This window comes from Pseudomonas sp. YL2 (assembly GCF_023063025.1).
Classification (GTDB): domain Bacteria; phylum Pseudomonadota; class Gammaproteobacteria; order Pseudomonadales; family Pseudomonadaceae; genus Aquipseudomonas; species Aquipseudomonas putida_A.
The window spans coordinates 343703-399256 of sequence record NZ_JAJSLU010000001.1 but is presented as its reverse complement, the minus strand read 5'-3'; the positions used below and the strand labels follow the sequence as shown (position 1 = coordinate 399256).

At 61.7% G+C, this 55554-nt stretch carries 52 protein-coding genes and 1 other RNA gene (2 of these 53 only partly in view); 26 read left to right on the top strand and 27 right to left on the bottom strand.

Annotated features, from left to right (window positions below):
* Both LVD08_RS01815 and LVD08_RS01810 read left to right on the top strand, forming a co-directional pair.
* On the top strand, window positions 1-1563 hold the 3' portion of the coding sequence (locus LVD08_RS01815) for a GspE/PulE family protein (RefSeq protein ID WP_247267248.1). It extends 222 nt beyond the left edge of the window; only the last 1563 of its 1785 coding nucleotides appear in the window; its start codon lies beyond the left edge, outside the window; it ends in the stop codon at window positions 1561-1563.
* Between the two features lie 65 nt (window positions 1564-1628).
* On the top strand, window positions 1629-1949 hold the full coding sequence (locus tag LVD08_RS01810) for a DUF2388 domain-containing protein (RefSeq protein WP_169843014.1): 321 nt from the start codon (window positions 1629-1631) through the stop codon (window positions 1947-1949).
* Window positions 1950-2055: 106 nt separating this feature from the next.
* Here the strand turns inward: LVD08_RS01810 and gcvP are convergent, their stop codons facing one another.
* Entirely contained in the window at window positions 2056-4929 is a 2874-nt protein-coding gene (gcvP, locus tag LVD08_RS01805; RefSeq protein ID WP_247267247.1) for an aminomethyl-transferring glycine dehydrogenase, read from the bottom strand.
* Between the two features lie 156 nt (window positions 4930-5085).
* Between gcvP and LVD08_RS01800 the strand changes: the two genes are divergently transcribed.
* Entirely contained in the window at window positions 5086-6228 is a 1143-nt protein-coding gene (locus LVD08_RS01800; RefSeq protein WP_247267246.1) for a DegT/DnrJ/EryC1/StrS family aminotransferase, read from the top strand.
* Between the two features lie 56 nt (window positions 6229-6284).
* Here LVD08_RS01800 and gcvH read toward each other — a convergent pair whose 3' ends face one another.
* From gcvH to LVD08_RS01760, 8 genes are all read right to left on the bottom strand, one after another.
* Window positions 6285-6668 carry a glycine cleavage system protein GcvH gene (gene gcvH / locus LVD08_RS01795; RefSeq protein WP_247267245.1) on the bottom strand — a complete coding sequence of 128 codons (384 nt, stop codon included), beginning with the start codon at window positions 6666-6668 and terminating at the stop codon, window positions 6285-6287.
* Between the two features lie 49 nt (window positions 6669-6717).
* Window positions 6718-7800 carry a glycine cleavage system aminomethyltransferase GcvT gene (gene gcvT, locus LVD08_RS01790; RefSeq protein WP_027610497.1) on the bottom strand — a complete coding sequence of 361 codons (1083 nt, stop codon included), beginning with the start codon at window positions 7798-7800 and terminating at the stop codon, window positions 6718-6720.
* Between the two features lie 156 nt (window positions 7801-7956).
* Window positions 7957-9573, bottom strand: a complete 1617-nt coding sequence (locus LVD08_RS01785) for an ABC transporter permease (RefSeq protein WP_247267244.1) — start codon at window positions 9571-9573, stop codon at window positions 7957-7959.
* 201 nt (window positions 9574-9774) lie between these two features.
* A complete protein-coding gene (locus LVD08_RS01780) occupies window positions 9775-10779 on the bottom strand; it encodes an extracellular solute-binding protein (RefSeq protein WP_247267243.1) in 1005 nt (334 codons plus the stop codon).
* Window positions 10780-11000: 221 nt separating this feature from the next.
* The gene (locus tag LVD08_RS01775) at window positions 11001-12218 is read right to left on the bottom strand and encodes a 2-octaprenyl-3-methyl-6-methoxy-1,4-benzoquinol hydroxylase (protein ID WP_247267360.1); all 1218 of its coding nucleotides are present in this window, start codon (window positions 12216-12218) and stop codon (window positions 11001-11003) included.
* A 109-nt stretch (window positions 12219-12327) separates the two neighbouring features.
* On the bottom strand, window positions 12328-13515 hold the full coding sequence (gene ubiH, locus LVD08_RS01770) for a 2-octaprenyl-6-methoxyphenyl hydroxylase (RefSeq protein WP_247267242.1): 1188 nt from the start codon (window positions 13513-13515) through the stop codon (window positions 12328-12330).
* Entirely contained in the window at window positions 13512-14846 is a 1335-nt protein-coding gene (gene pepP / locus LVD08_RS01765) for a Xaa-Pro aminopeptidase (protein WP_183782965.1), read from the bottom strand. The genes ubiH and pepP overlap by 4 nt, the downstream gene beginning before the upstream one ends.
* Before the next feature lie 27 nt (window positions 14847-14873).
* Entirely contained in the window at window positions 14874-15434 is a 561-nt protein-coding gene (locus LVD08_RS01760) for a YecA/YgfB family protein (protein WP_247267241.1), read from the bottom strand.
* A gap of 134 nt (window positions 15435-15568) precedes the next feature.
* On the opposite strand from LVD08_RS01760, the gene LVD08_RS01755 reads away from it, so the two are divergent.
* From LVD08_RS01755 to LVD08_RS01740, 4 genes are all read left to right on the top strand, one after another.
* Window positions 15569-15778, top strand: a complete 210-nt coding sequence (locus LVD08_RS01755; protein WP_047597101.1) for a TIGR02449 family protein — start codon at window positions 15569-15571, stop codon at window positions 15776-15778.
* A complete protein-coding gene (locus tag LVD08_RS01750; protein ID WP_007967943.1) occupies window positions 15775-16092 on the top strand; it encodes a cell division protein ZapA in 318 nt (105 codons plus the stop codon). The genes LVD08_RS01755 and LVD08_RS01750 overlap by 4 nt, the downstream gene beginning before the upstream one ends.
* 30 nt (window positions 16093-16122) lie before the next feature.
* Window positions 16123-16301, top strand: a non-coding RNA gene (gene ssrS, locus LVD08_RS01745) — 6S RNA.
* Window positions 16302-16381: 80 nt separating this feature from the next.
* Window positions 16382-16987, top strand: coding sequence for a 5-formyltetrahydrofolate cyclo-ligase (locus tag LVD08_RS01740; RefSeq protein WP_166495265.1), 606 nt, complete (start codon window positions 16382-16384; stop codon window positions 16985-16987).
* 35 nt (window positions 16988-17022) lie between these two features.
* Here the strand turns inward: LVD08_RS01740 and LVD08_RS01735 are convergent, their stop codons facing one another.
* Window positions 17023-17178: a hypothetical protein gene (locus tag LVD08_RS01735; protein WP_003229308.1), complete on the bottom strand. Its 156-nt coding sequence runs from the start codon at window positions 17176-17178 to the stop codon at window positions 17023-17025.
* Window positions 17179-17375: 197 nt separating this feature from the next.
* On the opposite strand from LVD08_RS01735, the gene LVD08_RS01730 reads away from it, so the two are divergent.
* The 4 genes from LVD08_RS01730 to LVD08_RS01715 all read left to right on the top strand — a co-directional run bounded on the left by LVD08_RS01730 (window position 17376) and on the right by LVD08_RS01715 (window position 22753).
* Window positions 17376-17825 (top strand): EVE domain-containing protein, encoded by a 450-nt coding sequence (locus tag LVD08_RS01730; protein ID WP_007968408.1) that lies wholly within the window; start codon window positions 17376-17378, stop codon window positions 17823-17825.
* Window positions 17826-17946: 121 nt separating this feature from the next.
* Window positions 17947-18912, top strand: a complete 966-nt coding sequence (locus LVD08_RS01725) for an HlyD family secretion protein (RefSeq protein ID WP_247267240.1) — start codon at window positions 17947-17949, stop codon at window positions 18910-18912.
* On the top strand, window positions 18909-21635 hold the full coding sequence (gene rbbA / locus LVD08_RS01720) for a ribosome-associated ATPase/putative transporter RbbA (RefSeq protein ID WP_247267239.1): 2727 nt from the start codon (window positions 18909-18911) through the stop codon (window positions 21633-21635). Before LVD08_RS01725 ends, rbbA begins: the two co-directional genes overlap by 4 nt.
* The gene (locus LVD08_RS01715) at window positions 21635-22753 is read left to right on the top strand and encodes an ABC transporter permease (RefSeq protein WP_027610486.1); all 1119 of its coding nucleotides are present in this window, start codon (window positions 21635-21637) and stop codon (window positions 22751-22753) included. Before rbbA ends, LVD08_RS01715 begins: the two co-directional genes overlap by 1 nt.
* A 16-nt stretch (window positions 22754-22769) precedes the next feature.
* On the opposite strand, the gene LVD08_RS01710 is transcribed toward LVD08_RS01715, so the two are convergent.
* Entirely contained in the window at window positions 22770-23177 is a 408-nt protein-coding gene (locus LVD08_RS01710) for a flagellar basal body-associated protein FliL (protein ID WP_027610485.1), read from the bottom strand.
* Between the two features lie 150 nt (window positions 23178-23327).
* Here LVD08_RS01710 and LVD08_RS01705 point away from each other — a divergent pair, with 150 nt between their 5' ends.
* Window positions 23328-24305 (top strand): NADPH:quinone oxidoreductase family protein, encoded by a 978-nt coding sequence (locus LVD08_RS01705; protein ID WP_247267238.1) that lies wholly within the window; start codon window positions 23328-23330, stop codon window positions 24303-24305.
* A 14-nt stretch (window positions 24306-24319) separates the two neighbouring features.
* Here LVD08_RS01705 and LVD08_RS01700 read toward each other — a convergent pair whose 3' ends face one another.
* Complete coding sequence (locus tag LVD08_RS01700) at window positions 24320-24949, bottom strand: flagellar basal body-associated protein FliL (protein ID WP_247267237.1); 630 nt, start codon at window positions 24947-24949, stop codon at window positions 24320-24322.
* 225 nt (window positions 24950-25174) lie between these two features.
* Here LVD08_RS01700 and glpT point away from each other — a divergent pair, with 225 nt between their 5' ends.
* Window positions 25175-26524 carry a glycerol-3-phosphate transporter gene (glpT, locus tag LVD08_RS01695; protein ID WP_027610481.1) on the top strand — a complete coding sequence of 450 codons (1350 nt, stop codon included), beginning with the start codon at window positions 25175-25177 and terminating at the stop codon, window positions 26522-26524.
* On the opposite strand, the gene LVD08_RS01690 is transcribed toward glpT, so the two are convergent.
* The gene (locus LVD08_RS01690) at window positions 26500-27168 is read right to left on the bottom strand and encodes a gamma-glutamylcyclotransferase (protein WP_047596692.1); all 669 of its coding nucleotides are present in this window, start codon (window positions 27166-27168) and stop codon (window positions 26500-26502) included. The genes glpT and LVD08_RS01690 overlap by 25 nt on opposite strands.
* Window positions 27169-27522: 354 nt before the next feature.
* Between LVD08_RS01690 and LVD08_RS01685 the strand changes: the two genes are divergently transcribed.
* Window positions 27523-27996: a sn-glycerol-3-phosphate transporter gene (locus tag LVD08_RS01685; protein ID WP_274621094.1), complete on the top strand. Its 474-nt coding sequence runs from the start codon at window positions 27523-27525 to the stop codon at window positions 27994-27996.
* Between the two features lie 49 nt (window positions 27997-28045).
* Here the strand turns inward: LVD08_RS01685 and LVD08_RS01680 are convergent, their stop codons facing one another.
* The 6 genes from LVD08_RS01680 to LVD08_RS01655 all read right to left on the bottom strand — a co-directional run bounded on the left by LVD08_RS01680 (window position 28046) and on the right by LVD08_RS01655 (window position 35410).
* On the bottom strand, window positions 28046-29014 hold the full coding sequence (locus LVD08_RS01680; RefSeq protein ID WP_225136734.1) for a CDP-6-deoxy-delta-3,4-glucoseen reductase: 969 nt from the start codon (window positions 29012-29014) through the stop codon (window positions 28046-28048).
* Window positions 29014-30480 (bottom strand): 4-hydroxy-3-polyprenylbenzoate decarboxylase, encoded by a 1467-nt coding sequence (ubiD, locus tag LVD08_RS01675; RefSeq protein ID WP_003229330.1) that lies wholly within the window; start codon window positions 30478-30480, stop codon window positions 29014-29016. Before ubiD ends, LVD08_RS01680 begins: the two co-directional genes overlap by 1 nt.
* Before the next feature lie 69 nt (window positions 30481-30549).
* The gene (locus tag LVD08_RS01670) at window positions 30550-32550 is read right to left on the bottom strand and encodes an acyltransferase family protein (RefSeq protein ID WP_247267236.1); all 2001 of its coding nucleotides are present in this window, start codon (window positions 32548-32550) and stop codon (window positions 30550-30552) included.
* Window positions 32551-32745: 195 nt separating this feature from the next.
* Entirely contained in the window at window positions 32746-34005 is a 1260-nt protein-coding gene (gene rho, locus LVD08_RS01665) for a transcription termination factor Rho (protein WP_003229334.1), read from the bottom strand.
* Between the two features lie 247 nt (window positions 34006-34252).
* Complete coding sequence (gene trxA / locus LVD08_RS01660; protein ID WP_003177349.1) at window positions 34253-34582, bottom strand: thioredoxin TrxA; 330 nt, start codon at window positions 34580-34582, stop codon at window positions 34253-34255.
* A 120-nt stretch (window positions 34583-34702) separates the two neighbouring features.
* The gene (locus tag LVD08_RS01655) at window positions 34703-35410 is read right to left on the bottom strand and encodes a FadR/GntR family transcriptional regulator (protein ID WP_247267235.1); all 708 of its coding nucleotides are present in this window, start codon (window positions 35408-35410) and stop codon (window positions 34703-34705) included.
* A gap of 256 nt (window positions 35411-35666) precedes the next feature.
* On the opposite strand from LVD08_RS01655, the gene LVD08_RS01650 reads away from it, so the two are divergent.
* The 5 genes from LVD08_RS01650 to ppx all read left to right on the top strand — a co-directional run bounded on the left by LVD08_RS01650 (window position 35667) and on the right by ppx (window position 40252).
* Window positions 35667-36452, top strand: a complete 786-nt coding sequence (locus LVD08_RS01650; RefSeq protein WP_134784931.1) for a transporter substrate-binding domain-containing protein — start codon at window positions 35667-35669, stop codon at window positions 36450-36452.
* A 22-nt stretch (window positions 36453-36474) separates the two neighbouring features.
* A complete protein-coding gene (locus LVD08_RS01645) occupies window positions 36475-37143 on the top strand; it encodes an amino acid ABC transporter permease (RefSeq protein WP_027610474.1) in 669 nt (222 codons plus the stop codon).
* The gene (locus LVD08_RS01640) at window positions 37140-37790 is read left to right on the top strand and encodes an amino acid ABC transporter permease (protein WP_247267234.1); all 651 of its coding nucleotides are present in this window, start codon (window positions 37140-37142) and stop codon (window positions 37788-37790) included. The genes LVD08_RS01645 and LVD08_RS01640 overlap by 4 nt, the downstream gene beginning before the upstream one ends.
* The gene (locus tag LVD08_RS01635; protein ID WP_095137640.1) at window positions 37777-38514 is read left to right on the top strand and encodes an amino acid ABC transporter ATP-binding protein; all 738 of its coding nucleotides are present in this window, start codon (window positions 37777-37779) and stop codon (window positions 38512-38514) included. The genes LVD08_RS01640 and LVD08_RS01635 overlap by 14 nt, the downstream gene beginning before the upstream one ends.
* A gap of 235 nt (window positions 38515-38749) precedes the next feature.
* Entirely contained in the window at window positions 38750-40252 is a 1503-nt protein-coding gene (gene ppx, locus LVD08_RS01630; RefSeq protein ID WP_027610472.1) for an exopolyphosphatase, read from the top strand.
* A gap of 170 nt (window positions 40253-40422) precedes the next feature.
* On the opposite strand, the gene ppk1 is transcribed toward ppx, so the two are convergent.
* Together ppk1 and hemB are read right to left on the bottom strand one after the other, a co-directional pair.
* Window positions 40423-42648 (bottom strand): polyphosphate kinase 1, encoded by a 2226-nt coding sequence (gene ppk1 / locus LVD08_RS01625; protein WP_041072035.1) that lies wholly within the window; start codon window positions 42646-42648, stop codon window positions 40423-40425.
* Between the two features lie 18 nt (window positions 42649-42666).
* On the bottom strand, window positions 42667-43680 hold the full coding sequence (gene hemB / locus LVD08_RS01620) for a porphobilinogen synthase (protein WP_007968446.1): 1014 nt from the start codon (window positions 43678-43680) through the stop codon (window positions 42667-42669).
* Window positions 43681-43887: 207 nt separating this feature from the next.
* Between hemB and LVD08_RS01615 the strand changes: the two genes are divergently transcribed.
* Together LVD08_RS01615 and elbB are read left to right on the top strand one after the other, a co-directional pair.
* Complete coding sequence (locus LVD08_RS01615; protein WP_096796120.1) at window positions 43888-44538, top strand: DedA family protein; 651 nt, start codon at window positions 43888-43890, stop codon at window positions 44536-44538.
* Between the two features lie 279 nt (window positions 44539-44817).
* Complete coding sequence (gene elbB / locus LVD08_RS01610) at window positions 44818-45486, top strand: isoprenoid biosynthesis glyoxalase ElbB (RefSeq protein WP_210556355.1); 669 nt, start codon at window positions 44818-44820, stop codon at window positions 45484-45486.
* A gap of 130 nt (window positions 45487-45616) precedes the next feature.
* Here elbB and LVD08_RS01605 read toward each other — a convergent pair whose 3' ends face one another.
* From LVD08_RS01605 to LVD08_RS01595, 3 genes are all read right to left on the bottom strand, one after another.
* Complete coding sequence (locus LVD08_RS01605; protein WP_098966204.1) at window positions 45617-46072, bottom strand: YaiI/YqxD family protein; 456 nt, start codon at window positions 46070-46072, stop codon at window positions 45617-45619.
* 108 nt (window positions 46073-46180) lie between these two features.
* The gene (locus LVD08_RS01600; protein WP_247267233.1) at window positions 46181-48076 is read right to left on the bottom strand and encodes an FTR1 family protein; all 1896 of its coding nucleotides are present in this window, start codon (window positions 48074-48076) and stop codon (window positions 46181-46183) included.
* Window positions 48077-48162: 86 nt separating this feature from the next.
* On the bottom strand, window positions 48163-49062 hold the full coding sequence (locus tag LVD08_RS01595; protein ID WP_247267232.1) for a LysR family transcriptional regulator: 900 nt from the start codon (window positions 49060-49062) through the stop codon (window positions 48163-48165).
* Window positions 49063-49190: 128 nt separating this feature from the next.
* Here LVD08_RS01595 and LVD08_RS01590 point away from each other — a divergent pair, with 128 nt between their 5' ends.
* The 5 genes from LVD08_RS01590 (at window position 49191) to LVD08_RS01570 (ending at window position 53967) form a co-directional block, all read left to right on the top strand.
* The gene (locus LVD08_RS01590) at window positions 49191-50570 is read left to right on the top strand and encodes a COG3014 family protein (RefSeq protein ID WP_247267358.1); all 1380 of its coding nucleotides are present in this window, start codon (window positions 49191-49193) and stop codon (window positions 50568-50570) included.
* Window positions 50571-50811: 241 nt separating this feature from the next.
* Window positions 50812-52206 (top strand): COG3014 family protein, encoded by a 1395-nt coding sequence (locus tag LVD08_RS01585; RefSeq protein WP_096796115.1) that lies wholly within the window; start codon window positions 50812-50814, stop codon window positions 52204-52206.
* Window positions 52207-52221: 15 nt separating this feature from the next.
* Window positions 52222-52596 (top strand): YcfL family protein, encoded by a 375-nt coding sequence (locus LVD08_RS01580; RefSeq protein WP_247267231.1) that lies wholly within the window; start codon window positions 52222-52224, stop codon window positions 52594-52596.
* 36 nt (window positions 52597-52632) lie between these two features.
* Window positions 52633-53220 (top strand): penicillin-binding protein activator LpoB, encoded by a 588-nt coding sequence (gene lpoB / locus LVD08_RS01575; RefSeq protein WP_247267230.1) that lies wholly within the window; start codon window positions 52633-52635, stop codon window positions 53218-53220.
* 3 nt (window positions 53221-53223) lie between these two features.
* Window positions 53224-53967 (top strand): penicillin-binding protein activator LpoB, encoded by a 744-nt coding sequence (locus LVD08_RS01570; RefSeq protein WP_247267229.1) that lies wholly within the window; start codon window positions 53224-53226, stop codon window positions 53965-53967.
* 189 nt (window positions 53968-54156) lie between these two features.
* On the opposite strand, the gene LVD08_RS01565 is transcribed toward LVD08_RS01570, so the two are convergent.
* The 3 genes from LVD08_RS01565 to LVD08_RS01555 form a co-directional block, all read right to left on the bottom strand.
* On the bottom strand, window positions 54157-54789 hold the full coding sequence (locus LVD08_RS01565) for a LysE family transporter (protein ID WP_027610461.1): 633 nt from the start codon (window positions 54787-54789) through the stop codon (window positions 54157-54159).
* Window positions 54790-54924: 135 nt separating this feature from the next.
* Window positions 54925-55506: a mechanosensitive ion channel family protein gene (locus LVD08_RS01560; RefSeq protein WP_027610460.1), complete on the bottom strand. Its 582-nt coding sequence runs from the start codon at window positions 55504-55506 to the stop codon at window positions 54925-54927.
* Window positions 55506-55554, bottom strand: the end of a protein-coding gene (locus tag LVD08_RS01555; protein ID WP_003229372.1) for an ATP-binding cassette domain-containing protein. Its footprint extends 1862 nt past the window's final position; the window shows 49 of its 1911 coding nt (coding positions 1863-1911); its start codon lies beyond the right edge, outside the window; its stop codon occupies window positions 55506-55508. The genes LVD08_RS01560 and LVD08_RS01555 overlap by 1 nt, the downstream gene beginning before the upstream one ends.

Sequence of the window (55554 nt, the reverse complement as noted above, 5' to 3'; positions counted from 1 at the left end):
ACCCTGTGGCTGGCGCAGCAGGCCGGCCAGCCGTACCTGCGCATCGACCCGTTGAAGATCAACGTTGCGGCCATCACCCCGCTGATGTCCTACGCCTTTGCCCAACGCCACAAGATACTCGCGGTGGCGGTCGACCGCGATGCGGTGGTCGTGGCCAGCGCCCAGCCCTACGTCACCGGTTGGGAGGCTGACCTGACCCACGTGCTGAAGCTGCCGATCAAACGGGTCGTCGCCAACCCGGTGGACATCCAGCGCTTCAGCGTCGAGTTCTTCCGCCTCGCCAAATCGGTCAGCGGCGCCAACAACGCCGATCAGCAAAACGGCAACCTCGGCAACTTCGAACAACTGCTCAACCTCGGCGCCAGTGATCAGGAACCGGACGCCAACGACGCGCACATCGTCAACATCGTCGACTGGCTGTTCCAGTACGCCTTCCAGCAGCGCGCCAGCGATATCCACATCGAACCGCGCCGCGAACAGGGCACCGTGCGCTTTCGCATCGACGGCGTGCTGCACAACGTCTATCAATTCCCGCCGCAGGTGACCATGGCGATCGTCAGCCGCCTGAAAAGCCTCGGGCGGATGAACGTCGCCGAGAAGCGCAAACCCCAGGACGGCCGGGTCAAGACCAAAACCCCGGACGGCGGCGAGGTGGAGCTGCGGCTCTCAACGCTGCCCACCGCGTTTGGCGAAAAAATGGTCATGCGGATCTTCGACCCGGAAGTGCTGCTCAAGGACTTCGATCAGTTGGGCTTTTCCGCCGACGACCTGCGCCGCTGGCAGGACATGACCCGCCAGCCCAACGGCATCATTCTGGTGACCGGGCCCACTGGCTCGGGCAAGACCACCACGCTGTACACCACGCTGAAGAAACTGGCGACGCCGGAGATCAACCTCTGCACCATCGAAGACCCGATCGAAATGGTCGAGCCGGCGTTCAACCAGATGCAGGTGCAGCACAACATCGACCTGAGCTTCGCCGCCGGCGTGCGTGCGCTGATGCGGCAAGACCCGGACATCATCATGATCGGCGAGATCCGCGACCTGGAAACCGCGGAAATGGCGATTCAGGCTGCTCTCACCGGCCATCTGGTACTGTCGACCCTGCACACCAACGATGCCCCCAGCGCGATCAGCCGGCTACTGGAACTCGGCGTGCCGCACTATCTGATCAAAGCCACGGTGCTCGGGGTCATGGCCCAGCGCCTGGTGCGCACCCTGTGCCCGCACTGCAAGGCGCCGCTGACGCTGGAAGAGGAAGACTGGCAGACCCTGACCCGCCCGTGGCAGGCGCCGCTGCCGGGCAATGCGCAACGCGCTATCGGTTGCCTGGAGTGCCGCGACACCGGTTATCGCGGGCGCGCCGGGGTCTACGAAATCATGCAGTTGAGCGATAGCCTCAAAGCGCTCATCACCCCCGACACCGACCTCACCGCCATCCGCCGGCAAGCCTTCAAGGAAGGCATGCGCAGCCTGCGCCTGTCGGGTGCGCAGAAGGTCGCGGCGGGGCTGACCACCCTCGAAGAAGTGCTGCGGGTCACGCCGCAAAGCGAGCAGAAATAGGCCACTACGGAACCGGATTGGCGAATCGTTATCCAACGCCGTAGTTAACCCCCAGGAGTCACTCAATCATGCGTCTCAAACTTGCTGTCGCCACCCTTGCCTTGCTGTCCCTTCCCGTTGGTTCAGCGATGGCCGACAGCTTTTGGCGTAACGTCATTTCGTCCGGCGCCACCACCGGTTCGACCTACCTGACCTTCAAGGATCACAAGCTGATCGTTGCCGCACAGGACGATGCGGGTAGCTTCGTCGCCAGCGATGGCGGCATCCGTGGGCCGTACCTGGAAGCGGCGATGCAGAAAGTCCGCGCCGACAATCCGGGCCTGCAGGCCACGGACATGGAACTGGCGAATGCGATTCTGGCGAAGAACGCAGTGGCTTCCGAGTAAGCAGGGCGCCAACAAAAATGCCGCTCGATCGAGCGGCATTTTTTTGCCCGTAATGTCGAATTCACCACGCCGCCCTCCCACAATGGCTCTGCGTGTTGCCTGAAGATCAGCGGTAATCGTCTACCGGGACGCAGGCACAAAACAGATTGCGATCCCCATAAACGTTATCCACCCGATTCACCGCCGGCCAATACTTGTGCGCCTTGGTGTGCGCATCCGGGGTGATGCCCTGTTCGATGCTGTAAGGCCTCTCCCAGACGCCAGTGACATCCGCCAAGGTATGCGGTGCACGCTTGAGCGGGTTGTCTTCCGCCGGCCAGTTGCCGTTCTGCACTTCGGTGATTTCCGCGCGGATGCTCAGCATCGCGCCGATAAACCGGTCGAGTTCGGCCTTGGACTCGCTCTCGGTCGGCTCGACCATCAACGTCCCCGGCACCGGGAATGACATGGTTGGCGCGTGGAAGCCATAGTCCATCAGACGCTTGGCGACGTCTTCTTCGCTGATCCCGGTCTGCGCCTTCAACGGCCGCAGATCGAGAATGCATTCATGGGCCACCCGCCCGTTGCGCCCGGTGTAGAGCACCGGGAATGCGCCGGATAAATGCTGCGCCAGATAGTTCGCGGCGAGGATCGCCACTTCGCTGGCATCCGCCAGTTGCGGCCCCATCATCGCGATGTACATCCAGCTGATCGGCAAAATGCTCGCACTGCCCCACGGCGCCGCACTGACCGCGCCGTTCTGTGGCAGCGGGCCGTCAATCGGCACCACCGGGTGATTGGCGACGAACGGCGCCAGATGCGCGCGAATACCGATCGGCCCCATGCCCGGCCCGCCACCGCCGTGGGGAATGCAGAAAGTCTTGTGCAGGTTCATGTGCGACACGTCGGCGCCGATGTCCGCCGGCCGCGCCAGCCCGACCTGTGCATTGAGATTGGCGCCATCCATGTACACCTGCCCGCCGTGTTTGTGGATAACTTCGCAGATTTCGCTGATGCCCTCCTCGTACACGCCGTGAGTCGATGGATAGGTCGCCATCAGACACGACAACTTGTCCCCCGCCGCGGCAGCCTTGGTTTTCAGGTCGTCCAGATCGACGTTGCCGGCCTCGTCGCACTCGACGATCACCACGCGCATCCCGGCCATCTGCGCCGAGGCCGGGTTGGTGCCATGGGCCGAGGAGGGGATAAGGCAGATATCCCGCGCGCCCTGCTGCCGGCTCTCGTGATATTTGCGAATCGCCAGCAGCCCGGCGTACTCGCCCTGAGCGCCGGAATTGGGCTGCATGCAGATCGCATCGAACCCGGTGATCGCGCACAACCAACGCTCCAGTTCTTCAATCATCAAGGTGTAACCGACCGCCTGTTCCCGTGGCGCGAACGGGTGCAGATTGGCGAACTGCGGCCAGGTGATCGGGATCATCTCGCTGGTGGCGTTGAGTTTCATGGTGCAGGAGCCCAGCGGGATCATCGACTGGTTGAGCGCCAGATCCTTGTTCTCCAGTTGCTTGAGGTAGCGCAGCATCTCGGTTTCGCTGTGATGCGCGTTGAACACCGGGTGGCGCAGGTACGGCGTGTTGCGCTGCAGCTGGTCGGGAATGCCGGAAACCAGTGCTTCTGCGTCAATGTCGTCGACGTTCAAACCATGATCGGCACCGAGCAGCACGTCGAACAGTTTGGCCACCGTGTTTTCATCGCAAGTCTCGTCGAGGCTCAAGCCGACTCGGCCACGGCCGAGAATCCGCAGGTTGATCTGTGCAGCCTTGGCGCTGTCGATGATCGCGCTCTGCGCGCCGCCAACCTCCAGCGTGAGGGTGTCGAAAAACTGTGCGTTGATCCTTTGGATGCCATGGCGCTCAAGGCCCGCCGCCAGGATGCAGGTCAAGCGGTGCACGCGCTGGGCGATGCGTTTCAAGCCTTGCGGCCCGTGATACACCGCGTAGCAACTGGCGATGTTGGCCAGCAGCACCTGCGCGGTGCAGATGTTCGAGTTGGCCTTCTCGCGGCGAATATGTTGCTCACGGGTTTGCAGGGCCATGCGCAACGCGACGTTGCCACGAGCGTCTTTCGACACGCCGATGATCCGTCCCGGAATCGCCCGTTTGTACTCCTCGCGGCTGGCAAAAAACGCCGCATGCGGGCCACCGTAGCCCATCGGTACGCCAAAGCGCTGGGACGAACCGAACACCACGTCCGCGCCCAGTTCACCCGGCGGTGTCAGCAGCAACAGGCTCAGCAGATCGGTGGCGACACAGGCCAGCGCTTGCTGCGCGTGCAGTTGATCGATGACCGGACGCAGATCACGGATCTCGCCGTGAGTGTCGGGATACTGCAGCAACGCGCCGAACACCTGATGCTGGTTGAGGTTATCCACAGCGTCGATGATCAGCTCGAAGCCGAAACCTTCGGCGCGGGTCTGCACCACGGAGATGGTTTGCGGATGACAGTTCTCATCGACGAAAAACAGATTGCTCTTCGACTTCGCCACACGCTTGGCCAGCGCCATGGCTTCTGCAGCGGCGGTGGCTTCGTCGAGCAACGAGGCGTTGGCCAGTTCAAGCCCGGTGAGGTCGATGGTCAGTTGCTGGAAATTCAGCAGCGCTTCGAGACGGCCTTGGGCGATCTCCGGTTGATACGGTGTATAGGCGGTGTACCAGCCAGGATTTTCCAGCACATTGCGCAGGATGACCGTCGGCGTCACCGTGCCGTGGTAACCCATGCCGATCAGGCTGGTCCAGACCTGATTCTGCTCGGCGTAGCTGCGCAGCTTGGCCAGCGCCGCCTGCTCATCAAGGGCCGGCGGCAAGTCCAGCGCCCGATTCAGGCGAATGCCCGGCGGCACCGTCTGCTCGATCAGTTCGACCCGGCTGCCCAGACCGAGGCTGTCGAGCATCGCCTGTTGCTCGGCGGCGTCGGGCCCCAAATGGCGGCGCAGGAAGGCTTCGGGGTCACGTAACTGGCTCAAGGATGGCAACTGGGACATGACGGGCTCTCTCTTGGCTGGCGCTCGGCGTCAATGCAACACGGTCAAACCAGCATAGCAGCCGATCCCGACGCGCACGGCTTGGCGGCAGAGGGGGTTCCGGGGCATGCTGTAGCGCCTGCATCAGGCGTCCAACCTTCGGATGATCCAATCCTCATGAACCAACTGCCGTTCCTGCCGTTTTCCAAACCTGTCATTGATGAAGCCACGATTGCCGCCGTCGGCGATGTGCTGCGTTCCGGCTGGATCACCAGCGGGCCGAAGGTCCAGGCCTTTGAAGCACAGTTGTCGGAGTACTTCGGCGGACGCCCGGTGCGCACCTTCAACTCCGGCACCTGCACCATGGAAATCGCCTTGCGCATCGCCGGCATCGGGCCGGGTGACGAAGTGATCACCACGCCGATTTCCTGGGTCGCCACCGCCAACGTGATCCTCGAAGTCGGCGCCACACCAGTGTTTGCCGACATCGATCCGGTGACCCGCAACATCGATCTGGACCAGTTGGAAGCGGCCATCACCCCGCGCACCAAAGCGGTGATTCCGGTGTACCTCGCCGGCCTGCCGGTGGACATGGAACGCTTGTACGCCATCGCCCGCAAACACAACTTGCGCATTGTCGAAGACGCCGCTCAGGCCCTGGGTTCGAGCTGGAACGGCCAGCGCATCGGCGCCACCGGCGATTTCGTGTCGTTCAGCTTTCAGGCGAACAAGAACGTCACCTGTTCCGAGGGCGGCTGCCTGGTGCTGAACACCCCGGAAGAGGCGCGACTGGCGGAGAAGTACCGCCTGCAGGGCGTGACCCGCAACGGCTTTGATGGTCTGGACGTCGATGTGCTCGGTGGCAAGTTCAACATGACCGACATCGCCGCCACCATCGGCCTCGGCCAGTTCGCCCATATCGAGGCGCTGACCGCCCATCGTCAGGAACTGGCCCGGCACTACTTCAAATGTTTTGGCGATGACTTTGAAGCGACTTATGGCGCCCAACTGCCACCGGCGGACTTCACCCAGAGCAACTGGCACCTGTTCCAACTGGTCCTGCCGGAGCGCAAGGACGGCTTGCCGGCCCGCGCCACGTTCATGGAGCAGATGCAGGCCAAAGGCATCGGCATCGGCTATCACTACCCACCGATTCACTTGCTGAGTCTGTACCGCGAGCGCGGTTTCAAGGAAGGCATGTTGCCAGTTGCCGAGCGCGTTGGACGCTTGATCGTGTCATTGCCGATGTTCACCACCATGATCAAGGACGACGTCGAGCGTTCGGTGGCGGCGGTGAAAGCGGTATTGCGCGACGCCTGATCGACGCCCACAAAAAAGCCCCGAGAGATCGGGGCTTTTGCAGTATCACACTCTGCTTATTCGCCGATGGCAGCCTTGTAGGCAGCGGCGTCCAGCAGCTTGTCCAGCTCGGCCTTGTCGCTTGGCTTGAGCTTGAAGATCCACGCACAGTACGGGTCGGAGTTCAGCAGTTCCGGAGAGCCGCTCAGATCTTCGTTGACGGCGATCACTTCACCGCCGACCGGGGAGTAGATGTCGGAAGCGGCCTTCACCGACTCGACAACACCTGCTGTATCACGGGCAGTAAACACTTTGCCGACTTCGGCCAGCTCAACGAACACCACATCGCCCAGCGCTTCCTGCGCGTGATCGCTGATGCCCACGGTAACGGTGCCGTCGGCTTCCAGGCGTGCCCATTCATGACTTTCGGCAAAACGCAGTTCAGCGGGGATATTGCTCATGCTCGGTGTCCTCAAGAAAATTGTCAGCGGTCAGGCCCGCCGGAAAAGGTCAGATCAAGGTTTTACCATGGCGCACGAAGGTCGGTTTGACCACTCGTACCGGATACCACTTGCCACGGATTTCCACTTCGGCGCGGTCGGCGGTAGCCATCGGTACACGCGCCAGGGCAATCGATTTGCTTAGCGTAGGAGAGAAACTACCACTGGTGATCTCTCCTTCGCCAACATCGGCGATACGAACCACTTGATGGGCGCGCAAAACACCGCGCTCCTCAAGCACCAGACCCACCAGTTTGTGCGCAACGCCGGCGGCTTTTTCCGCTTCCAGAGCCGAGCGACCGATGAACTGCCGCGAGGCTGGTTCCCAGGCGATGCTCCAGGCCATATTGGACGCCAGCGGCGAGACATCCTGATGAATGTCCTGGCCGTAGAGGTTCATCCCGGCCTCGACCCGCAACGTGTCGCGGGCGCCGAGGCCGATGGGAGAAATGCCGGCACCGACCAGATCGTTGAAAAATCCCGGCGCCTGCTCGGCCGGCAAAGCGATTTCCAGGCCGTCTTCACCGGTATAACCGGTGCGGGCGATGAACCAGTCGCCATCGACTTCGGCTTCGAACGGTTTGAGGTGCTGGATCAGTGCGGCGCGGGACTGGGTCACCAGTTCGGCAATCTTCTGCCGGGCCTGCGGGCCTTGAATGGCGAGCATCGCCAGATCCTGACGCTCGTGCAGATGCACGTCGTAACCGGCGACCTGCGCCTGCATCCACGCCAGATCCTGGTCACGAGTGGAGGCGTTGAACACCAGACGATAACGGTCTTCGAGGCGATAGACGATCATGTCGTCGACGATGCCGCCACGTTCGTTGAGCATCGTGCTGTAGAGCGCGCGGCCGGGGCGATGCAGGCGTTCGACGTCATTGGCCAGCAAATGCTGCAGCCAGGCCTTGGCCTGGGGGCCGTCAATGTCGATAACGGTCATATGGGAAACATCGAACACCCCGCAATCGCGGCGCACCTCGTGGTGTTCCTCGACCTGCGAGCCGTAATGCAGTGGCATGTCCCAACCGCCAAAATCGACCATCTTCGCGCCGAGGGCGAGATGCAGGTCATACAGAGGCGTACGCTGTCCCATGGGTTTCTCCTTCCGGGCGTGGCGAAGGTGCGGACAGCCGCTGTACGGGGTGAAAGCCTCGAAATAGAAGGCTTTCAGCCGATTTCAGCGAACGGGTCTGTCAGACGAACCGCACCGAATGCCGCGCATTGTAGCCGCATGATTCAGGACTGACGACTAAGTGTTTCGGTGCGCCGAGCGGCGGATCAGGCCGATGACCGGTAACAGGCCGACCAACACCAGGGTCAGCGCCGGCAGCGATGCCCGCGCCCATTCCCCTTCACTGGTCATTTCGAAGATCCGCACCGCCAGCGTGTCCCAGCCAAACGGGCGCATCAGCAGGGTCGCGGGCATTTCCTTGAGCACATCGACGAACACCAGCAACGCCGCGCTCAGTGTGCCGGGCAGCAACAGCGGCAGATACACTTTGAAAAACAGTCGCGGCCCACTGACACCCAGACTACGTGCCGCTTCGGGCAATGAAGGCCGTATACGCGCCAGACTGTTTTCCAGTGGTCCGTAGGCCACCGCGATAAAGCGCACCAGATAGGCCATCAGCAACGCCGCCAGACTGCCCAGCAGCAGCGGCTTGCCGGCGCCGCCGAGCCAGCCCGAGAGCGGAATAATCAGTTCGCGGTCGAGATAACTGAATGCCAGCATGATCGATACCGCCAGCACCGAACCCGGCAGCGCATAACCAAGATTGGCCAGACTGACCCCGGAGCAGATCGCCGGGGTCGGCGCCAGACGTCGGGCAAACGCCAGCAGCAGCGCGACGCTGACGGTGATCAACGCCGCCATGCCGCCCAGATACAGGGTGTGCAGGATCAGCCCGGCATAACGCTCATCGAGATCGAAGCGCCCGCGCTGCCAGAACCATACGAGCAGTTGCAGCAACGGAATCACGAACGCGCAGGCAAACACCAACGTGCACCAGCCGGTCGCCGCGAACGCCTTTAGCCCGCGCAGCTGATACAACGCCTTGACCCTGGGGCGCTCGTTGCTCGCCCGGTTGGCGCCACGGGCGCGCCGCTCGCCATAGAGCACCAGCATCACCACCAGCAGCAACAGGCTCGCCAGTTGCGCGGCGCTCGGCAGGCTGAAGAAGCCGTACCAGGTCTTGTAGATGGCGGTGGTGAAGGTGTCGAAATTGAACACCGAAACAGCACCGAAATCCGCCAACGTCTCCATCAGCGCCAGCGCCACACCGGCGCCAATCGCCGGACGCGCCATCGGCAACGCCACCCGCCAGAACGCCTGCCATGGCGATTGCCCGAGTACCCGCGCCGCCTCCATCAAGCCTTTGCCCTGCGCGAGAAACGCGGTGCGCGCCAGCAGGTAGACGTAGGGATAAAACACCAGCACCAGTACCACAATCACCCCACCAGTGGAGCGCACTCGCGGCAAGCGCAAGCCGCTGCCGAACCATTCACGCAACAGGGTTTGCACCGGGCCGGCAAAGTCCAGCAGACCGACGAAAACGAACGCCAGCACGTAGGCCGGGATGGCGAACGGCAGCATCAGCGCCCAGTCGAGCCAGCGCCGTCCGGGGAATTCGCAGAGGCTGGTGAGCCACGCCAGACTGACACCGAGCAGCGTCACACCGACGCCAACGCCGAGCACCAGCGTCAGGGTGTTGCCGAGCAGGCGCGGCATCTGGGTTTCCCACAGGTGCGACCAGATCTGCTGATCGATGGTCTGCCACGACAGCAGCAGGACACTCAGGGGCAACAGCACCAGCGCGGCAATGGCGAGGACGATGGGATACCAGCGGCGTTGGGCGGGGTGGGCCAAGGGGGTTCTCTGCAAGAGGGCCAACGCCCATTCGACGTCGACCACATGTTGTGGCGAGGGAGCTTGCTCCCGCTCGGCTGCGAAGCAGCCGCAGGAGATTAACAGTTCAATTCACGCCAGACGCAAGGGCGCCATGGGGTCGCTTCGCGACCCAGCGGGAGCAAGCTCCCTCGCCACAGAGGGCTCGCCGTGATGGCCGGCTCAGTTCCAACCCGCGCGATCCATCATGCGGATCGCTTCCGCCTGACGCTTGCCCGCCACTTCCACCGGCAAGGTGTCAGCGACGAACTGGCCCCACGCCGCCACTTCTTCCGAAGGTTTCACTGCCGGGTTGGCCGGGAACTCCTGGTTGACGTCGGCGAAGATTCTCTGCGCCTCAGGCGTGGTCATCCACTCCACCAGCGCCTTGGCTGCTTCCGGGTGCGGCGCATGCTTGGTCAGGCCGATACCGGACAGGTTCACGTGTACGCCGCGGTCGGCCTGATTCGGCCAGAACAGTTTCACCGGCAAGTCGGGCTTCTGCTTGTGCAAACGACCGTAGTAGTAGGTGTTGACGATGCCGACATCGCACTGCCCGGCGTTGATCGCTTCCAGCACCGCAACGTCGTCGGAGAACACATCGGTGGAGAGGTTGTTGACCCAGCCCTTGAGGATCTTCTCGGTCTTTTCGGCGCCGTGCACTTCGATCATGGTCGCGGTCAGCGACTGGTTGTAGACCTTCTTCGCCGTGCGCAGGCACAGACGCCCTTCCCAATTCTTGTCGGCCAGCGCTTCGTAGGTGGTCAACTCGCCCGGCTTAACGCGCTCGGTGGAGTAAGCGATGGTCCGCGCGCGCAGGCTCAGGCCAGTCCAGGCGTGGGTGGACGAACGGTATTGCGCGGGAATATTGGTATCGATGGTTTTCGAGGTGAATGGCTGCAGGATGCCCATCTGCTCGGCCTGCCAGAGGTTGCCGGCATCGACGGTGAGCAGCAGGTCGGCGGTGGCGTTTGCGCCTTCGGCCTTGATCCGCTGCATCAGCGGCGCTTCCTTGTCGGTGATGAACTTGATCTTCACCCCGGTTTTCGCGGTGTAGGCGTCGAACACCGGTTTGATCAACTCATCGATACGCGAGGAGTAGACCACCACCTCGTCGGCGGCCTGGGCGGCGGTGCTGCCGATCAGGGTCAAGGCCATTGCGGTCAGGAGACGCTTGGGTGCCAACATGGGAGTGATCTCTCGGTCGGGAAATGTGGGCCAAATGATAAGGACTCACATTTACCAGCTCAATCGATCACTTGGGCAAGGAGTTACCAGATGTTGCACAAGCTGAAATTCATGGCGTTGGTTCTGGCCCCTTCGCGAGCAAGCCCACTCCCACCCTTGAAATGCATTCCAATGTGGGAGCGGGCTTGCTCGCGAAGAGGCCATCAGCCTCAATAAAGATCTCAGGGTTTGGCCAGTGCCGGCAGATCCCCGGTCAACCCCAGCGCCTCACGCACAAACAACGCCTTGGCCTCCGGCATCTGCTCCACCAGTTTCAACCCGGCGTTGCGCAACCAGCGCACCGGCAACGGGTCAGCCTGGAACAGACGCTCGAAGCCCTCCATCGCCGCCATCAATGCCAGGTTGTGCGGCATGCGCCGACGCTCGTAACGGCTCAGCACCTTCACGTCCGCCAACCGTTCGCCGCGTTCCGCCGCCTGCAACAGCACTTCAGCCAGCACCGCCGCATCGAGGAAACCGAGGTTCACCCCCTGCCCGGCCAACGGGTGAATGGTGTGCGCCGCATCGCCGATCAGTGCCAGGCCTTCGGCCACATAGCGTTTGGCGTGGCGTTGACGCAAGGGCACGCACAGCCGTGGATCAGCACTGACGACTTCGCCCAGGCAACCTTCGAAGGCTCGCTCCAGCTCACGACAGAATGCCGCTTCATCCAGCGCCATCAGGCGCTCGGCTTCACTCGGCGTGGTCGACCAGACGATCGAGCACCAGTCCTGCTGCCCGTCACGTTCCAGCGGCAGAAACGCCAGCGGCCCGTGATCGGTGAAACGCTGCCACGCGGTCATCCGGTGGGGCTTGCTGCTGCGCACGCTGGTGACGATGGCGTGGTGCAAGTAATCCCACTCGCGGGTGGCGACGCCGGTCAGACGGCGTACCGCCGAATTGGCGCCGTCCGCCGCAATCACCAACGGCGCACGCAACTGGCGACCGTCGGCCAGGGTCAGCAGCCAGTCGTCACCGGAGCGGCGCATCTGTTCCAGCCGTGCGTTGGCCATCATGCCCAGATCGCAATCGTGCAAGCGATCGAGCAAGGCATCCTGCACCACACGGTTTTCGACGATATGACCGAGCACTTCGGCATGCACACTGCTCGCCGAGAAATGAATCTGCCCGGTGCCGCTGCCGTCCCACACATGCATGTCGGTGTAGGGGCTGCTGCGGCGCTTGGCGATGCCGTCCCAGACGCCAAGGCGTTCGAGTATCCGCTGGCTGGCCGCCGACAAGGCGCTCACTCGCGGCTCGAACGGCGCGGCGGCGTCGAACGGTTTGACGCTCAGCGGGCTGCCATCGAGCAGCAACACTTCCAGGCCGCTGTCCTGCAACGCCAACGCGAGGGCGCTGCCGACCATTCCGGCTCCGACAATCAGCAGATCTGCGCGCATTTCCATGCTTTAAGCCTGTCTCGCTGGCGGCATGCGCCGCTCGTAAAAGGTTTTAGCGAGCGCGCCAGTTAGCGGCGCGCTGCTGAAAGTGAAAGTGCCGACCCGCCGCTCAAGCATCCGGCCGCGTCCCCAGCCCCATGGCCTGACGAGCAAACCAGCGCTTGGCCGGTGGCAACAGATCGAGACCGAGCAGGCCGATGTTGCGGCCCAGCGAGACCAGCGGCTGAGTGCTGCCGAACAGGCGGGTGACCTGATCAGAGAAGCCCACGGTGAGCTCCTGATCCAGACGCTGGCGCTCGCGATAGGCCTGCAAGGTGGCGAAGTCGCCCAGCGGTTTGTCGCTGGCGAGCAGTGCGGCAGCCAAGGCATCGGCGTCGCGCAGGGACAGGTTGAAACCTTGTCCGGCAATCGGGTGCAGGCTGTGCGCGGCATTGCCGAGTACGGCCAGATGCGAGCGTACCTGCTCCTCGGCCTCGACCAGCGACAACGGATACAGATGCCGCGCGCCGACCTGTTTCAAGGTGCCGAGGCGGTAGCCGAACACGCCTTGCAGTTCGCTGAGGAAATCGCGCTCGCTGAGGTCTGCCAGGCGTTGCGCATCCATGCCCAGGCGGGTCCAGACCAGTGCGCAACGGTTTTCCGGCAGCGGCAGCAAGGCCATCGGCCCTTCGTCGGTGAAGCGCTCGAAGGCCATGCCGTTGTGTGATTCGCTCGGGGTGATGTTGGCGATCAGCGCGCTCTGGTTGTACGGACGCTTGCGCACGTTGATGCCCAGTTGTTCGCGCAAACCGGAACGGCCGCCATCGGCGAGCACCGCCAGATCGCACTCGACGGTGGTTTCATCGTTGAGGGTCAGGCGATAGCCGTCGGGCAGCGGCTCCATGCGCGTGACTTCCGCCGGGCAGCGCCAGCTGATCACGTCTTTATCCAGATGCTGCCACAGGCACTGGCCGAGCCAGGCGTTTTCCACCACGTAGCCCAAGGCCGGCACGCCCTCTTCCATCGCCGACAGACGGGCGGTGGAGAAGCGACCACGGTCGGACACGTGAATCTGTTTGATCGGCTCGGCGCGGCGGGAAATCTCCTGCCACACGCCCAGCCGTTGATAGATCTGCCGCGAACCGAAGGACAGCGCCGACGAACGTGCGTCGTAGCTCGGCTGCCAGCTGTCGCCGGGGGCGAACGGTTCGATCAGGACGATTTTCCAGCCGCGGGCCTTGGCCCCGGCCTGCAAGGCCAACGCCAGACTGGCGCCGACCAGGCCGCCACCGATGATTGCCAGATTGACTCGAGTCATGCCGCGTGTGTCCGTGCTTGCGCCATCAGCGCTTCGATTTCGGCAACGGTTTTCGGTACGCCGCTGGTCAATATTTCACAACCGGTCTTGGTCACTACCACGTCATCCTCGATGCGCACGCCAATGCCGCGCCATTTCTTCGCTACGTGCTGGTTGTCCGGGGCGATGTAGATGCCCGGCTCCACGGTCAGCGCCATGCCGACCTCCAGCACCCGCCATTCGCCGCCGACCTTGTACTCGCCAACGTCATGTACATCCATGCCCAGCCAATGGCCGGCACGGTGCATGTAAAACGCTTTATAGGCTTCGGTCGCGATCAACTCATCGACCTCGCCTTGCAGGATTCCGAGCTTGACCAGACCTGCGGTAATCACCCTGACCGTGGCTTCGTGCGCCTGATTCCAGTTTTTGTTCGGGGCGATTTCAGCGAATGCGGCTTCCTGCGAGGCCAGCACTAGTTCGTAAATCGCTTTCTGCTCGGCGGAAAACTTGCCGTTGACCGGCCAGGTGCGGGTGATGTCGCTGGCGTAGCAGTCGATTTCGCAACCGGCGTCGATCAACACCAGATCACCGTCCTTGAGCAGCGCGTCATTCTGCTGGTAATGCAGGATGCAACTGTTGCGCCCGGCGGCGACGATGGAACCGTAGGCCGGCATCTTCGCCCCGCCCTTGCGGAATTCGTAATCCAGTTCGGCTTCGAGGCTGTATTCGTACAGTCCCGGCCGGCTGGCCTGCATCGCGCGGATATGCGCCTGAGCGGAAATCCGTGCGGCTTCGCGCATCACCTTCACTTCTGCCGCCGATTTATACAGGCGCATGTCGTGCAGCAGGTGATCCAGGGCAACGAATTCGTTCGGTGGCTGGGCGCCGAGGTGCGCCTTGGAGCGGATCACGTTGATCCAGTCCATCAGGTGCCGATCGAATTCCGGGTTGCTGCCCATCGCCGAATACACCCGATCGCGACCCTCGATCAGGCCCGGGAGGATGTCGTCGATGTCGGTAATCGGGAACGCGTCGTCAGCGCCGTAATCACGGATTGCACCTTCTTGCCCGGCGCGCAGGCCGTCCCATAACTCGCGTTCGGCGTTGCGCTCACGGCAGAACAGTACGTACTCGCCGTGCTCGCGGCCGGGCATCAGGACGATGACGGCTTGCGGCTCGGGGAAACCGCTGAGGTACTGAAAGTCGCTGTCCTGACGGTAGACATGCTCGACGTCGCGGTTGCGGATCGCCACTGCGGCGGCGGGCAGGATCGCGATGCTGTTGGGTTCCATCTGCGCCATCAGGGCCTTGCGGCGACGGCTGTATTCCGCTTTGGGGATATGGGTCATGGGCAGATGGCTTTCCCTGGCACGCGATTAATGCAGCGACGGCTTGGCGGCTGGCGGCACGTCGGCTTTCTTGGTTTCCGAGAACAGCAGCAGCGGCGCGACGCGCAGGTATTCCATGACTTCCATGTAATCGTTTTCGCCGTCGTCGGACTCTTCCAGGGCGTCTTGCACCTGAGAGATCGCGGCCAGATCCTGCAACACTTCGGTGGCTTCGGTGCTGAGTGTGCTGCTGTCGCGGCAGTTCAGGCCGAAACCGCTGAGGAAGCCCTGGCACCATTGGCCCAGTGCGGCGGCGCGGTCGGCCAGCGGTGCATCATCGGTTGGCAGCAGCAGAACGACGGTGACGTCGCTGCCGGTCAGCTCGCCCTTGACCATCTCCTGCAGGCCGATCAGGGCGTTGCGGACGCTGTCCTGGATGTCGCCTTCGAGCAGTTCGGCGGCGTCGATCAGCCAGCCTTCGTTATCGAAGCCGGCACCGGCGCAGCTGCGGCCGAGCAGCAGGCCGTGCAGTTCGGCAGGCGAGACGTTGTGGCCGCTGGAAGTCAGGAGGGTGGCAAAGGCTTGGTACGGGGAATTCGCAATGGTCATGGGCAGCTAGGCGCCAGACGGCGCTATGTCTAGAATGAAGGCCTTGTATCCTACATCGACAGACTCGCCAAGACTATTAAAGGCTGTCCGCCAGCCAGGCGCCTGCCGCCCATCAGATGAATTCAGTGGACACAATGGAAGACACCGACCTGCAAGCGCTGATGGCCAGACTCGAAAAGCTGATTAGCCGAGTCGAGCAACTAAAGAGTCAAAATGCACTCTTACTAGCTCAGGAAAAGACCTGGCGCGAGGAACGCGCTCACCTCATTGAAAAAAACGAAATCGCCCGGCGTAAGGTCGAATCGATGATTTCGCGCCTCAAGGCCCTGGAGCAAGACTCATGAGTTCAAGCAATAGCGTTACCGTGCAGATCCTCGACAAAGAATATTCGATCATCTGCCCCCAGGAAGAACGCAGCAATCTGGTCAGCGCCGCCCGCTACCTGGACGGCAAGATGCGCGAGATCCGCAGCAGCGGCAAAGTCATCGGCGCCGACCGTATTGCGGTAATGGCCGCGCTGAACATCACCCACGACCTCTTGCACAAAGAAGAGCGCCCGGACATCCAGGCCAGCGGCTCGACCCGTGAACAGGTGCGCGACTTGCTCGATCGTGTCGATCTGGTGCTGGCCGACGATCCGGACATCAGCAAGGGCTGATTCGCCAGGCCGCTTGAGGTATACTCGCCGCACTCCCTGGGGTGCTTGCCAGTTGACGATGTCCCTGAGCCGATTTGCACTACCCTGGAGGTTGCACGTTGGGCTGGTGTGCATGTCCGCCAGACGGAAAGCCTTAAAGTCTACTGCATCCTCCACCTTGAACTTTCGGGTTCAAGGGCTAAGTTGACAGCGGTTCATCCGGGGAGCCTGATTCGAATCCGATGCCGGTTTTTGCCGGCATCGGATTTTTTATGCGTGCGTTTTCGCCCTCACCTGCCGAAGCCGAACCATGACCGAACCTGCGCTGCTGCCCCGCCCGCAACTCCGCCGCCTGCTGCGCAAGGCGCGCCGCTCACTGACTCCCGCTGAACAACGACAAGCCGCCAAAGGCCTGTTCCGCCAACTGGCGCAAGACCCGCACTTCCGCCGGGCCCGACATATTTCGCTTTATCTGCCCACCGACGGTGAAATCGACCCGCGCCTGCTCCTGCGCGAAGCCCAGCGGCGCGGCAAAGCCACGTATCTGCCGGTGCTCAGCGCCTGGCCGCGAACCAAAATGGTGTTCCAGCGAATTCGCCCCGGCGACAAGCTCAAGCCCAATCGCTTCCGCATCCTCGAACCGCGGGCCAATCTGGCCCATCAGCGCAAGATCTGGACCCTGGATCTGGTGCTGTTGCCACTGGTGGGGTTTGACGATGTTGGCGGACGCCTGGGGATGGGCGGCGGATTCTACGACCGCAGTCTGGCGTACCTGGCCCGGCGCAAGAACTGGCGCAAGCCGACGTTGCTGGGCCTGGCCCATGAATGTCAGAAGGTCGAACGCCTGGCGCAGGCCAGCTGGGATGTACCGTTGCAGGGCACGGTCACCGATAAGGCGTGGTATTTCGCAGGATAGACGCCGCGCAGATCAGCGGCGTCGGGAAGGCAGTTTCAGCGCTTGAAGGCAGTCGACTGTTGGACCTGTTGCGCGACTTCAACCGGAGCATCGGTCTTGCTCGTCCACAGACTTTGCGCGTAACCGGTGGTCACGACGCCAAGGCCGAACAAAATAACCAAAGTCCATAGCAAATCCGGTTTGCGTTTCATCGATTGCCCCCCTCAAGGCACATCATCACGATGACAGCAGCGGTTTCCGTTCGTAGGCCGTGCAGCAGCGTCAAGCTTTAAAGGCCGGCATTTTGCGACAACGTGAACCCGCGCGCAAACGCTGACGTCAACCGACCGTCGGTTTGTCATAAAATTGCCCGACAACCTGCCCAATGACCGCTTGAGGAGCAAAAGACATGGCCTATTGGCTGATGAAATCCGAGCCTGACGAACTCTCGATCAAAGGCCTGGAGAAACTCGGCACAGCGCGCTGGGACGGGGTTCGCAACTATCAGGCGCGTAACTTCCTGCGGGCGATGGCCGTCGGCGATGAGTTCTTTTTCTACCATTCCAGTTGCCCGGAGCCGGGGATTGCCGGAATCGGCAGGATTATTCAGGCAGCGTACCCGGATCCCACCGCACTGGAACCCGAGAGCCATTACTTCGACCCAAAAGCCACCCCAGAGAAAAACGCCTGGAGTGCGATTGATGTGGCACACGTCGAGACGTTTGCCCGGGTGCTGAAGCTTGATTACCTGAAACAGCAGACCGCACTGGCCGAAATGCCGCTGGTGCAAAAAGGCAGTCGCCTGTCGGTCATGCCGGTGACGGCCGAACAGTGGGCCGCCGTACTCGGTTTGCGCTGAGAACTCGCCAGTCACGGTTTTTACCGGCAAAAGGGGCTAGGCTTGGCGCTCATTTGACTGACATCAAGCGAATGGAACGCTTGAACAGTCAGACTGCAAGCCACTGCTGCAGGATGCCCCCATGTCGACGCACAGCCGTTCTTCACTTCTATACGCCGGTTCGCTCCTGGTATTACTCGCCGCCGCTGGCGGATTAGGTTACTGGATGTCCATCAGCAGCCGCCTGGTCGAAGGACTGTCGATGGGCAACGGGCGGCTGGAAGCCACCGAAGTGCAGATCGCCAGCAAGACTCCTGGGCGCCTCGCCGAAGTACTGGTCGACGAAGGCGACAAGGTCAGCAAAGGGCAACTGCTGGCACGCATGGACACCCGCACCCTTGAAGCCCAGCGTAATCAGGCCGAAGCCGAAGTGTTGCGCGCCCGGGAGAATCTCAACGCCGCTCAGGCCAACGTGCAATTGCGCCAGAGTGAACTGCTGCTGGCCCAGCAAGAGCTCGGGCGTTCGCAATCACTGTTCAAGCACGGTTATGTCAGCGCGCAGATCATCGATCAGCTGCAGTCACGCATCGGCACTGGCAACGCTGCCGTTGTCGCCGCCCGGGCCCAAGTGTCTGCTGTCAGTGCGGCGATTGGCGCGGCACAGGCTCAAGTCGCGCAGTTGACCAGTGAAATTGACGACAGCAGTCTGCGCGCGCCGATTGATGGCGTGATTCAGCTGCGCATGGCCGAACCCGGCGAAGTGCTGGGGGCCGGTGGTCGCGTGCTGCTGCTGATCGATCCCAACGACCAGTACATGAACCTCTATCTGTCAGCCGCGGTGGCCGGGCGCCTGGCGGTGGGCGATGAGGCGCGCGTGCTGCTCGATGCCTTGCCCGATAGCCCGCTGCCGGCAAAAATCAGCTTCGTCGCAGCCAAATCGCAGTTCACTCCCAAAGAGGTCGAGACCCGCGACGAGCGGCAAAAACTGGTGTTCCGCGTCAAGCTGCGCCTGGTTCAGCCCAGCGCCGTGCCGCAGGCCAAACCCGGCATGCCCGGGGCCGGCTACGTGCGGATCGCGCCCGTCGAATGGCCGGCCAATCTGCAATGAGCGGCCTTGCGGTTCAAGCGAACGGTATCGCCCACCGCTACGGCAAACAGCAAGCGCTGAGCGATATCAGCTTCAGCCTGCCCGCCGGTACCCGCTGCGGGCTGATCGGCCCCGATGGCGCGGGCAAATCCAGCCTGCTGGGGTTGATTGCCGGCGTGAAGACCTTGCAGCAAGGGCAACTGGAGGTGCTCGGTGGCGCGATCGAGGATCGCCGGCATCGCGACACACTCTATGCGCGCATCGCCTTCATGCCGCAGGGGCTGGGCGGCAACTTGTACCCGGAGCTGTCGATCCGCGAGACCATCCAGTTCTTCTCGACGCTGTTCGGCCTGTCCAGGGCTGAAAGCGAGCAGCGCATGCACAGCCTGTTGCTCGCCACGGATCTGCTGAAGTTCGCCGAGCGCCCCGCCGGCAAGTTGTCCGGCGGGATGAAGCAGAAACTCGGGCTGTGCTGCGCGCTGATCCATGAACCGGATCTGCTGATCCTCGATGAGCCGACCACCGGCGTCGACCCACTCTCGCGCCGGCGCTTCTGGGAGTTGGTCGACGATGTGCGACGCCAGCGCCCGCAACTGACGCTGCTGGTCGCCACGGCCTATATGGAAGAAGCCGAGCAGTTCGAGCATTGCCTGATGCTCGACGCCGGCCAGTTGATCGCCACCGGCCTGAGCCGCGAACTGGCGACCGTCACCCCCAGCGGCAAACTCGATGACGCCTTCACTCATTTCCAGGGCGACAGCCAGCATGACGCTCAGCCGTTGGTGATTCCACCGCGCACTGGCAACAGCAGCGACATCGCCATCGAAGCCCACGACCTGACGCTGCGCTTCGGCGATTTCACCGCCGTGGATCACGTCAGCTTTGCCATTGGCCGTGGCGAGATTTTCGGTTTTCTCGGCTCCAACGGCTGCGGCAAGACCACCACCATGAAAGTCCTGACCGGGTTGATGCCGGCCAGTGAAGGCAGTGCGACGCTGCTCGGCAACCCGGTGAACGCCAAGGATCTGGCCACGCGCAAGCGGGTCGGCTTCATGTCGCAGAGTTTTTCGCTGTACGGCGAACTGAGTGTGCGGCAGAACCTCGAGCTGCACGCGCGGCTGTTCGACCTGCCCAAAACCGAGAGCGCACAACGCATCGAAGCATTGATTCAGCGCTTCAATCTGCTCGCGGTCGCCGACCAGCCATCCGGGGCATTGCCATTGGGGCTGCGCCAGCGTCTGTCACTGGCGGTGGCGGTGCTGCACCGCCCGGAGGTCCTGATTCTCGACGAGCCGACTTCCGGCGTCGATCCGGCAGCCCGTGATGATTTCTGGCGACTGTTGATCGAGTTGTCCCGCGAACAGGGCGTGACGATCTTCCTCTCCACGCACTTCATGAACGAAGCGCAGCGCTGCGACCGCATCTCGCTGATGCACGCGGGCAAGGTCCTCGCCTGCGACACCCCGGCGGCGCTGCAACGCCAGTTTGCGGGAGAGACGCTGGAAGCGGCCTTCGTCACTTGCCTGGAACAGGCTCAGGGCGCTCAGCCATCAGCGCCTGTGGCCGAACCGCAAATGGCGCCACCGAGCGCAGCGACAACACCGCTGCCCCGCCACGGTTTCAGTCTCGGTCGCCTGTTGGCGGTGGCCAGTCGCGAAGGCAAGGAGCTGCTGCGCGACAAGGTGCGCATGGCGTTCGCCTTGGCCGGGGCGATTTTCATGATGGTGATTTTCGGTTACGGCATCTCGCTGGACGTGGAAAACCTCGCGTTCGCCGTGTACGACCAGGATCAGACGCCGCAGAGCCGGGCTTATCTGGAGGCGTTTCGCGGCTCCCGGTACTTCGACGAACAGCCGGCCATTCATGACCCGCAGGAACTGCACCGGCGCCTGCAACGCTCGGAAATCAAACTGGCGCTTGAGATTCCCCCCGGATTCGGCCGCGATCTGTACGCCGGGCGCCAACCCGCTGTGGCGGCGTGGCTGGATGGCGGCATGCCGTTTCGCGCCGAAACCAGCCGCAATTATGTTGAAGCCGTACACATGGGCAATCTGCAACAGTTGGCCGAACAAAGTAGCCCGGCGCTGGCCCACCCGGCGGCGGCCAGCCTGGAAACCCGCTTTCGCTACAACCAGGACGTGGTCAGCGTCAACGCCATCGGCCCCGGGGTCATGGCGCTGATCCTCGCCTTCATTCCGGCAATGCTCACGGCGCTCGGCATCGTGCGCGAAAAGGAGTTGGGGTCGATCACCAATTTCTACGCCACACCCCTGACCCGTCTGGAGTTTCTGCTGGGTAAACAGGCGCCGTACCTGCTGGTCAGTCTGGTCAACCTCGCAGTGCTGGTGGCGATGAATCGCTGGCTGTTCGGCGTGCCGTTCAAGGGCAGCCTGCTGACACTGGCATTCGGCGGACTGCTGTATGTGTTGGCCACCACCAGCATGGGCCTGCTGATTTCGGCATTCACCCGCACACAAATCGCCGCGATCCTCGGCACCATGATCATCACCAGCCTGCCGACCATCCAGTTCTCCGGGCTGATCGTGCCGCGCTCGTCGCTGGAGGGCGCGGCAGCGATTATGGGCATGCTGTTTCCGGCGGGGCACTTCCTCGACATCGCGGTGGGTACGTTCACCAAAGCGCTGGACTTGCGTCAGCTGTGGCCGCAGTGCCTGGCGCTGTTCGGGTTCTTTGTCGGGTTCACCGGGCTGAGCCTGATCATGCTGAAAAAGCAGGAGGCCTGATGCACAAGTTCGCGCACATCCTGCGCCTGGGACTCAAGGAACTGACCAGCCTGCGCCATGACAGCGTGTTGCTGCTGTTCCTGTTCTACGCCTTCACCGTGGCGATTTACATGCCCGCCGCCGGTTCGGTGATCGGCGTGCACAACGCCAGCGTGGCCATCGTCGACGAAGACCACAGCGCCCTCTCACGCCAATTGGCCCAGGCCCTGCAGCCGCCGGAATTCCAGACGCCGGTGCTGCTGCCTTATGCGCAACTGGATCAGGTCATGGACAGCGGTGAGTACACCTTCGTGATCAATATTCCGGCGGGCTTTCAAACCGACTTGCTCGCCGCGCGGCAACCGGCGATTCAGGTCAACGTCGATGCCACCGCCATGAGCCAGGCGTTCATGGGCGCCGGCTACATCGGCCGGATCTTCCAGCGCGAATTGCTCGACTATGCCGGTCAGGGCGGTGCAGCGGCCAAGGCACCCGTGCAACTGACTACTCGCGCCCTGTTCAACACCAATCTGGAGGGCGGCTGGTTTCTGGCGGTGATTCAGATCGTCAACAACATCACTATTCTGGCGATCATCCTCACCGGTACTGCGCTGCTGCGCGAACGCGAACACGGCACGCTCGACCATTTGCTGGTGCTGCCGCTGACGGCGCTGGAAATCATGCTGGCGAAAATCTGGAGCAACTTGCTGGTGGTGGTGTTGTGCACCTGGCTGTCGCTGGAGGTGGTGGTCAAAGGCCTGTTGAATGTGCCGTTGGCCGGCTCGATGAGCCTGTTTTTGCTGGTGACTGCGGTTTATCTGTTTGCCAGTACCGCGCTGGGCATCTTTCTGGCGACGCTGGCGCGCTCGACGCCGCAGTTCGGTCTGCTGGCGATTCCGGTGATCATCCCGATGTTGCTGCTGTCGGGCGGCAGCACGCCATTGGACAGCATGCCGCAGTGGCTGCAGTGGGTCATGCAGGGCTCGCCGTCCACGCATTTTGTCAGCCTCAGCGCCGCGATTCTGTTTCGCGACGCCGGGCTGAGCGTGGTCTGGCCGGACTTGCTGGCGCTGACGGCCATCGGTCTGCTGTTCTTCGTTATCGCCCTGGCGCGCTTTCGCAAGAGCCTGGCGTCCTGAACAGCGGCCAGCGTGGTTACTGAATGATCAGGTTGTTGAACAACAGATCTTCAACCACCGGTTTGCCGGTCTCGTCATTCATCACTTGCTGGGTCTGCTTCAGGGCTTCCTGACGCAGCTTTTCCTTGCCTTCGATGCTGCCCATCGCCTCGGTTGTCTGCTGAGTGAACAGCGCCACCAGTTGATTGCGGATCAGCGGCTCGTTGGCCTTGACCAGCTTGGTCGCCTCTTCGCCCGTTACACGCAGCGCCACGTCGGCCTTGTAGACCTTCAGCTTGGGCGTGCCGTCCAGCCCGTAGTTGCCCACGAACGGCGGGCTCAGGGTGATGTAGTTGACCTTCGGCGCCTCGCCTTCTTTGGCTTCTTCGGCCAGCGCTGCCACAGGCAGAGACAGGGCCAGCAACAACATGATCCACGCTTTCACAATTCGCTCCTTATCCGGTTTGCGGCCTAGCATAACGACCCGCCGCGCAAGCACAAGCTTATGGCTGACTATCAGGGCCGGGCATGCTCGTTGACCCGTTGACTGACACACCTACACTTATCGGCCATCACTCCCAAAGGAATAGCCCTGATGAAAGCCGTGCTGTGCAAAGCCTTCGGCCCTGCCGAATCGCTGGTGCTGGAAGACGTCGCCAGTCCTGTCGCGAAGAAGAACGAAATCCTGCTGGAGGTGCACGCCGCCGGGGTCAACTTCCCGGACACGCTGATCATCGAGGGCAAGTATCAGTTCAAGCCGCCCTTCCCGTTTTCGCCGGGGGGCGAAGCGGCCGGCGTGGTCAGCGCCGTCGGTGAGAAAGTCAGCCACCTGAAAGTCGGCGACCGGGTCATGGCCCTGACCGGTTGGGGCAGCTTCGCCGAACAGGTCGCGGTGCCGGGTTACAACGTGCTGCCGATCCCGCCGTCGATGGATTTCAACACCGCCGCCGCGTTCAGCATGACCTACGGCACTTCGATGCACGCCCTCAAGCAACGGGCCAACCTGCAACCGGGCGAGACCCTGCTGGTGCTCGGCGCTTCCGGTGGCGTCGGTCTGGCGGCGGTGGAAATCGGTAAAGCCATGGATGCCCGGGTCATTGCCGCCGCCAGCAGTGCAGAGAAACTCGCCGTGGCCAAGGCCGCCGGTGCCGATGAACTGATCAACTACAGCGAAACCAGCCTCAAGGACGAAATCAAACGCCTCACCGACGGCCAGGGCGCCGACGTGATCTACGACCCGGTCGGCGGCGACCTGTTTGACCAGGCCATCCGCGCCATCGCCTGGAACGGTCGCCTGCTGGTGGTCGGCTTCGCCAGCGGTCGCATTCCCGAACTGCCGGTCAACCTCGCGCTGCTCAAGGGCGCCGCGGTACTCGGCGTGTTCTGGGGCTCCTTCGCCCAGCGCCAGCCGCAGGACAACGCGGCGAACTTCCAGCAACTGTTCGGCTGGTTCGCCGAGGGCAAGTTGAAACCGCTGGTGTCACAGGTGTATCCGTTGAGCAATGCGGCGCAGGCGATCAACGATCTGGGGCAGCGCAAGGCGGTGGGCAAGGTGGTGGTGCAGGTGCGCTGAAACCGTAGTCCGTTTCAGCCGCCGGGCGATGGTGCCGCGTCGCCCGGCAACAGGTGCTCCTGCACCTTCAGACTGCGCGACGGAATCAGCCGGCCCTTGTCATCGAAGCGCAGGACGATCAGCCAGTCGAAGACATCATCCGGCCATTTTTCCTGGCCCATCAGCGCTGTGGGGTCACCGCCGAAGGCTTTGATCAGTTTATTGATATGGCCGTGGTGCCAGGCGATCAGCACCGTCTGCGCCTGATTGCTCTTGCGCAACAGTTTGACCAGTTGATGCAGATCGCCGTTGACGTAGGGCTGCTCGATCGCAAGGTTCAAGCGCTGGGCCAACGGGGTCAGGGTCAGGCGTGAGCGCGAACTTTCCGGGGTATCGCCGGCAGCGATCAAACGCTGGGGGGTGAACGTCTGGCCGTCGAGTTTCAGCGGATTGAAATAGTCGACGTAGGCGGCGGCGCGTTGCTCGCCTCGGGCATTGAGCACCGATCCTGTATCCGGTTTTTCCGCATGCCGAATGATCAGCACCGTGGCGTTGCGCAGACCGGAATGAGAAGGATGATCGGTGACGATCAATGTCAGCAACACGACGGCAAGTCCCGCTGCCACCAAAAATCTCGGCACCAACATGCGAACCTTCAGTGACATTGCTTATCTCGGCTGATCAATCGGCTGAACGGGCCGCGAGTCTAAGTCACTCCATGTAGATAAGTGGTGAAAACGCCCTGTTCTTACAGCTGAGCGACAGGTTCGTAAAAGAACGCGCGAATTCCAACATTTCCCCTGTTTTGCCAATGCGAACCGGTGCTATTTTCGGTAACGAAACTGTAACATTCGCATCCGCAGTCAAAACAAGAAATCTGGAGCTCTTGAATGTTTGCTTTCTTTCGTCCTGCCGCACATCAGGCTCCATTGCCTGAAGAAAAAATAGACAGTACTTACCGACGCCTGCGCTGGCAGATCTTCGCCGGTATCTTCTTTGGCTACGCGGGTTACTACCTGCTGCGCAAAAACTTCTCGCTGGCCATGCCGTACCTGATCGACGAAGGCTACAGCCGTGGCGATCTGGGGCTGGCGATGTCGGCCATCGCCATTGCCTACGGTCTGTCGAAGTTCCTGATGGGCCTGGTGTCCGACCGTTCCAACCCGCGTTACTTCCTGCCGTTCGGCCTGCTGGTGTCGGCCGGGGTGATGTTCATTTTCGGTTTTGCGCCGTGGGCGACGTCCAGCGTGACCATGATGTTCATCCTGCTGTTCATCAACGGCTGGGCCCAGGGCATGGGCTGGCCGCCGAGCGGACGCACCATGGTGCACTGGTGGTCGCAGAAGGAACGTGGCGGCGTGGTTTCGGTGTGGAACGTGGCGCATAACGTCGGTGGCGGTCTGATCGGCCCGCTGTTCCTGATCGGCATGGGCCTGTTCAATGACTGGCACGCAGCCTTCTACGTTCCGGCAGCGGTGGCGCTGGGCGTGGCGGTGTTTGCCTTCATCACCATGCGCGACACCCCGCAATCGGTCGGCCTGCCGCCGATCGAGAAGTACAAGAACGATTACCCGGAAGGCTACGACGCCAGCCACGAAGACGAATTCAGCGCCAAGGAAATTTTCGTCAAATACGTGCTGCGCAACAAAATGCTCTGGTACATCGCCATGGCCAACGTGTTCGTTTACCTGCTGCGCTACGGCGTACTGGATTGGGCGCCGACCTACCTGAAAGAAGCCAAAGGTTTCACCGTGGATAAAACCTCGTGGGCCTATTTCTTCTACGAGTGGGCGGGCATTCCGGGCACGCTGCTGTGCGGCTGGATGTCGGACAAGATCTTCCGTGGCAATCGTGGCCTGACCGGCATGGTGTTCATGGCGCTGGTGACCGTGGCGACGCTGGTGTACTGGCTGAACCCGGCCGGCAACCCGACGGTGGACATGATCGCGCTGTTCTCGATCGGCTTCCTGATCTATGGCCCGGTGATGCTGATCGGCCTGCAGGCGCTGGAACTGGCACCGAAGAAAGCCGCCGGCACGGCTGCGGGCTTCACCGGTCTGTTCGGTTACCTGGGTGGTTCGGTCGCGGCGAGTGCGGCGATGGGCTACACCGTTGACCACTTCGGCTGGAACGGTGGTTTTGTCCTGCTGGTGGGCGCTTGCCTGCTGTCGATGGCCTTCCTGGCCCCGACCCTATGGCACAAGCAAGTCGCCAGTCAGAGCCGCGAAGCCGTCGCCTGATCGGCTTTTGACTGACAGCGCTTGAGCCGCGCCTCCAGATTTCGATCCGGCATGGCGTGGCTGCGCAGGGCGTGGGCGGTCTGCTCGACATAATCGCGAGTGGTGCCGTAACGCCCGCAAGCGCTTTCGAACACCTGGCTCAGCACGTGATCCGGCAAGTTGCCGGCATAGCTGGGCAGGTGTCGCTCCAGAACAAACCCCAATGCCTGCACCTGACTGCCATCTTCGAGCCGGCAGTTCAGCCAGTGCGGGCGATAGGACGGGAACGGCATCTCGCGTTTCCACAGCGCGTACAGCGCAGCGTCGAGGTTCTCTTCCGGCAGCCGATAGGCGAAGCCGCTGCATGAACCGCCGCGATCCAGACCAAATACCAGCCCGGGCATTTCCGGCGTCCCCCGATGCTCGTGCGACCACAAATACAGGCCGCGGTGGTAGCCATGGACGCGCCCGCGCACCCGCTCCACCGCCGTACATTCCGGGCGCCAGATCAGCGACCCGTAGGCGAACAGCCACACCGGGCCGCCCTTGTGGCGCGCCATGGTCGATTGCATCGAGACGAGAAGTTGTTCGTGGGTCAGCTGCGGCCCCAGATCGAGCCGCGGAGGGTAAGCCAGATTCACAAAAGCAGATTCAATGGCTGTCATGACGGAAGTGTTCGGCCCCGCAAGTATTACAAGATGTAAGCACAATTCGCTGGATAGAACATATAGCAGCAACTGTAAAACGAAAAGTGCTAAAGGATGTATGGCCTGCCCGATGGCGCTAACTGGGGTTTATCAGCCCCGGCTATGCGGCTTTATATAGCCTAATACCATTGCAGAAATATCTTAAATACCCGAATGAAATATGCATAAGCCTTCGCTTGTTCAGGTTTCGTTCATGAAGGCGCGGGAAACTTCCTACTAAAATGTCGGACTTTCTTTCTTCTCCGTCGCTGAACGCCTACGTATAACGGCCTTCCTCTGGCGCAAGCCATCCCGTTTAACTGAGGCTGCACTATGAAAATCCCAAGACTTCTGGCCGCGTTGCTGATGGCTCAGGCCGGCCATGCATTGGCCGAGGACAATGCGCAAGGCAAAGGCTTCTGGTATGCCCAGACCAGTGTCTATACCCGACATTACTCGCCCGACCCCGAACACAATAATCATCAGGACTTGATCGGCATCGAACGCAATCAGGGTTCCGGCTGGGTATTTGGCGGGGCAACTTTCCGTAACTCGTTCCGCCAGCGCTCGAACTACGCCTATGTCGGCAAGCGCTATGACAGCAGCGAATATCCGCTGTATCTGAAAGTCACCGGTGGGCTATTGCAGGGTTATCACGGTGATTACAAGGCCAAGATTCCTTTGAACCGCTACGGCGTTGCGCCGGTGATCATTCCGTCCGTCGGGACTCACTACGGCCCATTGGCCGCCGAGCTGGTATTTCTCGGCGCCAATGCGGCGATGGTGACTAGCGGCGTGCGTTTCTAGAAGCGCGGCTCAGGCGCGGGACGCAAGAGCTCGGCTCAATTCGCGCTGCTCAAGAGCGCGGCGCATACGCAAATACATCGGCGCGCATCTGGTGCGCATCCATCCCGGCTTCCACCAGCGCATCCAGCGTGCCGTAGACCATCGCCGGCGAGCCGCTGGCGTAGACGTGCAGGGACTTCAGATCGGCGAAGTCTTCACACACGGCCTGGTGCAACATCCCGCAGCGCCCTTCCCAACCGCACTGGTCGCTGACGACTTTGTGCAGGAACAGATTGGGCAGCTTCAACCATTCGTCCCAATGTTCAATCTCGTAGAAATCTTCCGGACGGCGTACACCCCAATACAGATGCACCGGGTGTTTGAAGCCGTTGGCACGGCAGTGTTCGATCAGGCTGTGGATCTGGCCCATGCCGGTACCGGCGGCGATCAACACCAGCGGCCCGTCGGGCAACTCGGCGAGGTGAGTGTCGCCGAACGGCAATTCGACGCGCACCAGCGGGTTGCGCTGCAGTTGCTCGATCAGACTCAGGGCACTGGCTTCGCGGGCCAGTACGTGGATTTCCAGATCGCGCCCGCCGTGCGGTGCCGAGGCCATGGAGAACGCCGACTTCTCGCCGTTTTCACGCTCGATCATCAGGTACTGCCCGGCGTGATAACGCGGCGGCTTGCCGGCCGGCGCACGCAGACGCACGCGCCAGGTGTCGCCACCGACATCCCGGCATTCGATGACCTGACACGACAGGCTGCGCACCGGCAGTTCTCCCAGCGCGAGCACGCCATCCCACAGCAGGACGCAGTCTTCCAGCGGCTCGGCTATGCAAGTGTAGAACTCGCCGTGGTCGTGCACCTTGCCGGCCTGCTCGACCCGGCCTTCCACCAACAGCGCCGCACACACGTGGCAATTGCCATTGCGACAGCTTTGCGGACATTCATAGCCCAGGCGCCGCGCACCATCGAGAATCCGCTCGCCGGGCCGTATCTCAAGCACCGCTCCGGAGGGCTGCAGGGTTACACGCATCAATCTATTCCTAACTGATTCCAGATGGCATCGATCCGCTGGGTGACGGCGTCGTCCTTGACGATTACGCGGCCCCACTCGCGAGTGGTTTCGCCCGGCCACTTGTGGGTGGCATCCAGGCCCATTTTCGAGCCCAGGCCGGACACCGGCGAGGCGAAGTCGAGGTAGTCGATCGGCGTGTTGTCGATCATCACTGTGTCGCGCTTGGGGTCCATGCGCGTGGTGATGGCCCAGATCACGTCGTTCCAGTCCCGGGCGTTGATATCGTCGTCAGTGACGATAACGAACTTGGTGTACATGAACTGTCGCAAAAACGACCAGACACCGAGCATCACGCGCTTGGCATGCCCCGGATACGACTTCTTCATCGTCACCACGGCCATGCGGTACGAGCAGCCTTCGGGCGGCAGATAGAAATCGGTGATCTCCGGGAACTGCTTCTGCAGGATCGGCACGAACACTTCGTTCAGCGCCACACCAAGGATCGCCGGCTCATCCGGTGGACGGCCGGTGTAGGTGCTGTGATAGATCGGCTTGATCCGATGGGTGATGCGTTCGACGGTGAACACCGGGAAGCTGTCGACTTCGTTGTAGTAACCGGTGTGGTCGCCGTACGGGCCTTCGTCGGCCATTTCGCCCGGATGAATCACGCCTTCGAGGATGATCTCGGCAGTGGCCGGCACTTGCAGGTCGTTGCCACGGCACTTGACCAGCTCGGTGCGGTTACCGCGCAACAGGCCGGCGAAAGCGTATTCGGAGAGACTGTCCGGCACCGGCGTCACGGCGCCGAGGATGGTCGCAGGGTCGGCGCCCAGCGCCACGGAGACCGGGAATGGCTGGCCCGGATGCTTCTCGCACCACTCACGGAAGTCCAGCGCACCGCCACGGTGGCTGAGCCAGCGCATGATCACCTTGTTGCGGCCGATCACTTGCTGACGGTAGATACCGAGGTTCTGGCGGTCCTTGTTCGGGCCTTTGGTGACAGTCAGGCCCCAGGTGATCAGCGGGCCGACGTCGCCGGGCCAGCAGGTCTGCACCGGCAGCATCGCCAGGTCGACGTCGTCGCCTTCGATGACCACTTCCTGGCACACCGCGTCTTTGACGACTTTGGGCGCCATCGAGATGATCTTGCGGAAGATCGGCAGTTTCGACCACGCGTCCTTCAAGCCCTTCGGTGGCTCCGGCTCCTTGAGGAAAGCCAGCAGCTTGCCGATCTCGCGCAGTTCGCTGACCGACTCGGCGCCCATGCCCATGGCCACCCGCTCCGGGGTGCCAAACAGGTTGCCGAGCACCGGGATGTCGTAGCCGGTCGGCTTCTCGAACAGCAGCGCCGGGCCCTTGGCCCGCAGTGTGCGGTCGCACACCTCGGTCATCTCCAGCACCGGCGAGACGGGAATCTGGATGCGTTTCAACTCTCCGCGCTGCTCAAGCTGCTGCACGAAATCCCGAAGATCCTTGAATTTCATTGACGATGGCACCCTCAAAATAGGCGTACATCCTACCTGCTATGCAGCCCTGTGGCAGCCTGTCGCTGCTTACTTGGCTGCATTCGTCTGCGCTTTGCCAAGGTTTTCCCGGCCTTGCAGGCCGATAAACAGCGGCTCGAGGATCGGCGCCACAAACCGCGCACCGACTTCGGACAGGTGATTGTCATCGGTGTACAGCGAATACCCACCGAGTTCGGCGTGGCACAGGCCGTTTTCATCACACAGTCGCGGCGCCGGATCGACCACGCGCACCGCCGGATCATTCTGCGCCAACTGCGCGAACAACTGACTGATGAACACCTGACGTTTGTGGTGCGCCTCGACGGCCAGTCCGACGTCATCCACCGGACGATCGAGCATCGCCAGTCGCGTCAGCCGATACGGCGGGCTGAATGCCTGCAACGGCGCCTCTTTCACCAGCCATACGCGATGCCCGGCTGCCCGCAATTGTGCGACGCGAGTGCGCAGGCCTTCGGCAAAACGCTGCTCGGCCTCGACGCGATCGTAACGACCGTCTGGCGTTCTCAAGACATGCCCGAGATCACCCTTGGCATCGCCGTACAGGTACAGGCTCCAGCGGGCGACCAGCACCACATCGCTGATCGCCTGGGTTTTCAGCCCCTGCTCGACCCGCTTGTTGAAGCGTGCACAAACACCGTCATGCTCCAGCCCATCGACCGGAATGCACCCTGGAGAACTGGCCAGAATCACGCTGACACCGTGAGCTTTGGCACCGTCATCGAACACCGGGATCAGCGCCGTGGCATGGCTGTCGCCCCAGACCAGCGCGCGGGTCGGCAGATCCGCCACGCCGTAATGGCAGAACAGCTTGTCGTCAGGGGTCTTGTCGTCCGCCAGACATGCCATCAGCTCCGGCCGCCACTCGCGGCCCTTGGCATATTGCAGCGCCTGCTCGGACAAGCGCCATGGCAGGCCATCGGTCCAGCGCAGCGATTGCCCGGCCAGACCGAGCACCAGGATCCCGCAGAAACCGGCCAGCAGAATCTGCCGACGACCGGCGAGCAGGCGCCGTTCACGGAACGGCGTTTCGACGAACTTCCATGACAGATAACCCAGCACCAGGGTCAGCAGAATCAACCCGGCCGTGTCGAGCGCGCCCGGCTCATCGACACTGGCGTAGCTGGAAAACACGAATACCGGCCAGTGCCACAAATACCAGGAATAGGAGATCAGCCCGAGGCCGACCATCACCCGACTGCTCAACAATTGACCAACCAGCGTTTCGCGATGACCGTTGGCCAGAATCAGCAGCACCACGCCCAGCACCGGCAGCAACGCGGTGACACCCGGGAACGGCGTCGACTTGTCATAGGCAAACACCGCCAGCAGGATCAACCCCATGCCGAGCAGGCTCAAGGCCTGGGCGGCCAGCGGTTTCAAGCGCCAGGCGTGTTTCGGCGCAATCGCCAGCATCGCCCCGGCGAGCAATTCCCAGGCGCGCATCGGCAGCAGGAAGAAGGCTTTCTCCGGATGATGCTGGATCGCCCACACACTCAGCCCGAACGACACCAGCAGCACGCCGAACAGCGCCAGCCGCCAGTGTTTCAGGCGGCTCGAGAGCAACGTCAGCAGCAGCGGGAAGAAAATGTAAAACTGCTCCTCCACCGCCAGTGACCACGTGTGCAACAGCGGTTTCAGGTCAGAGGCAACGTCGAAGTAGCCGTCCTGACGCATGAACAGGAGGTTCGAGACGAACGTCACCTGATAGCGCACCGAGCGCCCCAGCTCTTCATAGTCCTTGGGCGCCAGCAGGAACCAGCCCACCGCCAGCACCGCAATGATCATCGCGAACAGCGCCGGCAGAATCCGCCGCGCACGCCGCGCCCAGAACTCGACGAAGCTGAAACGGCCAGCCTGACGCTGATTCCAGATGATCGAGGTGATGAGGTAGCCGGAAATCACGAAGAACACGTCCACGCCGACAAAACCGCCGGTAAACCCCGGGACGCCAAAATGGAACAGCACCACGGCGATCACCGCGACTGCTCGCAGGCCGTCGATATCCCTTCGATAAGCGAGTGTGCTCATAAAATCTTTAATGCCAATCAGGTGGTTGTTTTTTGTACAGCTCGAGCCTTATTCACAGAGGCTCCGAGCGCTGTTTGTGGGTTGCCCGATCACAGACCTTACCAGATCAGGAACCTCCCATTGCCGGGGTAAATTTCATGCAAAAAAAAGGCGCCCCCCAAAGGGGCGCCCTTTTTATCGGTTCAACCGGCGATGTTACTTGCGCTTCATCGACAGGAAGAACTCGTCGTTGGTCTTGGTCGTTTTCAGCTTGTCGACCAGGAACTCGATGGCAGCCACTTCGTCCATCGGGTGCAGCAGCTTGCGCAGGATCCACATGCGCTGCAGTTCGTCGTCGGCGGTCAGCAACTCTTCGCGGCGGGTGCCGGAACGGTTGATGTTGATGGCCGGGAACACACGCTTCTCGGCGATCTTGCGATCCAGAGGCAGTTCCATGTTGCCGGTACCCTTGAACTCTTCGTAGATCACTTCGTCCATCTTCGAGCCGGTTTCAACCAGCGCGGTGGCGATAATGGTCAGCGAGCCGCCTTCTTCGATGTTGCGCGCAGCACCGAAGAAACGCTTCGGTTTCTCCAGGGCGTGAGCATCGACACCACCGGTCAGCACCTTGCCGGAGCTCGGGATCACGGTGTTGTAGGCACGGGCCAGACGGGTGATGGAGTCGAGCAGGATCACCACGTCCTTCTTGTGTTCGACCAGGCGCTTGGCCTTCTCGATCACCATTTCGGCAACCTGCACGTGACGGGTCGGCGGTTCGTCGAAGGTTGAGGCAACCACTTCGCCGCGCACGGTGCGCTGCATTTCGGTTACTTCTTCCGGACGTTCGTCGATCAACAGCACGATCAGGTGAACTTCAGGGTTGTTACGGGCGATGTTCGCCGCGATGTTCTGCAGCATGATCGTCTTGCCGGCTTTCGGCGGTGCAACGATCAGACCACGCTGGCCTTTGCCGATCGGGGCGCACAGGTCGATCACACGACCGGTCAAGTCTTCGGTGGAACCGTTGCCGGCTTCCATCTTCATGCGCACGGTCGGGAACAGCGGGGTCAGGTTCTCGAAGAGAATCTTGTTCTTCGCGTTCTCCGGACGATCGAAGTTGATCGTGTCGACCTTGAGCAGAGCGAAGTAACGCTCGCCTTCCTTCGGAGGGCGGATCTTGCCAACGATGGTGTCACCGGTGCGCAAGTTGAAACGACGGATCTGGCTCGGCGAGACGTAGATATCGTCCGGGCCGGCGAGGTAGGAAGCGTCAGCGGAGCGCAGGAAGCCGAAGCCGTCCTGGAGAATCTCCAGCACGCCATCACCGGAGATTTCCTCGCCGCTTTTCGCGTGCTTTTTCAGCAGGGAGAAAATCACGTCCTGCTTGCGCGAACGGGCCATATTTTCTATGCCCATCTGTTCGGCCAATTCGAGCAGTTCGGTAATCGGCTTTTGCTTGAGTTCAGTCAGATTCATATAGGAATGACGTAATCATTTATGGAGGGGGGAAATTAAGCTTTTGGCTTAATGAGGCCGCGCCGCGGAGAAGGCGACAGGATCGCGAACTTGTTCGAAAAGGAGTGCGTCGGCGACGGCTAGCAGGGGGCAGTGGAGAAACCAGTGCGGGGCCGAATGTACCACCTGAGTTTCGGAGCGTCTAGCCCTGAATACGCAAAAAGCCCCGCATATTGCGAGGCTTTTTTTCGGCGATTTACTGCGACGCTTAGATGTTGGCGTCGAGGAAAGCAGCCAGTTGCGACTTCGACAGGGCGCCGACCTTGGTCGCTTCAACGTTGCCGTTCTTGAACAGCATCAGCGTCGGGATACCACGCACGCCGTGCTTGGCCGGGGTTTCCTGGTTTTCGTCAATGTTCAGTTTGGCGATGGTCAGCTTGCCTTTGTAAGTCTCGGCAATCTCGTCCAGAACCGGAGCGATCATTTTGCAAGGGCCGCACCATTCAGCCCAGTAGTCGACCAGTACAGCGCCTTCGGCCTTGAGTACGTCGGCTTCGAAGCTGGCGTCGCTAACGTGTTTGATCAGATCGCTGCTCATGGAATTCTCCAGGTTGTAAGCAAAAAAACGTGGCCCATCATAGCCGCCCTTCCCTTGTTCAGGAAGCCGCAGTTGATTGAGTCTTGCTATGGCACTCGATGAGTTTGGGTATAGCCCAAGTCACGCCGTGGCGGGGGCAATGAAGGAAATTCCGGTGCGCAGGGCCGCATTGCGCACGTGCTCCTGCATGGCCTTCTGGGCCGCAGCGGATGCCCGGCGCGCCAGCGCACGAAGGATCTTGCGGTGCTCCTGCCAGGTTTCCATCGCCCGCTCGGCGCGGATGAACGGTAGCTTCTGGCTCTCCAAAAAGATCTCGGCGCTCGCAGTGAGGATGCTCAGCATCGCCTGATTGCCGCTGGCCAGCAGAATGCGCCGGTGGAATTCGAAGTCGAGTTTCGCCGCAGCCTCGAAGTCCCCAGCCTTCAATTGCTCGCGCATCGCCGCAACGTTGTCCTCCAGCGCATCCAGATCGAACGTGCTCAAGGTCACCGCCGCCAGCCCGGCGGCAAAACCCTCCAGCGCATAGCGCAACTGAAAGATGTCGAGCGGCGAGGCCTGCGCTGCGAACGGCCAGCCCGGCGCATTGTCACCCTGCGCAATCTCCACCGGTGTCTGCACGAACACGCCTTTGCCCGGCTGGATGCTGACCACGCCGAGCGCGCTGAGCGACGACAGTGCCTCACGCAACGACGCCCGGCTGACTCCCAGTTGCACCGCCAGATCCCGTTGCGACGGCAACGCATCGCCCGCACCAAAACCCTGCTCGGTGATCAGTTTGCGTATGGCTTGCAGCGCCACTTCGGGTACGGCGCGGGAGATCGAGTTCATGGTTTTTCAGACGAGCCAGGCCAAGGTGCGGCTAGTTGTAAAGCTATTCGCCGGATCCGGCAAGTCGTGCCCCAGCGGGGTTCGGCGCCCGCTGCCGGTGCGCCATCGGGGTGCGAAAAACAACCTGACTGTTCAGACCAGTAAGACCGAACAAACCCGGCAAACCCGCGGCCTGCCGGGGATAAATCCGGGTATTGGCACGGCCCGTGCTCTGTCCGATCGCAGAAATCACTTCCCGTCGATCCGGAGATTTGCCATGACCCTGCGTTACCGAGCCCTCCTCGCCGCTCTGTTTTCCAGCTTGATGCTGAGCCAGATCCCCGCCCACGCCGATGGCCTGGAAGACGTGGTCAAACGCGGCACACTGAAAGTTGCCGTGCCTCAGGACTTCCCGCCATTCGGCTCGGTCGGCCCGGACATGAAACCCCGTGGCCTGGATATCGACACGGCGAAGCTGCTGGCTGATCAACTTAAGGTCAAACTCGAACTGACCCCGGTCAACAGCACCAACCGCATCCCGTTCCTCACCACCGGCAAGGTCGACCTGGTGATCTCCAGCCTCGGCAAGAACCCGGAGCGCGAGAAAGTCATCGACTTCTCCCACGCCTACGCGCCTTTCTACCTCGCGGTATTCGGCCCGCCTGAGGCAGCGATCAGCGGCCTTGACGACCTTAAAGGCAAGACCATCAGCGTCACCCGTGGTGCCATCGAAGACATCGAGCTGACCAAGGTCGCCCCCGAAGGCGTGACCATCAAGCGCTTCGAGGACAATAACTCGACCATCGCCGCCTACCTCGCCGGCCAGGTCGATCTGATCGCCAGCGGCAACGTGGTGATGGTGGCGATCAGCGAGAAGAACCCGAAACGCGTGCCGGCGCTGAAAGTGAAGCTCAAGGATTCGCCGGTCTACGTCGGCGTGAACAAGAACGAGCCCGCGCTGCTGGGCAAGGTCAACGAGATCCTCGCCACCGCCAAGGCTGACGGCGCGCTGGAGAAAAACTCGCAGACCTGGCTCAAAGAGCCGCTGCCGGCCGATCTCTGATCGGTCGCGCGGGAGACAATCGATGGCTTATCAGTTCGATTTCATGCCGGTGGTGCAAAACACCGACCTGTTGCTGCGCGGCGCGCTGTTCACCCTGGAGCTGACGGCGATTGGCGCGCTGTTCGGGGTCGGCGTGGGCATCGTCGGCGCGCTGGTACGGGCGTGGAACATCCGCCCGTTCTCGGCACTCTTCGGCGTCTACGTCGAGTTGATCCGCAACACGCCATTTCTGGTGCAACTGTTCTTCATCTTCTTCGGCCTGCCATCCCTCGGGGTGCAGATTTCCGAGTGGCAGGCGGCGGTGCTGGCGATGGTGATCAACCTCGGCGCGTATTCGACCGAGATCATCCGCGCCGGCATCCAGGCGATTCCGCGCGGACAACTGGAAGCCGCTGCCGCACTGGCGATGAGCCGTTTCGAAGCGTTCCGCCATGTGGTCCTGCTGCCGGCGCTGGGCAAGGTCTGGCCGGCCCTGAGCAGCCAGATCATCATCGTCATGCTCGGTTCGGCGGTGTGTTCGCAGATCGCCACCGAGGAGCTGAGCTTCGCCGCCAACTTCATTCAGTCGCGCAACTTCCGCGCCTTTGAAACCTATGCGCTGACCACGCTGATCTACCTGTGCATGGCGCTGCTGATCCGCCAGTTGCTGAACTGGATCGGCCGCCGCTATATCGCGAGGAGCAGCCAATGAGCGACTTCACCTTCTGGGACATCCTGCGCAACCTGCTCACCGGCCTGCAATGGACGCTGGCATTGTCGCTGGTGGCGTTCATTGGCGGCGGGATCGTCGGGCTGCTGATTCTGATCATGCGCATCTCGAAAAACCCGTTGCCGAGCAATATCGCCCGCACCTGGATCGAGTTGTTCCAGGGCACACCGCTGCTGATGCAGCTGTTTCTGGTGTTCTTCGGCGTGGCGCTGGCCGGGATCGAGATCTCGCCGTGGATGGCGGCAGCCATTGCCCTGACATTGTTCACCAGCGCCTATCTGGCGGAGATCTGGCGCGGTTGCGTCGAAGCGATCCCCAATGGCCAGTGGGACGCCTCGTCGAGTCTGGCGCTGAATCCACTGGAGCAGTTGCGCTACGTGATCCTGCCGCAGGCGCTGCGCATCGCCGTGGCACCGACCGTGGGCTTCTCGGTGCAGGTGGTCAAGGGCACTGCGGTGACCTCGATCATCGGTTTCACCGAGCTGACCAAGACCGGCGGCATGCTCGCCAACGCCACCTTCGAACCGTTCATGGTCTACGGCCTCGTTGCCCTCGGCTACTTCCTGCTCTGCTACCCCTTGTCGCTCAGTGCGCGCTACCTGGAAAGGAGACTGCATGCCTCTGCTTAGAATTTCCGCCCTGCATAAATACTACGGCGATCACCACGTACTCAAAGGCATCGACCTGAGCGTCGAGGAAGGCCAGGTGGTGGCGATCATCGGCCGCAGCGGCTCGGGCAAATCGACCCTGCTGCGCACCCTCAACGGCCTGGAGTCAATCAACGACGGAGTGATCGAAGTCGACGGCGAATACCTCGACGCCGCCCGCGCCGACCTGCGCAGCCTGCGGCAGAAAGTCGGCATGGTGTTCCAGCAGTTCAACCTGTTCCCGCACCTGACCGTCGGCGAGAACGTGATGCTCGCGCCGCAAGTGGTGCAGAAAGTACCGAAGGCCAAGGCGGCCGAACTGGCGCGCAAGATGCTCGAACGCGTCGGGCTGGGGGAGAAGTTCGACGCCTTCCCGGATCGGTTGTCCGGCGGACAGCAACAGCGCGTGGCGATTGCCCGGGCGCTGGCGATGTCGCCGAAAGTGTTGCTGTGCGACGAGATCACCTCGGCGCTGGACCCGGAGCTGGTCAATGAAGTGCTCGCCGTGGTCAGGCAACTGGCCAAGGAAGGCATGACGCTGATCATGGTCACCCACGAAATGCGCTTTGCCCGGGAAGTCGGCGACAAACTGGTGTTCATGCACCATGGCAAGGTGCATGAGGTGGGGGATCCGAAGGTGTTGTTTGCCAATCCGCAGACGGCGGAGCTGGCGAATTTCATTGGTACCGTGGAAGCGACAGCCTGATAACGCTTCAGCACCTGAGCGGACGCCTTCGCGGGCAAGCCCGCTCCCACAGGGTTCTGCGGCGGAACACGATTGTGTGTTCGACACAAAAACCTGTGGGAGCGGGCTTGCTCGCGAATGGCCGCGCCGCGGTCTCAAGCTTTTATGCGCAGGATCAACGGTTTGAACCATGCGCGTTGGCGTCAGCGTTTGATCGTGGCACGATGGCGGGGTTATCGACCGAGACCCCCTGACCATGCCGCAATCCAAAGCCAAGAATCTGTCCCTGATCGCCGCAATCGACCTGGGCTCCAACAGCTTCCACATGGTCGTGGCCAAGGCCCAGAACGGTGAAATCCGCATCCTGGAGCGCCTCGGAGAGAAAGTGCAGCTCGCCGCCGGTATCGACGATGAGCGCCATCTCAACGAAGAATCGATGCAGCGCGGCCTCGACTGCCTCAAGCGCTTTGCCCAACTGATCAACGGCATGCCACTGGGCGCCGTGCGGATCGTCGGCACCAACGCCCTGCGCGAAGCGCGCAATCGCCTGGAATTCATCCACCGCGCCGAAGAAATCCTCGGTCACCCGGTGGAAGTCATCTCCGGCCGTGAAGAAGCGCGGCTGATTTATCTGGGCGTTTCGCACACCCTCGCCGACACCCCGGGCAAGCGTCTGGTGGCCGACATCGGCGGCGGCAGTACTGAATTCATCATCGGGCAGCGTTTTGAACCACTGCTGCGCGAAAGCCTGCAAATGGGCTGCGTCAGCTTCACTCAGCGTTATTTCAAGGACGGCAAGATCACCCCGGCCCGTTACGCCCAGGCGTACACCGCGGCGCGACTGGAGATCATGAGCATCGAACACGCCCTGCACCGCCTGACCTGGGATGAAGCCATCGGCTCCTCGGGCACCATCCGCGCCATCGGCCTGGCGCTGAAGGCCGGCGGGCATGGCACCGGCGAAGTGAATGCCGAAGGCCTGGCCTGGCTCAAGCGTCGTCTGTTCAAACTGGGTGACGTCGACAAGATCGACTTCGAAGGCATCAAGCCTGACCGTCGGGCAATCTTCCCGGCTGGCCTGGCGATTCTCGAAGCGATCTTCGACGCCCTCGAACTGCAACGCATGGATCATTGCGAAGGCGCGCTGCGTGAAGGCGTGCTCTACGATCTGCTCGGGCGCCATCACCACGAAGACGTGCGCGAACGCACCCTGACTTCGCTGATGGAGCGCTATCACGTCGATCTGGAACAAGCCGCGCGAGTTGAACGCAAGGCACTGCACGCCTTCGATCAGGTCGCCGCGGACTGGGAGCTGGATGACGGCATCTGGCGTGAACTGCTGGGCTGGGCGGCGAAAGTCCACGAAGTCGGCCTCGACATCGCGCACTACCACTACCACAAGCACGGCGCCTACCTGATCGAACACTCTGACCTCGCCGGTTTCTCTCGCGAAGACCAGCAAATGCTCGCTCTGCTGGTGCGCGGCCACCGCCGCAACATCCCCAAGGACAAGTTCGCCGAGTTCGGTGACGACGGCGACAAGCTGATCCGTCTGTGCGTGCTGCTGCGCTTCGCGATCCTGTTCCACCACATCCGCGGCACCCAGGCGATGCCACAAGTGACGCTGCATGCCAAAGGCAACACCCTCGACGTGGAATTTCCGGAGAACTGGTTGGATGAAAACCAACTGACTCAGGCCGACTTTGGCCTCGAAGCCGACTGGCTGACGCGGGTGGGCATCGTGCTAACAGTCCACTGATAACCTTGTGGCGAGGGAGCTTGCTCCCGCTGGGGCGCGAAGCGGCCCTTCCTTTGAAAGCATAGGCCTGCTGCGCAGTCCAGCGGGAGCAAGCTCCCTCGCCACAGGTGGGTGAACGACAGGCACAAAAAAGGCGATCCGCAAGGATCGCCTTTTTATTGGGCTGAAGGTCAGCTGCTCACCGGCAGAATCGGGCTGCCCAGGCGTTCCAGCAAGGTCGCCTGCGCGCTGCGCGGGTTCTGGTTGCCGGTTGGCGTGTTGCGGATGTAACGGCCATCCGACTGCAGGCTCCAGCTGTGGGTGTTGTCAGTCAGGTACAGCTCCAGCTCTTTCTTCACGCGAGTCAGCAGCTTCTTGCCTTCTACCGGGAAGCAAGTCTCGACGCGCTTGTCGAGGTTGCGCTCCATCCAGTCGGCGCTGGAGAGGAACATCTGCTCCTCGCCGCCGTTGAGGAAGTAGAACACTCGGGTGTGTTCAAGGAAGCGACCGATGATCGAGCGCACATGGATGTTGTGCGAAACCCCGGCGATGCCCGGACGCAGGCAGCACATGCCACGCACCACCAGATCAATGCGCACGCCGGACTGGCTGGCCTTGTACAGCGCACGAATGATCTTCGGATCGGTCAGCGAGTTGAACTTGGCGATGATGTGCGCCGGTTTGCCTTCGACGGCGAACTGGGTTTCCCGGGCAATCATGTCGAGCATGCCCTTCTTCAGAGTGAACGGCGCATGCAGCAGCTTCTTCATGCGCAGGGTTTTACCCATGCCGATCAACTGACTGAACAGTTTGCCGACGTCTTCGCACAAGGCGTCGTCGGAAGTCAGCAGGCTGTAGTCGGTGTACAAACGGGCGTTGCCGGCGTGGTAGTTACCGGTGCCGAGGTGCGCGTAACGCACGATCTCGCCGGCCTCGCGACGCAGGATCAGCATCATCTTGGCGTGGGTCTTGAAGCCGACCACGCCGTAGATCACCACCGCACCGGCCGCTTGCAGACGGCTGGCCAGTTGCAGGTTGGACTCTTCGTCGAAGCGGGCGCGCAGTTCGATGACCGCGGTCACTTCCTTGCCGTTACGCGCGGCGTCCACCAGCGCATCGACAATTTCCGAGTTGGCGCCGGAGCGGTACAGGGTCTGGCGTACGGCCAATACATGCGGGTCTTTCGCCGCTTGGCGCAGCAGGTCGACCACCGGGGTAAACGACTCGAACGGGTGCAGCAGCAGGATGTCCTGCTTGCTCACCACGCTGAAAATGTTCTCGCTGTTCTGCAGCAGTTTCGGGATCTGCGGGGTGAACGGCGTGTATTGCAGCTCCGGGTGGCTGTCCAGACCGGTGATGCTGAACAGACGGGTCAGGTTGACCGGGCCGTTGACCTGATACAGCTCGGTCTCGCTCAGGTTGAACTGCTTGAGCAGATAGTCCGAGAGGTGTTTCGGGCAGGTGTCGGCGACTTCCAGGCGCACCGCATCACCGTAGCGCCGCGAGAACAGCTCGCCACGCAGGGCGCGCGCAAGGTCTTCGACATCTTCGGAGTCGAGCGCCAGGTCGGCGTTTCGGGTCAGGCGGAACTGGTAGCAACCCTTCACCTTCATGCCCTGGAACAGGTCATCGGCGTGGGCGTGGATCATCGACGACAGGAACACATAGTTGTCGCCCGGGCCGCCGACTTCTTCCGGAACCTTGATGATCCGTGGCAGCAGGCGCGGTGCCGGGATGATCGCCAGACCGGAATCGCGACCGAAGGCGTCGATGCCTTCCAGCTCGACGATGAAGTTCAGGCTCTTGTTCACCAGCAACGGGAACGGGTGCGTCGGGTCGAGGCCGATCGGGGTGATGATCGGCGCGATCTCGTCGCGGAAGTAGCGGCGCACCCAGGTCTTGATCTTGGTCGTCCAGTGACGGCGACGGATGAAGCGCACCTGATGCTTTTCCAGCTCCGGCAGCAGGATGTCGTTGAGGATCGCGTACTGGCGGTCAACGTGACCGTGCACCAGCTCGCTGATCCGCGCCAGTGCCTGGTGCGGTTGCAGACCGTCGGCACCGGCCTGTTCGCGAGCGAAGGTGATCTGCTTTTTCAGGCCGGCGACGCGGATTTCAAAGAATTCGTCGAGGTTGCTGGAGAAGATCAGCAGGAACTTCAGCCGCTCCAGCAACGGATAGGACTCGTCCAGCGCCTGTTCCAGCACGCGGATGTTGAACTGCAGTTGCGAGAGCTCGCGATGGATATACAGGCTGCTGTCATCCAGGCCCGGGATCGCAATCACTGGCGCCGCCGCGACGGCTTCGGTAACCGGTGCGGGTGGCGCAGGCTCGAGTTCCGGCGGGGTTTCGGTGATTTGCTCCACCACCGGTTGAGCTTCTTTTACTGCAACTTCAGTGAGTCCTTCGGTATTCATCGAATGTTCCTGGGAGGGCTATTTCTGCTCTCGTAACAATTGAGCGGCGCGGACAGCAAAGTAAGTCAGGATGCCATCAGCGCCGGCACGTTTAAAGGCGGTCAGTGATTCAAGAATTACCGCCTCGCTCAACCAGCCATTCTGGATCGCCGCCATGTGCATGGCGTATTCGCCGCTAACCTGATAGACGAAGGTCGGCACTTTGAAGGCATCTTTTACCCGGAAAAGAATGTCCAGGTACGGCATGCCGGGTTTGACCATGACCATGTCCGCGCCTTCAGACAAGTCCGCGCCGACTTCGTGCAGCGCTTCGTCGCTGTTGGCCGGGTCCATCTGATAGGAGGCCTTGTTGGCCTTGCCCAGATTCGCCGCCGACCCCACGGCATCGCGGAACGGCCCGTAATAGGCGCTGGCGTACTTGGCCGAGTAGGCCATGATCCGCACGTTGACGTGACCGGCCAGCTCCAGCGCCTCGCGGATCGCCTGAATCCGACCGTCCATCATGTCCGACGGCGCCACGACCTGAGCGCCGGCTTCGGCGTGGGACAGTGCCTGCTTGACCAGTGCGTCGACGGTGATGTCGTTCTGCACGTAGCCTTCTTCATCGAGAATGCCGTCCTGACCGTGGGTGGTGAACGGATCAAGGGCGACGTCAGTGATCACGCCCAATTCCGGGAAACGCTCACGCAACGCGCGAGTAGCACGTTGGGCAATACCCTCGGGGTTCCAGGCTTCGGCAGCATCAAGGGATTTCAGTTCGACAGGCGTGACCGGGAACAGCGCCAGCGCCGGGATCCCCAGTTCGACCCATTGCGCCGCTTCTTCAAGCAGCAGGTCGATGGTCAGGCGTTCGACACCGGGCATCGAGGCCACGGCCTCGCGACGGTTTTCACCCTCAAGCACGAACACCGGCAGAATCAGGTCATCGACCGTCAGCACGTTTTCCCGCACCAGCCGACGCGAAAAATCATCACGACGATTGCGACGCAGGCGAGTGGCGGGAAACAGACGATTGGCAGGGGTAAAGCTCACGGCGGACTCCTGAGCCCGCGCAAACGGGCGAGCGTGACAGTTATAGACGGCCATTATGACCAACAGATTACAGTTGTGCGTACCCCGTGACATGTAGCCGCATTCCATTGTTAGCGTAGGAATTGTTCACGTCGAGACACATTTGGACACTTTCATGAATGTGTCCGAAGGGTTAGGCTGCGCGTTCATTTCGCCAGCACCCAGACAATGCTCCAACAATTTCTGCATGACTTTGGCTACTTTGCCTTGTTCCTCGGCACGTTCTTCGAAGGCGAAACCATCCTGGTGCTCGCAGGCTTCCTCGCGTTCCGTGGATACATGGACATCAACCTGGTGGTGGTCGTGGCGTTCTTCGGCAGCTATGCCGGCGATCAGCTGTGGTACTTCCTGGGGCGCAAGCACGGGCGCAAATTGCTCGCGCGCAAACCGCGCTGGCAGATGATGGGCGACCGCGCGCTGGAACACATTCGCAAGCATCCGGACATCTGGGTTCTGAGCTTCCGCTTCGTTTACGGCCTGCGCACGGTGATGCCGGTGGCGATCGGCCTGTCGGGTTATCCGCCGGGACGTTATCTGTTGCTCAACGGTATCGGCGCAGCGATCTGGGCCACCGCCCTGGCAGCCGCCGCCTACCACTTCGGCGCGGTGCTCGAAGGCATGCTCGGCAGCATCAAGAAGTACGAGCTGTGGGTGCTTGGCGCGCTGCTGATTCTTGGCGTTGGTCTGTGGCTGCGTCGCCGCTTCAAGAATGCGCGACTGGCAAAACAGGTTTACGCCGACGAGCAAGCCGCAAAAGCGGCACTGCTGAATCAAGCCGAAGTGGCCAAACCTGCCGATCCGAAGACGCCAGCCGAATAACGCGCTGGCGCCTGGCGTACAGCCCTGCGCAAAGCCCGGGCTGGCCGGCTCTTTTAGTCATTTATCCCCTCTGCGCCAGCGGACTCCCGTTCGCCAGCGTCGTTCTCACGCGAAAAATCTCCTGCTCGTCACGAGGCAGGCAACCGCAAATAATGAACACCCCGCCGCTGTTGCGATCCATTTAGAAAGCGCTCCATGCAGGTGCCGCCGCCACTTCAGCCTATGGCAACGCGCGATAAATTAGTGGACATTTAGCGCCATGAATCTGGAGAGAAACCCATGAGCAAAAAAGTTGCAGTGATCCTGTCCGGCAGCGGCGTGTACGACGGCGCCGAAATCCATGAAAGCGTCATCACCCTGCTGCGCCTGGATCAACGCGGCGCACAGGTGCAATGCTTCGCGCCGAACATCGCGCAATTGCATGTGATCAATCACCTGACCGGTGAAGAAATGCCCGAAACGCGCAACGTGCTGGTGGAGTCGGCGCGCATTGCCCGCGGCAACATCAAGGACATCCGCGAGGCCGACGTCGATGACTTCGACGCGCTGATCGTACCTGGCGGTTTTGGCGCCGCGAAAAACCTCTCGAACTTCGCCGTTGAAGGCGCCGGTTGCGCAGTACAGCCTGAGGTGCTGGCCTTGGCGGAAGCATTTGCCGAAGCGGGCAAACCGGTGGGCCTGATGTGCATCTCGCCGGCGCTGGCAGCGAAGATCTACGGCCCGGGCGTGACCTGCACCATCGGCAACGATGCCGACACCGCCACCGCGATGAACAAGATGGGCGCCAGCCACGAAGACTGCGCGGTGACCGACATCATCGAAGACAAGGCACGCAAACTGGTGACGACCCCGGCTTACATGCTGGCGCAGAACATCAGTGAAGCGGCTTCGGGGATCAACAAACTGGTGGATCGCGTTCTCGAACTGACTCACGAGAACGATGTTTGATCTCTGACCGCATGCGGAGCGAGATGTGGGAGCGGGCTTGCTCGCGAAAGCGGTGTGTCATTCAAATCAATGTTGTCTGATTCGACGCCTTCGCGAGCAAGCCCGCTCCCACAAGGGAATGGTGATTATTTCAGGGTTTGCGGGTCAGGCGCGTCAGGATGCGGTCCAGCGCATTGGCAAACGCCTGCTTCTCGCGCTCGCCAAAAGGTGCCGGACCGCCGCTGATCTGGCCCTGCTCACGCAGGTCGGTGAACAGGTTGCGCACCGCCAGCCGCTCGCCCATGTTCTGCGCATCGAACTCCTTGCCGCGCGGGTCCAGCGCTGCCACCCCCTTCTTCACCAGACGATCGGCTAGCGGAATATCGCTGCAGATCACCAGTTCACCAGGCACCGCGTGCTCGACCAGATAATCGTCCGCCGCATCCGGACCGCTGGGCACCACGATCAGTTTGACGATGGCCAGCCCCGGCTTGGTCTGCGGCTGCCCGGCCACCAGCACCACTTCGAACTGGCGCTTGAGGGCGAACTTCACCACCAGATCCTTGGCGGCCCGAGGGCAGGCGTCGGCATCGATCCATACACGCATGATTTTTTCCTCTTCAAAAAAGCATCGCGGGCAAGCCCGCTCCCACAAGGTTAACGCTAAACCTGTGGGAGCGTGGCTTGCCCGCGAATGTGAGCGCAGCGAATGCTGTTAAGCAGTGACCCGCTTCTTCTCCGCGATCCGACTCCGCCCGTACAGCACAACAATCGCCAGAATCGCCACGGCCTGAGCCGTCAGCGAATAGGCGTCGGCGTGAATCCCCAGCCAGTCGAATTCAAAGAACGCCACCGGTCGCGTGCCGAAGATCCCGGCTTCCTGCAGCGCTTTCACGCCATGCCCGGCGAACACCACCGACAAGGCACAGAGCAGACCGGCGTTGATGCTGAAGAACAGCGCCAGCGGCAGTTTCGCCGAACCGCGCAGGATCACCCAGGCCAGACCGATCAGCAGCACCAGTGCGGTCGCACCACCGGCCAGCACCGCGTCATGCCCGGCGGGGCCGGCCTGCAGCCACAGGGTTTCGTAGAACAGGATCACTTCGAACAGCTCGCGGTACACCGAGAAGAACGCGAGGATCGCAAAACCAAAGCGCCCGCCGCCGCCCACCAGACTCTGCTTGATGTAATCCTGCCAGGCCGCTGCGTGGCGCCGGTCGTGCATCCACACGCCGAGCCACAGCACCATGACGCTGGCGAACAGCGCCGTGGCGCCTTCGAGCAGTTCACGCTGCGAGCCGCTGACGTCGATCACGTACGCCGCCAGCGCCCAGGTGCCAAGACCGGCGAGCAGCGCCAGGCCCCAACCGATGTTGACGCTACGCACTGCCGACTGCTGGCCGGTGTTGCGCAGAAACGCGAGGATCGCCGCCAGCACCAGAATCGCTTCGAGACCTTCGCGCAGCAGAATCAGCAGGCCGGAGATAAAGCTCAGCGACCAGCTCAGACCATCGCTGCCGAGCAGTTCAGCAGACTCTTTCAACTTGCCCTTGGCCGCGTCCAGGCGCTGTTCGGCTTGCGCCACCGGCAAACCGTCCTGCAACGATTGACGGTAGGCCATCAGCGATTTTTCGGTGTCCTTGCGCACGTTGGCGTCGACGTTGTCCAGCGAGCTTTCGACCAGCTCGAAACCTTCCAGATACGCCGCCACCGACAGGTCGTAGGCCTGATCGTGCTCGCCGGCGCGGTACGCCGCCAGGCTCTTGTCCAGCGTGGCGGCGGTGTAATCGAGCAATTGCGCCGGGCCGCGTTTGACCTGCGGCGGTTGCGCGCGCTGGGCACGGAAGCTTGCGGCGACCTGCGGGCCTTCGGCGGCCTGCACCTCGGCCGGGGTCTGGCGCGCCAGATCGGCGATGTTGAAGGTCTTGTCAGACTTGGCCGCAGCCGGGTCGGCACTGAAACCGGCAATGTAGGTCGCCAGATCCCAACGCTGACGGTCGTCCAGTTGATCGGCGAAGGCCGGCATGTCGGTGCCTTCGACGCCTTGGCCGAGGGTGCTGTAGATCGCGTACAGGCTCAGGTGATTGATGCGTGCGGCATCGCGCAGATTGGCCGGTGGCGGCGTCATGCCGAGCCCCGCCGGGCCGTCACCGGCGCCGGTTTCACCGTGGCATACCGAGCAGTTCTGCGCGTACAGCGGCGCGCCCCGGGTCGGATCGGGAGTGATGATCGGCGCTTGGCTGACTTCATATGCTACCGCCAGTTTCGCCCCCAGTTGTCGGGCCTGACGCGCGACCTCGGCGCCGTCCTGTTTCGCGGTGATGGCGGCGTGCAGAGCCTCGACACCCTGCTCCAGCTCAGCCTTCTCCGGTTTGGCCGGCAGACCGCCGATCAGCCCTTGCAGCACCTGGGTGAATTCCAGTTGCTCGCGGTATTCGCCGTCGTCGACGACCTTGCCCGCCTCGACCGTCGGCGGATAGTCGGCGCTGATGTAATCGAGCAGGTGCAGCGCCTGCGGGGCGCCTTCCACGGTGTCGGCCAGCAGGTTGAAACTGCTCAGGGCAAACAGCGGGAACACCAGCCAGGCCAGGAATCGGGACGCGGCAGTCATGAATGAGTCTCAAATGGAAATGCGAAGTTACATATTGTTCACTTCGAACGCCTTTCACTCAAGCTTTGTCGACGTCTCGTGGCGTTTTAACGCAGCGCTGCGGCGCTGTTACGGTAGTGCTCAAGCATGAATTCGACGAACACCTGCACCTTCAGCGCGACGTGCCGGGCATGCGGATAGAGCGCGTAATAGTGTCGCCGCCCAAGGCTGTAGTTGGGCAGGATTTGTACCAGCCGGCCGCTGAACAGATCGTCCTGCACTGTGGCCCGGGTGAACGCGGCGATGCCAACCCCGGCCAACGCGGCGGCGTGCAGCGAACTGATCGAATCGGCCTTGAACCGGCCCTGCACGCGCACGCTGGTGGTGAGTCCACGCGTATCGGTCAGCGCCCAGTCACTGCCACCGGCAAACGCCAGCAACTGCTGCTCGGCGAGTTCGCGCACCTGGCGCACCAGACCATTGCGCGCCACATACACAGGCGAAGCCACCAGCAACATGTCCGAGACAGTCAGCAACCGCGCCACCATGGATGAATCGGCCAAGGGTCCGCAGATGCGCAGGGCCACATCAAAACCCTCAGCGATCAGATCGACGAAACGGTCATCGCAGGACAGGTCCACTTCAATCTCGGGATAGCGCTGCTGAAACGCCGGCAACCAGCTCGCCAGTTCCAGCGTACCGATGACCATCGGTGCACTGATGCGCAGCACACCGCTGGGGCTTTCATGGGCCTGCCCCACCGCCAGTGCGGCTTGATCGAGGCGATCGAGAATGTCCACGCACGCCGCGTAATACTGCTGCCCCGCCGTGGTCAGGCTGAAACCTCGGGTGTTGCGATTGATCAGCCGCGTGCCCAGCTCGCGTTCCAGCTGCTGCAACTGCCGGGAGATGGTCGAGTGAGTGGTGTCGAGGCGCTCGGCAGCGGCGCTGAACCCGCGACACTCGACGATGCAACGAAACGCGCGCATGGCTTGCAGTTGATTCATTAAAGCCCCGGATCTGTTGAGCGCTGAGCGCGCAAGCCTAGCGCAATCCTTGTCCACCCGGCAGCAGCAAAGCGCCCCTATAATGCGTCACCTCCGTGCTTTTGCCGTTCAAGGAAGAACCCGTCTCCATGCGCCATTGCCTGCCGCTCTACCTGCTGCTTAGCCTCATCATGCAACTGAGTGGGTGCGCCGCTTACCGCAATTACGATCAGGAAATGCAGCAGACCATCGATCAGATGGCGCAGGGCAATCTCAACGAAGCGCTTTATCTGATGGAGCTGCACAATCCTTGGGAAGACAAGGATCTGCTGTATTTCATGGAACGCGGCGCGATCCTCAGCGCCGGCACCAACCTGCCAAAAAGCCAGGAAGCGTGGCGCAGTGCTGACCGGATGATTTTTCAGCGCGAAGAAGCCGTGCCCTCCGCAGGCATGAAGTTGCTGACCCGTTTCGGTAATGAAATGGGCACCATGCTGGTCAATGACAAGCTGCAGCGTTACGAAGGCTACGACTACGAAAAAGTCATGCTGACCACCGAAATGGCCCTCAACCAACTGGCGGAAAACGATTTCGACGGGGCCCGCGCCGACATCAAGAAAACCCACGAGCGCGAAACCCTGATCGCCCGCCAGCGGGAGCGGCAATACGAAGAGGCGCAAGAGCAAGCTACGCAACAGGGCATCACCTTGCACTACAAGGATCTGGAAGGCTATCCGGTGGCCATCCTCGATGCCCCGCAAGTGCTTGAGCTGAAGAACGGCTACCAGAGTGCATTCAGCCATTATCTGGCCGGCTTCACTTATGAAGCGCTGGGCGAACGCGCGCTCGCAGCGCCGGGGTATCGACAGGCGATCGAATTGCGCCCGGGCGTGCCGCTGCTCGAAAACGCTTTGCGCAACCTGGACAAACCCGGACCGGCAGCCGATGAAAGCGAGATTCTGATCGTGGTCCAGGCCGGTTTCGCCCCGGCACGCAGCTCGGTGCAAGTGCCGATCCCGGTGCGGCTGAACGAAAACCTGACGATTGTTGCACCGATCTCGTTCCCGGTGATGGTGCCCGACACCCTCACACCTGGCGTGACCCAGGTCCTCGTCGACGGTAAAAAGCACCCATTGACCATGATTAACAGCGTGTCGGACATGGCCATCCGCACCTTGCGCGATGACATGCCGGCGATCATCTCTCGCGCCATGTTCCGCGCCAACATGGCCGCCATCAGCCAGGCGCAAAAGAACGAGCGCGATCCGTCCAAGGCGTCGTTGGTGGTGACCGATCCTGATCCTTTTGAAGAGGCTGACACCCGAACCTGGCGCACGCTGCCGGACAAAACCCTGATCGCCCGTCTGCGCCTGAAAAAAGGCCTGCACCGCGTGCGCTTTCCGTATTTTCGTGCAGAAGACGGGTTCACGGTACGCGTCGACCGCAGCCATCAAGTGTTCAACCTGAGGGTATTCATGGGCCAGAACTATTACGTCGGATCGGCATTGGTCCTGCCCGAAACGCCATGAACGAAAGGTGTCAGATAAAGCAGAGGAGTAATGGCACCAAACTAACAACTGCAATTAAAAAGCTATTACATGGCCAGCATCGCCCGCTTATAATGCCGCGCCCGCGCTATAGCAACGCGGCATAAAAGCTCCTCTGGTTATGAGGAATTGGCAGGAGGCCAGCGCCACTGTCGATGGGTCACACCAGCCCGACCAGCACCGGCGGCTGATGCAGTTACTAGCTCAGGGAAGAAGTACCCCCATGGCATTGCGCACTCCCACCTTGATCGCGCTCAGCGCGGTTACTCTGCTGTCCGGCTGTTCGGCGTTTCGCAACTACGATTCGGAACTGGCCCAGACCAACCAGCAACTGGCCACCGGCAACGTCGACGCCGCGCTGAGCCTGCTGGAAAAGAACAACACCGGTCCGGACAAAGACCTGCTCTATTACTTCGAGAAAGGTGAGTTGCTGCGCGCCAAGGGCGACCTGTCCGGCAGCCAGAACGCCTGGACCAGCGCCGATCAGGTGGTTGGCCAGTGGGAAGATTCGGTCAAGCTCGACACCGGTAAATACCTGGCTCAGTTCGGCAGCTTCCTGGTCAACGACAAGGTGCGTCGCTACGAAGGCTACGACTACGAAAAAGTCATGTTGACCACGCAGATGGCCCTCAACCTGCTGGCGGTCAATGACTTCGACGGCGCCCGCACCGCGATCAAGAAGACTCACGAACGTGAAGCGGTGATCGCCGACCTGCGCGACAAGGAATACCTCAAGAGTGAGGAAGAGGCCGAGAAAGAAGGCATCAAGACTCAGTACAAGGATCTGCAAGGCTACCCGGTTGCCAGCCTCGACGCGCCGGAAGTGGTCGGCCTGAAAAACAGCTACCAGAGTGCGTTCAGCCATTACCTGGCCGGTTTCGTCTACGAAGCCTTGGGCGAAAAAGACCTGGCTGCACCGGGCTACCGCAAGGCGGCCGAACTGCGCCCGAACACCCCGCTGCTGGAGCAGGCACTGGTCAACCTCGACAAGCCGACCAAGAGCGACGACAGCGACATCCTGATCGTAGTGCAAAGTGGTCTGGCACCCTCGCGTGATTCGATCCGCGTGCCACTGCCATTGCCGATCTCCAACAACGTGGTGATCACTCCACTGTCGTTCCCGATCATCAAGCCTGACACCTCCACTGCACCGTTCGCGCAGATTGGCGTCGATGGCCAGCAAGTCAACCTGACCGCTCTCAACAGCACTACCGCCATGTCGCGTCGCGCCCTGCGCGATGACATGCCGGGGATCATCGTCCGCACCACCGTGCGCGCAATCACCAAAGGTGTGGCGCAGAAGAAGATCAACGAAACCAACCCGCTGGCCGGTCTGGCCGTGGGTATTTCTTCAGCTGTGCTGGAAGGTGCCGATACCCGTACGTGGCGCACCCTGCCGGACAACACCCAAGTGGTGCGTCTGCGCTTGAAGAAAGGCGAGCATCAAGTCAGTCTGCCGAGCGCCGTCGGCGGTTCGCTGGTCAAGGTCACCGTCGATCAGCGTTATCAAGTGATCAGCCTGCGTGCCGTGGGCAATCAGGTATTTGCCGGCGGCGTCGCCGCCCATGTCATCCCGAGCGCCGGCGCGACCAATGTCGCCAGCCTCAAACAACCTTAAGAACGGAGTCTTTGCATGCGCTTCAAACTCTTCGCCGTCGCCGCTCTCGCCATCCTGGCCAGCGGCTGCGCCACCCCGCCACCACCGGAGCCGGGCAGCGCCGCGAGCAAGGTCGTGGCCATGGGCCCGCAGAAGCACATTGCGGTCGGCGCCATGCGCGTCGCCCGAGAGAACGGCTTCATGACCGTCAATGTGCAGTTGACCAACACCCTCAACAGCAACAAGACGTTCTACTACCGCTTCGCTTGGCTCGGTGCGGAAGGTTTCCCGATCGCCGAGGAAGAAGTCTGGAAGAGCCAGATGATGTACGGCGCTCAGACCAGCTTCATCCAGGGCATCGCCCCGACCCCGAAAGCCGTGGATTTCCGTCTCGAACTCAAGACGCCTTAAGTCCGCCACCCTATTCCTGTTTTAGAGAGCATTCCCATGTTTGCACGCTTTTCCCTGATCGCTGTCCTCGCCCTGCTGGCTTCCGGTTGCGCCAACACCTCGCCGACCCTGGGCAGCAAGAACATCAGCTACGGCGATGCCAAAGCGGTTGAAACCGTGACCAACGAATTCGGTTCGACCGACCTGCAAATGATCGCCGAATCGATGACCCGCTCGCTGGCCCAGTCCGGCATTCTGCAGGGCCGCCCGGTGGTGCAGGTTTACGACGTGAAGAACAAGACCAGCGAGTACATCGATACCCGCGAAATCACCACCAGCATCAAGACTCAGCTGATGAAGTCCGGCACCGCCCGCTTCGCCAGCGACAACACCGCGATGCAGAGCCAGGTCGATCAGCTCAAGTTGCAAAACCAGAGCGGCCTGTACAAAAAGAGCACCGTGGCCAAGACTGGCAACATGATCGCCGCCAAGTACCGTCTGGAAGGTTCGATCAGCTCGATCGTCAAGCGCAGCAGCGACTACAAGGACGTCTTCTACAAATTCAGCCTGCAACTGATCGACGTCGAAAGCGGTCTGGCCGAGTGGATGGACGAAAAAGAGATCCGCAAAACCACGGAGCGTTAATTGATGCGCGCATGGATTGGCATGATGGCCCTGGCTTGTGCGTTCAGCGTGCAAGCGGCCCCGAAAGTGGCGGTAACGGATCTGGCGTATCAGGAGCGTGTGGAGCAGTACATTCACATCGTTTCGGCGCAGAACAATTACCGCGAGGGTTACTACAGCTCCAGTGGTTCCTCGAACTACAACGAGCTGGAAGCGACCACCAGCTACATCGAACAAGGTGAGCTGCGTAAATTCACCGGCGACATCAAGGGCGAGATCCTCCGCACCGGGATGTTCCAGCTGGTGCAGGGCACGCCGTACACCGCGTCGTCCAAGGGTGACGTGTACGACGTGATCAAGCGCATCAAGGCCGGCAGCTTCAAGGGTGCCGACTACGTGCTGTTCGGCACCGTGTCGGACATCGACTTCACCCAGGACATGAACGAGCTGGCGCACACCGACAGCTATTCGGCGGTGCTGGGCCTGACGCTGGTGGCGGATTTCAGCCTGATCAACACCAAGACCTACGAAATCACCTCGGCCTTCACGGCGATGGGCGAAGCGCAGGACACCAAACTGGTGAACGGCCGCGACATCAAGATCTCGCTGAATCGCCCGCGGGTGGTGCGTGAAGTGTCCAAGGCTTTGGGTGAGGACGTTGCCGGGCAGCTGAGCCAGCAGCTCGGTGGCGGCGGGTACGAGCAGCCGCGCGAAGCGCCGCAGCGCAACAACTTGCCGCGTGATACCGCGCCGGTGATCTTGCGCTGACTCTTGGCTGAACGCGTTCTGTGGCGAGGGAGCTTGCTCCCGCTGGGCTGCGAAGCAGACCCAAAAGCTTGTGAGCGCTACGCACTCAAGCGGGAGCAAGCTCCCTCGCCACAATTGCGCGTCACTCCAAAGTCTTGGCGGATAAAAAAAGGCGACCTCATCAGGTCGCCTTTTTTGTGCCGGCAGGTTTTACACCGCCGCTTTACGCAACGTCGCCATAAATGCCGCCGCACCAATGAACAGCCCGGCAAACGTGCGGTTCATGCGTTTCTGCTGCTGCGGTGTACGCAACAGGCGCAGCACCTTGGACGCCAGCCCGGTGTAACCGGCCATGACAATCAGATCCACGCAGATCATGGTCGCACCGATCACCACATACTGAATCAGCAACGGTGCGTGAGGATTGATGAACTGCGGCAACACCGCCAGCATGAACACCAGTGCCTTGGGGTTGCTGATGTTGACCAGGAAGCCGCGAAACACCAGCGCCAGAGGTTTGCCGATCGGCCGTACCGCCGCGTCATCGCTCATGTCCATGGGCAGCGCACGCCATTGCTTGATCGCCAGATAGACCAGATACGCCACACCGAACCATTTGATCGCGTGGAATGCGGTGGCCGAGGCGGTGAGGATCGCGCCGACACCGGCGCCGACAATCGCAATCTGTACCGCCAGGCCGATCTGCAGGCCGAGGGCGTTCCAGTAACCGCGCCAGAAACCGTATTGCAGGCCGCTGGACATCGACGCAATGGCGCCAGCACCCGGGGACAGACTGATCACCCAGCAGGCGGCAAAGAATGCCAGCCATGTTTGAAGCTCCATCGCACACCTCGACTGTGAATCGTGACAGACGTCAAAGCTAATGCGCTTTGGCGCGGATGACTACCGATTTTTGCTGGATGGTTCGGGCGCGGCTGAGGGCTTGCTCGCGAAGGCGTCAGATCAGACGCCCGAGGACTACTTCTCGAAACCGCTGGAAGGAAACACATCGCTGCCACGCCAGCGCCGCACCGAACGCTGGAAGAACAGGCTGTTCGGCACTTGCACCATGGCGCTGCCCGTCCCGAGTTCCTCGGCTTCGATCAACGTGGTGTAGAGCAGATTGATCGCCACCACCCGGCCTTTGACACCCGGCTTGTCGGTGGTGTCCACCAGCTCGACCACATCGCCCAGGCGGAACGGGCCGACGGTGAAGATCAGGATCGCGCAAAGCAGGTTCGACAGCACACTCCACATGGCGAAGAACGCCACCGCCGCCACCGCGACGAAACCCGACAGCGCCGTCCACAACACCGTGGCCGATACGCCGAGGCGCTCCAGCACAAAAATCACCGCGCTGCCCATGATCAGCCAGCGCAATACGCCACGCAGGGGCATCAGCAACTGCGGCGGAAACGGATAGCGCTCGCCCAGGCGGGTGAGGAATCGAGCGACGACTCGTTGAGCGAAGTAGCCGGCCAGCAGGATCAGCAGAATCTGCACGCCGAGCCAGATCGGCTCGACCCACACCGCCGGCAGCGGCAGCTTGAACGCTTCCATCAGGACAGCGCCTCCAGCTCCGCCTGCATGCTTTCCAGCGTTTCGAGT

What these genes read in the sequence shown, in the direction of transcription:
- gcvP (WP_247267247.1), bottom strand. Translation starts at nt 4,929, where the DNA reads ATGTCCCAGTTGCCATCCTTGAGCCAGTTACGTGACCCCGAAGCCTTC.
- LVD08_RS01800 (WP_247267246.1), top strand. Translation starts at nt 5,086, where the DNA reads ATGAACCAACTGCCGTTCCTGCCGTTTTCCAAACCTGTCATTGATGAA.
- gcvH (WP_247267245.1), bottom strand. Translation starts at nt 6,668, where the DNA reads ATGAGCAATATCCCCGCTGAACTGCGTTTTGCCGAAAGTCATGAATGG.
- gcvT (WP_027610497.1), bottom strand. Translation starts at nt 7,800, where the DNA reads ATGGGACAGCGTACGCCTCTGTATGACCTGCATCTCGCCCTCGGCGCG.
- LVD08_RS01780 (WP_247267243.1), bottom strand. Translation starts at nt 10,779, where the DNA reads ATGTTGGCACCCAAGCGTCTCCTGACCGCAATGGCCTTGACCCTGATC.
- LVD08_RS01775 (WP_247267360.1), bottom strand. Translation starts at nt 12,218, where the DNA reads ATGCGCGCAGATCTGCTGATTGTCGGAGCCGGAATGGTCGGCAGCGCC.
- ubiH (WP_247267242.1), bottom strand. Translation starts at nt 13,515, where the DNA reads ATGACTCGAGTCAATCTGGCAATCATCGGTGGCGGCCTGGTCGGCGCC.
- pepP (WP_183782965.1), bottom strand. Translation starts at nt 14,846, where the DNA reads ATGACCCATATCCCCAAAGCGGAATACAGCCGTCGCCGCAAGGCCCTG.
- LVD08_RS01760 (WP_247267241.1), bottom strand. Translation starts at nt 15,434, where the DNA reads ATGACCATTGCGAATTCCCCGTACCAAGCCTTTGCCACCCTCCTGACT.
- LVD08_RS01755 (WP_047597101.1), top strand. Translation starts at nt 15,569, where the DNA reads ATGGAAGACACCGACCTGCAAGCGCTGATGGCCAGACTCGAAAAGCTG.
- LVD08_RS01750 (WP_007967943.1), top strand. Translation starts at nt 15,775, where the DNA reads ATGAGTTCAAGCAATAGCGTTACCGTGCAGATCCTCGACAAAGAATAT.
- LVD08_RS01740 (WP_166495265.1), top strand. Translation starts at nt 16,382, where the DNA reads ATGACCGAACCTGCGCTGCTGCCCCGCCCGCAACTCCGCCGCCTGCTG.
- LVD08_RS01735 (WP_003229308.1), bottom strand. Translation starts at nt 17,178, where the DNA reads ATGAAACGCAAACCGGATTTGCTATGGACTTTGGTTATTTTGTTCGGC.
- LVD08_RS01730 (WP_007968408.1), top strand. Translation starts at nt 17,376, where the DNA reads ATGGCCTATTGGCTGATGAAATCCGAGCCTGACGAACTCTCGATCAAA.
- LVD08_RS01725 (WP_247267240.1), top strand. Translation starts at nt 17,947, where the DNA reads ATGTCGACGCACAGCCGTTCTTCACTTCTATACGCCGGTTCGCTCCTG.
- rbbA (WP_247267239.1), top strand. Translation starts at nt 18,909, where the DNA reads ATGAGCGGCCTTGCGGTTCAAGCGAACGGTATCGCCCACCGCTACGGC.
- LVD08_RS01715 (WP_027610486.1), top strand. Translation starts at nt 21,635, where the DNA reads ATGCACAAGTTCGCGCACATCCTGCGCCTGGGACTCAAGGAACTGACC.
- LVD08_RS01705 (WP_247267238.1), top strand. Translation starts at nt 23,328, where the DNA reads ATGAAAGCCGTGCTGTGCAAAGCCTTCGGCCCTGCCGAATCGCTGGTG.
- LVD08_RS01700 (WP_247267237.1), bottom strand. Translation starts at nt 24,949, where the DNA reads ATGTCACTGAAGGTTCGCATGTTGGTGCCGAGATTTTTGGTGGCAGCG.
- glpT (WP_027610481.1), top strand. Translation starts at nt 25,175, where the DNA reads ATGTTTGCTTTCTTTCGTCCTGCCGCACATCAGGCTCCATTGCCTGAA.
- LVD08_RS01690 (WP_047596692.1), bottom strand. Translation starts at nt 27,168, where the DNA reads ATGACAGCCATTGAATCTGCTTTTGTGAATCTGGCTTACCCTCCGCGG.
- LVD08_RS01685 (WP_274621094.1), top strand. Translation starts at nt 27,523, where the DNA reads ATGAAAATCCCAAGACTTCTGGCCGCGTTGCTGATGGCTCAGGCCGGC.
- LVD08_RS01680 (WP_225136734.1), bottom strand. Translation starts at nt 29,014, where the DNA reads ATGCGTGTAACCCTGCAGCCCTCCGGAGCGGTGCTTGAGATACGGCCC.
- ubiD (WP_003229330.1), bottom strand. Translation starts at nt 30,480, where the DNA reads ATGAAATTCAAGGATCTTCGGGATTTCGTGCAGCAGCTTGAGCAGCGC.
- LVD08_RS01670 (WP_247267236.1), bottom strand. Translation starts at nt 32,550, where the DNA reads ATGAGCACACTCGCTTATCGAAGGGATATCGACGGCCTGCGAGCAGTC.
- rho (WP_003229334.1), bottom strand. Translation starts at nt 34,005, where the DNA reads ATGAATCTGACTGAACTCAAGCAAAAGCCGATTACCGAACTGCTCGAA.
- trxA (WP_003177349.1), bottom strand. Translation starts at nt 34,582, where the DNA reads ATGAGCAGCGATCTGATCAAACACGTTAGCGACGCCAGCTTCGAAGCC.
- LVD08_RS01655 (WP_247267235.1), bottom strand. Translation starts at nt 35,410, where the DNA reads ATGAACTCGATCTCCCGCGCCGTACCCGAAGTGGCGCTGCAAGCCATA.
- LVD08_RS01650 (WP_134784931.1), top strand. Translation starts at nt 35,667, where the DNA reads ATGACCCTGCGTTACCGAGCCCTCCTCGCCGCTCTGTTTTCCAGCTTG.
- LVD08_RS01645 (WP_027610474.1), top strand. Translation starts at nt 36,475, where the DNA reads ATGGCTTATCAGTTCGATTTCATGCCGGTGGTGCAAAACACCGACCTG.
- LVD08_RS01640 (WP_247267234.1), top strand. Translation starts at nt 37,140, where the DNA reads ATGAGCGACTTCACCTTCTGGGACATCCTGCGCAACCTGCTCACCGGC.
- LVD08_RS01635 (WP_095137640.1), top strand. Translation starts at nt 37,777, where the DNA reads ATGCCTCTGCTTAGAATTTCCGCCCTGCATAAATACTACGGCGATCAC.
- ppx (WP_027610472.1), top strand. Translation starts at nt 38,750, where the DNA reads ATGCCGCAATCCAAAGCCAAGAATCTGTCCCTGATCGCCGCAATCGAC.
- ppk1 (WP_041072035.1), bottom strand. Translation starts at nt 42,648, where the DNA reads ATGAATACCGAAGGACTCACTGAAGTTGCAGTAAAAGAAGCTCAACCG.
- LVD08_RS01615 (WP_096796120.1), top strand. Translation starts at nt 43,888, where the DNA reads ATGCTCCAACAATTTCTGCATGACTTTGGCTACTTTGCCTTGTTCCTC.
- elbB (WP_210556355.1), top strand. Translation starts at nt 44,818, where the DNA reads ATGAGCAAAAAAGTTGCAGTGATCCTGTCCGGCAGCGGCGTGTACGAC.
- LVD08_RS01605 (WP_098966204.1), bottom strand. Translation starts at nt 46,072, where the DNA reads ATGCGTGTATGGATCGATGCCGACGCCTGCCCTCGGGCCGCCAAGGAT.
- LVD08_RS01600 (WP_247267233.1), bottom strand. Translation starts at nt 48,076, where the DNA reads ATGACTGCCGCGTCCCGATTCCTGGCCTGGCTGGTGTTCCCGCTGTTT.
- LVD08_RS01595 (WP_247267232.1), bottom strand. Translation starts at nt 49,062, where the DNA reads ATGAATCAACTGCAAGCCATGCGCGCGTTTCGTTGCATCGTCGAGTGT.
- LVD08_RS01590 (WP_247267358.1), top strand. Translation starts at nt 49,191, where the DNA reads ATGCGCCATTGCCTGCCGCTCTACCTGCTGCTTAGCCTCATCATGCAA.
- LVD08_RS01585 (WP_096796115.1), top strand. Translation starts at nt 50,812, where the DNA reads ATGGCATTGCGCACTCCCACCTTGATCGCGCTCAGCGCGGTTACTCTG.
- LVD08_RS01580 (WP_247267231.1), top strand. Translation starts at nt 52,222, where the DNA reads ATGCGCTTCAAACTCTTCGCCGTCGCCGCTCTCGCCATCCTGGCCAGC.
- lpoB (WP_247267230.1), top strand. Translation starts at nt 52,633, where the DNA reads ATGTTTGCACGCTTTTCCCTGATCGCTGTCCTCGCCCTGCTGGCTTCC.
- LVD08_RS01570 (WP_247267229.1), top strand. Translation starts at nt 53,224, where the DNA reads ATGCGCGCATGGATTGGCATGATGGCCCTGGCTTGTGCGTTCAGCGTG.
- LVD08_RS01565 (WP_027610461.1), bottom strand. Translation starts at nt 54,789, where the DNA reads ATGGAGCTTCAAACATGGCTGGCATTCTTTGCCGCCTGCTGGGTGATC.
- LVD08_RS01560 (WP_027610460.1), bottom strand. Translation starts at nt 55,506, where the DNA reads ATGGAAGCGTTCAAGCTGCCGCTGCCGGCGGTGTGGGTCGAGCCGATC.